General features: G+C 65.3%; 48 protein-coding genes and 1 tRNA gene (1 of these 49 running past the window's edge). 20 read left to right on the top strand and 29 right to left on the bottom strand.

Annotated features, from left to right (window positions below; translation table 11 throughout):
• The 3 genes in view from FRC96_RS20240 to FRC96_RS20230 are tightly spaced (at most 30 nt apart) and all read left to right on the top strand, a layout consistent with a single transcriptional unit that may run on beyond the window.
• On the top strand, window positions 1-345 hold the 3' portion of the coding sequence (locus FRC96_RS20240) for a hypothetical protein (protein ID WP_146977304.1). It extends 1170 nt beyond the left edge of the window; the window shows 345 of its 1515 coding nt (coding positions 1171-1515); its start codon lies off the left edge, out of view; it ends in the stop codon at window positions 343-345.
• Window positions 342-1328, top strand: coding sequence for a TadE/TadG family type IV pilus assembly protein (locus FRC96_RS20235; RefSeq protein WP_146977302.1), 987 nt, complete (start codon window positions 342-344; stop codon window positions 1326-1328). The genes FRC96_RS20240 and FRC96_RS20235 overlap by 4 nt, the downstream gene beginning before the upstream one ends.
• Window positions 1329-1358: 30 nt before the next feature.
• Window positions 1359-2396 (top strand): hypothetical protein, encoded by a 1038-nt coding sequence (locus FRC96_RS20230; protein WP_146977300.1) that lies wholly within the window; start codon window positions 1359-1361, stop codon window positions 2394-2396.
• A gap of 8 nt (window positions 2397-2404) precedes the next feature.
• On the opposite strand, the gene FRC96_RS20225 is transcribed toward FRC96_RS20230, so the two are convergent.
• Window positions 2405-3415, bottom strand: a complete 1011-nt coding sequence (locus FRC96_RS20225; protein WP_146977298.1) for a pseudouridine synthase — start codon at window positions 3413-3415, stop codon at window positions 2405-2407.
• Between the two features lie 186 nt (window positions 3416-3601).
• On the opposite strand from FRC96_RS20225, the gene FRC96_RS20220 reads away from it, so the two are divergent.
• On the top strand, window positions 3602-4198 hold the full coding sequence (locus FRC96_RS20220; protein ID WP_230470514.1) for a DUF421 domain-containing protein: 597 nt from the start codon (window positions 3602-3604) through the stop codon (window positions 4196-4198).
• Between the two features lie 41 nt (window positions 4199-4239).
• Here FRC96_RS20220 and FRC96_RS20215 read toward each other — a convergent pair.
• The 5 genes from FRC96_RS20215 to secG all read right to left on the bottom strand — a co-directional run bounded on the left by FRC96_RS20215 (window position 4240) and on the right by secG (window position 8114).
• Window positions 4240-4312: transfer RNA gene (locus FRC96_RS20215), tRNA-Ala, on the bottom strand.
• Window positions 4313-4373: 61 nt separating this feature from the next.
• Window positions 4374-5414, bottom strand: coding sequence for a hypothetical protein (locus tag FRC96_RS20210; protein ID WP_146977296.1), 1041 nt, complete (start codon window positions 5412-5414; stop codon window positions 4374-4376).
• 54 nt (window positions 5415-5468) lie between these two features.
• Window positions 5469-6644, bottom strand: coding sequence for a pyridoxal phosphate-dependent aminotransferase (locus FRC96_RS20205; RefSeq protein ID WP_146977294.1), 1176 nt, complete (start codon window positions 6642-6644; stop codon window positions 5469-5471).
• Window positions 6641-7480 carry a 2,3,4,5-tetrahydropyridine-2,6-dicarboxylate N-succinyltransferase gene (locus FRC96_RS20200; RefSeq protein ID WP_146977292.1) on the bottom strand — a complete coding sequence of 280 codons (840 nt, stop codon included), beginning with the start codon at window positions 7478-7480 and terminating at the stop codon, window positions 6641-6643. The genes FRC96_RS20205 and FRC96_RS20200 overlap by 4 nt, the downstream gene beginning before the upstream one ends.
• 142 nt (window positions 7481-7622) lie before the next feature.
• Entirely contained in the window at window positions 7623-8114 is a 492-nt protein-coding gene (gene secG, locus FRC96_RS20195) for a preprotein translocase subunit SecG (RefSeq protein WP_146977290.1), read from the bottom strand.
• A gap of 155 nt (window positions 8115-8269) precedes the next feature.
• Here secG and FRC96_RS20190 point away from each other — a divergent pair, with 155 nt between their 5' ends.
• Entirely contained in the window at window positions 8270-9931 is a 1662-nt protein-coding gene (locus FRC96_RS20190) for a hypothetical protein (protein ID WP_146977289.1), read from the top strand.
• Window positions 9932-9940: 9 nt separating this feature from the next.
• Here FRC96_RS20190 and FRC96_RS20185 read toward each other — a convergent pair whose 3' ends face one another.
• Window positions 9941-10759, bottom strand: a complete 819-nt coding sequence (locus FRC96_RS20185) for a hypothetical protein (protein WP_146977287.1) — start codon at window positions 10757-10759, stop codon at window positions 9941-9943.
• A gap of 272 nt (window positions 10760-11031) precedes the next feature.
• On the opposite strand from FRC96_RS20185, the gene FRC96_RS20180 reads away from it, so the two are divergent.
• Window positions 11032-11661, top strand: coding sequence for a pentapeptide repeat-containing protein (locus FRC96_RS20180; protein WP_230470513.1), 630 nt, complete (start codon window positions 11032-11034; stop codon window positions 11659-11661).
• A gap of 84 nt (window positions 11662-11745) precedes the next feature.
• On the opposite strand, the gene FRC96_RS20175 is transcribed toward FRC96_RS20180, so the two are convergent.
• Both FRC96_RS20175 and FRC96_RS20170 read right to left on the bottom strand, forming a co-directional pair.
• Window positions 11746-12519 carry an OAM dimerization domain-containing protein gene (locus FRC96_RS20175; RefSeq protein ID WP_146977283.1) on the bottom strand — a complete coding sequence of 258 codons (774 nt, stop codon included), beginning with the start codon at window positions 12517-12519 and terminating at the stop codon, window positions 11746-11748.
• A gap of 98 nt (window positions 12520-12617) precedes the next feature.
• Window positions 12618-13118 (bottom strand): CYTH domain-containing protein, encoded by a 501-nt coding sequence (locus tag FRC96_RS20170; protein ID WP_146977281.1) that lies wholly within the window; start codon window positions 13116-13118, stop codon window positions 12618-12620.
• Window positions 13119-13292: 174 nt separating this feature from the next.
• Between FRC96_RS20170 and FRC96_RS20165 the strand changes: the two genes are divergently transcribed.
• The 3 genes from FRC96_RS20165 to FRC96_RS20155 all read left to right on the top strand — a co-directional run bounded on the left by FRC96_RS20165 (window position 13293) and on the right by FRC96_RS20155 (window position 16494).
• Entirely contained in the window at window positions 13293-14177 is an 885-nt protein-coding gene (locus FRC96_RS20165) for a hypothetical protein (RefSeq protein WP_146977279.1), read from the top strand.
• A gap of 134 nt (window positions 14178-14311) precedes the next feature.
• Complete coding sequence (locus FRC96_RS20160) at window positions 14312-15820, top strand: hypothetical protein (protein ID WP_146977277.1); 1509 nt, start codon at window positions 14312-14314, stop codon at window positions 15818-15820.
• Between the two features lie 74 nt (window positions 15821-15894).
• On the top strand, window positions 15895-16494 hold the full coding sequence (locus tag FRC96_RS20155; RefSeq protein WP_146977275.1) for a HEAT repeat domain-containing protein: 600 nt from the start codon (window positions 15895-15897) through the stop codon (window positions 16492-16494).
• Between the two features lie 48 nt (window positions 16495-16542).
• Here the strand turns inward: FRC96_RS20155 and FRC96_RS20150 are convergent, their stop codons facing one another.
• From FRC96_RS20150 to msrB, 3 genes are all read right to left on the bottom strand, one after another.
• Window positions 16543-17556 (bottom strand): dipeptidase, encoded by a 1014-nt coding sequence (locus FRC96_RS20150; protein ID WP_146977273.1) that lies wholly within the window; start codon window positions 17554-17556, stop codon window positions 16543-16545.
• A gap of 90 nt (window positions 17557-17646) precedes the next feature.
• Window positions 17647-18174 carry a GAF domain-containing protein gene (locus FRC96_RS20145; protein WP_146977271.1) on the bottom strand — a complete coding sequence of 176 codons (528 nt, stop codon included), beginning with the start codon at window positions 18172-18174 and terminating at the stop codon, window positions 17647-17649.
• Complete coding sequence (msrB, locus tag FRC96_RS20140) at window positions 18174-18602, bottom strand: peptide-methionine (R)-S-oxide reductase MsrB (protein WP_146977269.1); 429 nt, start codon at window positions 18600-18602, stop codon at window positions 18174-18176. The genes FRC96_RS20145 and msrB overlap by 1 nt, the downstream gene beginning before the upstream one ends.
• A gap of 163 nt (window positions 18603-18765) precedes the next feature.
• On the opposite strand from msrB, the gene FRC96_RS20135 reads away from it, so the two are divergent.
• Window positions 18766-19269, top strand: coding sequence for a hypothetical protein (locus FRC96_RS20135; RefSeq protein WP_146977267.1), 504 nt, complete (start codon window positions 18766-18768; stop codon window positions 19267-19269).
• Between the two features lie 2 nt (window positions 19270-19271).
• Window positions 19272-19580, top strand: a complete 309-nt coding sequence (locus FRC96_RS20130) for a hypothetical protein (RefSeq protein ID WP_146977265.1) — start codon at window positions 19272-19274, stop codon at window positions 19578-19580.
• 25 nt (window positions 19581-19605) lie between these two features.
• Here FRC96_RS20130 and FRC96_RS20125 read toward each other — a convergent pair whose 3' ends face one another.
• Complete coding sequence (locus FRC96_RS20125; protein ID WP_230470512.1) at window positions 19606-20523, bottom strand: alpha/beta fold hydrolase; 918 nt, start codon at window positions 20521-20523, stop codon at window positions 19606-19608.
• Between the two features lie 73 nt (window positions 20524-20596).
• Window positions 20597-21415 (bottom strand): hypothetical protein, encoded by an 819-nt coding sequence (locus tag FRC96_RS20120; protein WP_146977262.1) that lies wholly within the window; start codon window positions 21413-21415, stop codon window positions 20597-20599.
• A 98-nt stretch (window positions 21416-21513) separates the two neighbouring features.
• Between FRC96_RS20120 and FRC96_RS20115 the strand changes: the two genes are divergently transcribed.
• The 6 genes from FRC96_RS20115 to FRC96_RS20090 all read left to right on the top strand — a co-directional run bounded on the left by FRC96_RS20115 (window position 21514) and on the right by FRC96_RS20090 (window position 29101).
• Window positions 21514-22806 (top strand): tetratricopeptide repeat protein, encoded by a 1293-nt coding sequence (locus FRC96_RS20115; protein ID WP_146977260.1) that lies wholly within the window; start codon window positions 21514-21516, stop codon window positions 22804-22806.
• 109 nt (window positions 22807-22915) lie between these two features.
• Window positions 22916-23722 (top strand): peptidylprolyl isomerase, encoded by an 807-nt coding sequence (locus tag FRC96_RS22505; RefSeq protein WP_230470511.1) that lies wholly within the window; start codon window positions 22916-22918, stop codon window positions 23720-23722.
• 213 nt (window positions 23723-23935) lie between these two features.
• Window positions 23936-26143 carry an ATP-binding protein gene (locus FRC96_RS20105; RefSeq protein WP_146977259.1) on the top strand — a complete coding sequence of 736 codons (2208 nt, stop codon included), beginning with the start codon at window positions 23936-23938 and terminating at the stop codon, window positions 26141-26143.
• A 236-nt stretch (window positions 26144-26379) separates the two neighbouring features.
• Window positions 26380-27093: a hypothetical protein gene (locus FRC96_RS20100; protein ID WP_146977257.1), complete on the top strand. Its 714-nt coding sequence runs from the start codon at window positions 26380-26382 to the stop codon at window positions 27091-27093.
• Between the two features lie 122 nt (window positions 27094-27215).
• Window positions 27216-27680 carry a hypothetical protein gene (locus tag FRC96_RS20095; protein ID WP_146977255.1) on the top strand — a complete coding sequence of 155 codons (465 nt, stop codon included), beginning with the start codon at window positions 27216-27218 and terminating at the stop codon, window positions 27678-27680.
• 44 nt (window positions 27681-27724) lie between these two features.
• Complete coding sequence (locus FRC96_RS20090) at window positions 27725-29101, top strand: trypsin-like peptidase domain-containing protein (protein ID WP_146977254.1); 1377 nt, start codon at window positions 27725-27727, stop codon at window positions 29099-29101.
• Window positions 29102-29167: 66 nt separating this feature from the next.
• Here FRC96_RS20090 and FRC96_RS20085 read toward each other — a convergent pair whose 3' ends face one another.
• The 14 genes from FRC96_RS20085 to FRC96_RS20020 all read right to left on the bottom strand — a co-directional run bounded on the left by FRC96_RS20085 (window position 29168) and on the right by FRC96_RS20020 (window position 51054).
• Complete coding sequence (locus FRC96_RS20085; RefSeq protein WP_146977252.1) at window positions 29168-31426, bottom strand: DEAD/DEAH box helicase; 2259 nt, start codon at window positions 31424-31426, stop codon at window positions 29168-29170.
• A 69-nt stretch (window positions 31427-31495) separates the two neighbouring features.
• Window positions 31496-32287: a DNA-methyltransferase gene (locus FRC96_RS20080; protein WP_146977250.1), complete on the bottom strand. Its 792-nt coding sequence runs from the start codon at window positions 32285-32287 to the stop codon at window positions 31496-31498.
• A 361-nt stretch (window positions 32288-32648) separates the two neighbouring features.
• Complete coding sequence (locus tag FRC96_RS20075; RefSeq protein WP_146977248.1) at window positions 32649-33308, bottom strand: alpha/beta hydrolase; 660 nt, start codon at window positions 33306-33308, stop codon at window positions 32649-32651.
• A 181-nt stretch (window positions 33309-33489) separates the two neighbouring features.
• Complete coding sequence (locus FRC96_RS20070) at window positions 33490-35133, bottom strand: PilZ domain-containing protein (protein ID WP_146977247.1); 1644 nt, start codon at window positions 35131-35133, stop codon at window positions 33490-33492.
• Window positions 35134-35211: 78 nt separating this feature from the next.
• A complete protein-coding gene (locus FRC96_RS20065) occupies window positions 35212-36651 on the bottom strand; it encodes a hypothetical protein (protein WP_146977245.1) in 1440 nt (479 codons plus the stop codon).
• A 112-nt stretch (window positions 36652-36763) separates the two neighbouring features.
• Complete coding sequence (locus tag FRC96_RS20060) at window positions 36764-37948, bottom strand: type IV pilus twitching motility protein PilT (RefSeq protein ID WP_146977243.1); 1185 nt, start codon at window positions 37946-37948, stop codon at window positions 36764-36766.
• 443 nt (window positions 37949-38391) lie between these two features.
• Window positions 38392-39429 (bottom strand): recombinase RecA, encoded by a 1038-nt coding sequence (recA, locus tag FRC96_RS20055; RefSeq protein WP_146977241.1) that lies wholly within the window; start codon window positions 39427-39429, stop codon window positions 38392-38394.
• Window positions 39430-39760: 331 nt separating this feature from the next.
• Complete coding sequence (dnaE, locus tag FRC96_RS20050) at window positions 39761-43327, bottom strand: DNA polymerase III subunit alpha (RefSeq protein WP_146977240.1); 3567 nt, start codon at window positions 43325-43327, stop codon at window positions 39761-39763.
• A gap of 289 nt (window positions 43328-43616) precedes the next feature.
• Window positions 43617-45557: a CBS domain-containing protein gene (locus tag FRC96_RS20045; protein ID WP_146977238.1), complete on the bottom strand. Its 1941-nt coding sequence runs from the start codon at window positions 45555-45557 to the stop codon at window positions 43617-43619.
• Between the two features lie 165 nt (window positions 45558-45722).
• Window positions 45723-46337 (bottom strand): TlpA family protein disulfide reductase, encoded by a 615-nt coding sequence (locus tag FRC96_RS20040; protein ID WP_146977237.1) that lies wholly within the window; start codon window positions 46335-46337, stop codon window positions 45723-45725.
• The gene (locus FRC96_RS20035; protein ID WP_146977235.1) at window positions 46334-47944 is read right to left on the bottom strand and encodes an ABC transporter substrate-binding protein; all 1611 of its coding nucleotides are present in this window, start codon (window positions 47942-47944) and stop codon (window positions 46334-46336) included. The genes FRC96_RS20040 and FRC96_RS20035 overlap by 4 nt, the downstream gene beginning before the upstream one ends.
• A 139-nt stretch (window positions 47945-48083) precedes the next feature.
• Complete coding sequence (locus tag FRC96_RS20030; protein ID WP_146977233.1) at window positions 48084-48512, bottom strand: hypothetical protein; 429 nt, start codon at window positions 48510-48512, stop codon at window positions 48084-48086.
• Window positions 48513-48721: 209 nt separating this feature from the next.
• Window positions 48722-49246: a DUF1499 domain-containing protein gene (locus FRC96_RS20025; RefSeq protein WP_146977231.1), complete on the bottom strand. Its 525-nt coding sequence runs from the start codon at window positions 49244-49246 to the stop codon at window positions 48722-48724.
• Window positions 49243-51054 (bottom strand): GspE/PulE family protein, encoded by a 1812-nt coding sequence (locus tag FRC96_RS20020; RefSeq protein ID WP_146977230.1) that lies wholly within the window; start codon window positions 51052-51054, stop codon window positions 49243-49245. The genes FRC96_RS20025 and FRC96_RS20020 overlap by 4 nt, the downstream gene beginning before the upstream one ends.
• Window positions 51055-51228: 174 nt before the next feature.
• On the opposite strand from FRC96_RS20020, the gene FRC96_RS20015 reads away from it, so the two are divergent.
• The 3 genes from FRC96_RS20015 (at window position 51229) to FRC96_RS20005 (ending at window position 55462) form a co-directional block, all read left to right on the top strand.
• Entirely contained in the window at window positions 51229-53256 is a 2028-nt protein-coding gene (locus tag FRC96_RS20015) for a DUF1592 domain-containing protein (RefSeq protein ID WP_230470509.1), read from the top strand.
• A complete protein-coding gene (locus tag FRC96_RS20010) occupies window positions 53253-54641 on the top strand; it encodes a DUF1552 domain-containing protein (protein ID WP_146977226.1) in 1389 nt (462 codons plus the stop codon). Before FRC96_RS20015 ends, FRC96_RS20010 begins: the two co-directional genes overlap by 4 nt.
• Window positions 54642-55099: 458 nt before the next feature.
• The gene (locus FRC96_RS20005) at window positions 55100-55462 is read left to right on the top strand and encodes a hypothetical protein (RefSeq protein WP_146977225.1); all 363 of its coding nucleotides are present in this window, start codon (window positions 55100-55102) and stop codon (window positions 55460-55462) included.
• Window positions 55463-55465: 3 nt separating this feature from the next.
• Here FRC96_RS20005 and hrpB read toward each other — a convergent pair.
• A partial coding sequence (gene hrpB, locus FRC96_RS20000; protein WP_146977223.1) for an ATP-dependent helicase HrpB occupies window positions 55466-57671 on the bottom strand: 2206 nt, incomplete at its 5' end.

Genomic DNA, 57671 nt, shown 5'->3' with positions numbered 1-57671 from the left:
GAGACCACCATCTCGGGTGCGGTCGGCGGCCTCTTTAACACCTTCAACCCCTTCAACGGGGTGATGTCGAACTTCATCGGCCGCCCCCATATGTGGTCGCCCAGCTGGACCGCGCGTCTTCGCCCGGTTCACCTCCCCGGGGAGAGCCTGGGCACCTCCTTCCAGGGCAACCCGGTGGGCATGAAGGCCGTCTACATGGACATGATCCCCTACCTGGCGCTGACCTCACTGGTCGGCTTCCTGGACTCGAACTTCTCGCTCTCCGGAGCGATCAAAGACCTGATGTACCTCTACGCTGTTAATGCCTCGATGAGCGCCGACCGACTTCAAGGGATTCAAAAATGAACATCTCTGAGACGATCCAATCTGTCGCTCGCCAGCTCCGCGATGAGGAACGCGCCACGGCGCTCACCGAGTTCGTGATCATCCTGCCGATCTTCCTGGTGGCGTTTGGCGGCATCCTCTCGCTCTACGACGCTCACGAGACCGCGCTGCGCACCCACGCGCTGGCCTCCGCCGAGCTCTGGAAGGACGTACGCCCCATCCAGACCAGCTATAAGGCGGTGCACATGCACCCGGTCGCGGGCGCCATCGACGCCGGCCTCCACTACAACGACACCGGGCAGTGGGGCGTGATGGCCGCCAAGGACATTGGCGAGTCGATCGGCGGTCTCTACGCCGACAGCGGCGGCAAGGCCTCGATGGCCGCCGTCGTTGAGAACATCGGCGTCGATCCCAAGCTCACCCTCTCCGGGGTGCTGGGTGACAACACAAGCCACACCTTCAACCTGATGAACGACCTCATCATGGCCGGCCAGATGCAAACCGGCGGCTGGGCGCAGGTTACAAGCTCCGTACTCACCCAGGCGGGTGCCCGCCCCGCCCTTGCCGCAGGTATCCGCTACGGCATCGGCTCGTCGGTGGTGCGCAAAGACTTCCCCTCCAGCCCCTGGCTCGACGGTCAGGCCGAAGCGGCCTACACCGCTGCTGCGCCGCCCATGCCGGAAGAGCGTCTGCTGGCCGTCGTCCTTACTCGCCTGGAGATGGGCACCGTCGACGCCTACCAGGAGGCGGGGATGCCCTTTACCATGGTCCCCGAGTTCGGCGCCGCCGACGGCATCAGCGTGCCTGACGCCGACGAGCTTCAGCAGCAGAGCCAGGAATGCGCGCAGGAAGCCCAGGAATGGGCCGAATGCCGCGACGAGTGGGGCGTCTTCTGCACCAAAGACAAGCCCGACTGCGGCGGCGGTGCTGCCCAGCAGAACGGTCAGGACATGCTCGATTGCCTGAAGAATCCGCCCGGCGGCGACTCGTCGAATTGCGGCTAACGCGCGATGACCTCTCTTGAGGAGCAACTTATGAAGATCCCATCCACACTACGCGTGCTGCTCAAACTCGGAGTCAGCGGAGCGGTGATCGTCGCCATCGGCGCCACCGTGCTCGTCTCCTCCTCGCCCGGCGAGGTGAAAGAGGCCGAAGCCGACCTCACCGACTTTTTGACCGGCCCGAGAGCCGAGCAGCGTAACTTTGAGCGGGTCATCGCCGAATCCGGGCTGAAGCCTCGCTCCTACGATTACAACGGCAATGACGTCTATTTCGCGGCCGGCGACTCTGAGCTCAGCCCCACTGAGCTGCTCGAGTACTATCAGGAGCGCTTCCACGCTGTCGGCGTGAACTCCAAAGCCTACACCGAGCCGCTCCTGCGCCCCGGCCCCACCGCCAACGTCTACCAGGACGCCTTCAAGGACCCGGCCTACCTGGAGCAAAACCATGCCATGATCAATGGCGAGGTGGTCCCGCTTCACGTGACCGAAGATCTCGTCGCGATGGGCTCGATGGTCCCGCGTAAGACGACCGACGACATCGCCGATCTGGTGGAGACCTGGAACCACTCCCAGAACGGGGGTCTGGACATCGAAGAAAACATGCGCTCCTACCGCATGATCGAGGCGCGCCGTAACCCGGACACCGGCGGCTCAACCGTCACCGCAACCTGGGCTGCCGACGGCTTCGATCCAAAACTGATCCGCGATCCCGACGCCGTCGGCTCACGCCCCGACATGAGCGTGCCGGCCTGCGCCGGATGCGAGCGCGTCAGCCGCCTGGCCGGTAATAATCCGGGCGAGCCCTACGTGGTCAACCTCTACAAGAGCCACGCCGCCCCGGCCTCCATTGAGCGCTTCTACCGCGCCGCCATGGAGAACCGCGGCTGGACGCTCTCCGAATCCACCGAGCTCCTCGATGAATACGCCCGCCACGTGCCCCAGCTGGCCGCGGTACATGGCGAACTCCTTAACTTCGAGCGCGACGGCCACCACGTCTCACTCATCATCGACGAGGATGAGCGCGGCGACACCATGGTCGTCTCCATCGAAGAGGGTCCCAAACCCCTCTAAGGCGTTGCTTACGCGCCTCCATCCTGCTCGAACCACAACTTCGGAACCGGCGCCTCCACCTTCAGGAGCGCGCCGGTTTTCGGGTTCTTGAGCGCGATCTTCCAGGCGTGCAACGCCTGGCGCTCAAAGGGGAGCTGCGCCAGAAGCTCAGCATCGTCAGGAGCGTCGCAGATCGCCATGAAGAACGCGTCATCGCGACTGTAGAGCTTGTCGCCGGCCACCGGCGTGCCGGCCATCGCCAGATGCGCGCGGATCTGATGCTGACGGCCCGTCTCGATGCGCACCTCCAGATCGCTGAGCGCATAGCCCCGCACCACCCGCTGCTCCAACGCCCGCACATGGGTGACCGCCCGCAGCGTGCCCTCCCCCATCTTGATCGACAGCCGGCTCTGGGCGCAGGGCCCCAGCGGCGTCTCCAGCGTCTGCTCGCGCCCGGGTGTCCACACCCGCCGTGGATCTTCGACCAGCACGCGGTAGATCTTCTCGGGATGGTCGGTGGCAAACACGCCGCGTAAGGGCGCCACCCACCGATGCTCTCTCGCACACACCAGCGCCCCGCTCGTCTCCCGATCCAGCCTGTGCACCGGCTCGGCCTCCCTAAACCCCTGGCGCCGCAGGTAATGCGTCATCGTGTTGAGGCGCACGCTGGCGCTCTCATGCACAAGCATCCCGGCCGGCTTGTTGAGCACGAGCATCGCCTCATCCTCATAGAGGATGCCCGCCTCATCATCCTGAACCTCCTCCGGCTCCAGATGTTCGCGAAGGATCACGACATCGCCCAGAAGCAGACGCATCGACGCCTTTGCACGCCTGGGAGGTACGATCCTCAGGTCGCCATCCCGAATGATGCGGCTCGCAAACGAGCGCGAGATGCGCGGGATGCGGTTGGCCAGAAACTGATCGAGGCGCCACCCTTCGAAGTTTGAGTCCACCTCGAAACGACGTTCACGAATGTTGGCTCCCCCCGGCTCAAGTTCGTAGATGTCCTCACTCACAACAACCTCGTTTGGGCTGGGCATGCGACATCACAGGCGCCCGTAAGCTCCCTTTAAGTTGACTACCACAGCGCGCCCCTAATCTCTCTACACGCACCTGAAGGCCAATCTTTCAAGGGCAGGCTCGCAGGCCCATGCTCCGGGGACTGGTAACACACACCCCTCCTCAACCCTCTTCATCATCCAACCAAACATCGCCGGGGACACCCCATGCAAGTCGACTGGATCGTAGCGCCACTCTCCGATATCGCCATGGTACCGCTCTCCGCGCTGGTACTCTTTATTGCCGTGATCGTGTTCACGCGCTGGGGGGGACTTCGCAGCTTCTCCAAGCTCTCCGCCTTTGATTTCGCGCTGACCGTGGCCATCGGCTCGCTCATCAGCAGCGCGCTGGTCACCCGCGACCCACCCTTGATGCAGGCGCTGGTTGGCCTGGCCAGCATCTTTGTGCTGCAGACCCTCACCGCCGGTCTACGCCGTCGCTTTCAGCTCTCGGCCCTGATCGACAATGAGCCCCTCCTGCTCATTTACAATGGCGAGGTGCTCCACGAGAACCTGCACACCTCCCTGCTGACCCTGGACGATCTTCGCTCTAAGCTTCGTTCTGCAGGCGTTTTGGAGCTCAAGCACGTGCGTGCAGTTGTGCTGGAGACCACGGGCAGCGTCTCGGTGATCGCCAGCACCGACGGCGATGCTCCTCTCGATCCCTGGATCCTCAAAGGCGTCCGGGGCGTCGATCACCCCGCGCCCCAGACCATCGCTACCGCGGCCAGCGCTGAGCCTCATACGCCCGGTTCTCGGGCATAAAAAAACCCGCGTCACCATAAGTGACGCGGGTCTTCAGCGAGTGGAGCCGATGGGGATCGAACCCACGACCTCTAGAGTGCGATTCTAGCGCTCTCCCAGCTGAGCTACGGCCCCGCTGGAGGGTTAACTAACCCAATCCCGGGGGGGCGTCAAGCAGCTTGAGGTACATTTTTATTCATCCCGGCTCCTGGCCCGGCTCACTCGATGGAGGGAGCGCAGCGGCCGCGCCATCCGAGCCGATCATCTCCTCGGGAGCGCCTCGGGAAGTCAGCGCCGCCACGGTCTTCTCGGCCCGGTCAAGCACCTCGTGGGTGAGGTCAGGAAGTCGCTCAAACTGGCGCTCCAGGCCCCGCACGACATGCAAGAGCCCCTGGCCCTCGGGCTGATCGGGATCTTCGCCATAAAGCAACACGTAACGCGCCGCGTTGATCTGACGGATGTAATAGCCCTTGATGTCGCGCACGTTGTTAATGGCGTATTCGACAAGCCCGCCGATGGCGAGCGTGCCCATCAGACCGCCGGCCACGCCGACCGCGCCCATCCACCCGGGAAGCTCCATGCCGCCGAGCTTGCCCAGCGCGCGTCGGTAGACATCGAGGTGGCCGGAGTAGCCCTCGCCGACGCCGTCCATGCCCATCAAAAAGGTCGTGCGGCCGAAGAGCACATACCCCAGCGTCGCCGGCAGACCCAGGCGCACCCCGGAGCGAATCGCCTGAGCGAGCAAGGGATCGTGGGCGATCTCATGCTCCATCATCTCGCCGAGACGTCCGCGCAGCTCCTTGATCTCTTCAGCGCTGGCCTTGCCCTCGCCCTGCCCCTTGCGAAAGCGCCGCCACTGCTCCTCTTCAAACTCCGAGAAGAGGCGCCCGAGCAAGCTCTCCATCTCCGCAGAGCTGACGACCTCGCGCTCAAACGCCTCGCCAAGCTGGTCATCGGTAAAGGTCGACGTCGAAAAATCCGGCCCTCCCACCGACTTCGAGACCCCGGCGGCCATATTGCGCGCCGAGATGAAGAGGTCGGCCATCCCGGTACGCGGGCCGAGGCTGCGCCCCATCACGCGCCGAAAGCTCTTGAGGTTGCGATCCACAAAGCCCGGCACACGCGCGATCGCCTCGTCGAAGAAGGTGTTGATCTGCGCCTCAAAACGCTCCTCCCACAATGAGGCGCGCTCCCCCTCGGTGGTGTCGATGCTCGGCTGCGGGGTCTCTTCACTCATGATCTCTGCTCCTGATTGCTCGCTATGTTGACAGTCGTCGGCGCATTGTGCGCCTCAGACCCGATGCGCTTCTAAGAACGACGTGATGCGCGAGAGCCCCTGGCTCAACGCGGGCTCACCGACCGTATACGCAATGCGCACGAAGCCCTGGCCTCGCTCGCCAAAGCCCTCGCCGGGGATCACCAGCACATCCTGGTCGGCGAGGAGCGCTTCGGCCAGTGCGCGTGAACTGCCGAAGTGTCCCTGCCAGGGGCGCACATCCACAAACGCGTAAAACGCTCCCTGCATCGCGCCTACCTTCAGCCCTTCGACCGAGCCGAGCAGGCGCTGCACCGTCTGGCGACGCGACGCCAGAATCACGCGGGCGTCGGCCATGGCCTCCTCGTGCGTCTTGAGCGCTTCGATCAGCGCGAGCTGAGCGGGCAGAGGCGCGCAGGTCACCAGGTGCTGATGCAGGGGGGTCAGCGCGGCGATCGTCTCAGCGGGAGCGACCATCCAGCCAATCCGCCACCCCATTACATGATGGCTCTTGGAGAGGCCGCTCACACGCACACCGCGCGCCTGCATCGATTCCAACGAGCTCAGCGTGGCGAACACTCCCGACCAGATATAATCCTTGTAGATCGCGTCTTCGAGCCAGGCCAGATCGTGGCGCTCAATCAGCGCGGCAAGCCGGCCGAGCTCCTCGCCACGGTGCAACGAGCCGGTAGGGTTGGAGGGGTTATTGAGGATAATCAGCCGGCTTGAGGGGCCAATCCGCTCGGCGATCGCATCGAGATCCAGGGCCCAGGGCTCGCCAGAGGCCGCAGGAGGCGCCAGCGGGTAGGCGACAGGGGTTGCACCGCAGGCCCGCACCAGGTTGGCGTAGGCGGGAAACCCGGGGTCCGGGACGAGCACCTCATCACCCGCCTCCACAAGCCCCAGGAGGCTGACCGCCAGGGCCTCCTGCACCCCGCAGGTGAGCATTACCTCATCAGGCGCACAGCCCACATGGGACGCGACCGCAGCGCGCGCCTCACCGAGCCCGGCGTTCGGCGTGTACGGCGCGCGCGCGCCAGAGTGCAGCACGGAAGCAGCCCCGCGCGCGGCAGCCGCGCTCACGGGCAGGTCGGTCTGCCCCAGCCCGAAGTCGATGGTCTCCGGTCCCATCCCGGCACGCAGCGCGCGGATCAGCGTAGGCTCAATCGCCAGCGCCCGCGCCGAGGGGCTCAGAGGCCGCCGAGCACTCATCGCAAGAGCTCCTCAAGGGCCGAGCGGGCGTCGGTGCGTTCGTCGCGGTACTTGATGATCAACAGCGCGGCCATCGTCAGACCGTGCGTCTTCGCAAAGTCGCCGCGGGCCGGACGGCTGCCCGGGATCACCACCGCGCCAGCCGGGATCTTCAGCGGCTCCTCAGCCGTGGCCCGATAGACCTCCTCGCGCACCAGGTCAAAAACCGGGGTGCTCGCCGTGATCACACATCCGGCCCCGATCACCGCCCCTTTGCCCACCTGCACCCCTTCGTAGAGGCCGGTGTTGCCACCGATCAACGCGTCATCTTCGACGATCACCGGCGTCTGCCCGATGGGCTCCAACACCCCGCCCACCTGCGCGCCCGCCGAGAGATGCACCCGCTCCCCAATCTGCGCGCAGCTCCCCACCAGCGCGTGGCTGTCGACCATCGACTGCGCCCCCACATACGCCCCGACGTTGACAAAAGCCGGCGGCATCATCGTGACCCGCTCACCAATGTAGGCCCCGCGGCGCACTGAGCTTCCCCCGGGCACCACGCGAACCCCCCGCTCCACCACCGGCAGGCGCTGGGCCGGGTAGGTGTCTTTATCGCTGAACTGAAGATCGTTCCCGCCCATCTCCACGTTCTGCCCGAGCCGAAACCCCAGCAGGATGCCTCGCTTGACCGAAGGCTCCACCACCCAGCCCTGCTCCGAGGGGTAGGCCGCGCGCACGCTGCCCTCTTCGAGAAGTTTGAGAAATGCCTCAAAGTCGGCGCGGGCCTCCTGGCCGAGCGCGTCGGCCGGACGTTCAAAATGAGCATCAATCGCGTTGAGAAGTTCGGGACGCTTCACAGGTCTTCCTCACAGGTCAGGTGGAGTCGGGCGCAAAAAGCTAAGCGCCAAAACACATCGAGGCCACAGCCGCAGCGGCGCGTTCGCGTCGTCGGCTGTGGCCTCGAGTCGATGCCTCATGGCGATCGCGATCGCCAGATGCTTACTGAGCTTCTTCCGCCGGAGCTTCCTCCGCCGGCGTCGGCGCGATCTCGGCCGGAGCAGTCGTGTCCTCAACGGGAACTTCGTCAGCCGGAGCAGGCGCCGCCTCTTCGGGCGACTCTACGTTGAGCTCGATCGGCGCCTCATTGGCCGGAGCCGGGGCGGGCGCGGAGCCGCTACCACCTTCTTCGATGATCTGCTCAACCTGCGACTGCGGCGTCTCGCCAGCGGTCTGACTCAAGTCCAGCGCCGACTGCGGACGGCTGGAGTACCAGGCCAGCGCCATGCTGGTCACAAAGAAGGTCGCGCCCAGCGCCACGGTCAGCTTGCCCAGAAAGGTCGCCGCGCCTCGCCCACCAAAGATCTGCTGGCCGACCGCCGCGGCACCTCCAAAACCGGAACCCATGCCGCCGCCCTTGCCCGACTGCAGCAAGATCACGACAACAATAACGAAGCTGACAATAACGTGGATGACGAGCAATAAGGTTTGCATGATAGTTTCAAACCGAGAGAGGTTGGATTTTTTCGCGTTCGATCTTTACTTGTCTGCGGGGCAAAGCCGCGCAGCCTGCGCGCGCGAAGATTTTGCGGCCCCAAAAGCCGAGAGTTCATACCGTAGCGACGAACCGAACGCAAGCGACGAGACCTATGAGTGACCCCCGTTCCAAAGACCAGCTGCCCTGGCCCCGACTCATTGAGCGTCTGGAGCGTTCGCAACAACGCCTGGAAGCGGCCCACACCGACTACCTGGAAGCGGCTGCAGCCAGCCAGCGCGCCTTAAGCCAGGTGCTTGAGTCGCATGCCGAGCTGGTGGATACCATCCGCCACCTCGCCAGCGCGCAGCAACCTTCGCAGGACTCCGCGGCCGAAGATCCACCGGCCGAGCCCGCGCCCCCCGAGGAGGAGACCTCCTCAGAAGCCATCGCGACGGCGGCGCATTCCCCGCACGTCGCGGTGAGCCCCACCTCCGGCGCGCTCTCCGACGCCGAGCTTCCGGCGCGCACATCGATCCCTCCCCTTCCCGCATCGCCTTCGCCCGCTTCGGCGACGGGGGCTTCGGCGGCGCGCCACATCACGTCTCCGACCCTCGCGCCGGTCGACGCCCCGGGCCAACCCCTGCCGGCGCTCAAGCGCGGCCAGCGCGCCCTGATCACCAACGACGGCTTCGGTGTGGCGCCCCTTCTGGCCGAGCTGCTTAACGCCCGGGGGGTGCGCGCCCGCGTCGAGGGGCGTCGCCCCGAGCTCAACGGCCCCACCGACGTCGTCATCTTTCTGGGCAGCCTGCGCGCCCCGGCGCATCTCGATGACGCCATGAGCGTGGTCGAAGACGCCCTGGTCACCGCCGAGCGCTTCACCACACGCCTGATGCAACCCGGCGCCGGTTTTGTCGCGGTGCTCGACTCCGCCGGCGCCTTCGGGCTGGAGCCCTTCGACCCGGTTGTCGCCCCGTATGGCGCCGCTGTGGGGCTCGCCCGCGCGCTGCGCCACCGCCACCGCGCGGCACACGTCAAGGTCATCGACCTCAACGCCGAAGGCCTTGATACTCGCACCATCGCTCAACATCTCGCCAATGAGCTCTTTGAAGGTGCCGAGAGCTCGCCGGTAGCGCTGGGCCCCGCGGGGCGGCGAGAGGTGCGCTGGGAGCCCTTTGCCAACCGCGCCACCCCGGCGCCCTGGCTCGACGACACCGGCGCGCCGCTGATCTATGTGCCCGGCCCCGGCGCCGTGCTCGCCACGGCCGTCGAACGCCTGGCGATCGCCCACGAGCTCCCGGTGGCCGTGCTCAACCGCCCGGGCGTCTCCACCCAGCTCGCCAGGCGCATGGCCGAGCGCGGCGTCGCCCTGCGCAGCGCCGACTACGATCTGGAGCGCCTCTTCCCCACCATGGACTTCTTAGACGCCCTGCGCGCCGACCACGGCCCGATCGCCGCCATCGTCGCCGAGCCCTTCCCCGCCCGCCGCCCCGATGACGTGCTGCGCTGGGACGCCACACGCCCGGCCCTCGACGAATTCAACGCCCTGCTCGCCATGACGATCAACGATCCGCTCAACCTGCTCGCCGTCGGCCTTGGGCCGGGCACTCCGGCGGTGGTCGCCTCGGCCATCCGCTACTTTGCCCGCGCCGAGAGCCTGCGTCGCAACGAGCGCCTGCAGGTCCGCCTGGTCCACCTCGATGGCGCCGGCGCGCCGACCCGCGGTGACCTCGGCCCCCGCGACTTCGCCCTCACCGAGCTCCTCTCCGCCGATGAGCCCGCCATGGCCGAAGTCCGCTTTGAGCGCACCTCATCGCGCCCCGCGACGCAGCGCTGACCCGGTGCGTCAGCGCACCCGGGGCACCACCACCTCCAGGCGAGTGGGGTTGTCGGTGTACCCGGAGCGCCGCCGCAGCTCGCGAAGCCAGGCGCAGCCCGCGTCGACCTGCTCACCCGCATCATCCGGACACACGATCTCAACCCGGGGCACGGCCTCATAGCGACGCGCTTCATCCGCCGGACGCACCCAGAGCTGATAGAGCCCGTCGGCCGACTGATACACCGTGTAGCTCGGCGCGCTCGGCTGCAGTCGCTGCACATCGGTGCCAAAGAGCCCGGGGCCTCGAAGCCTGGCGACCGCTCCTTTGATCGGGGGCGGCTCCTTGAGCTCGACCTGCTGCGAGCTCTCAGCCTCCACGGCAACCTCCACAACCTCGCCACCCTCTTGCGCCATGCGGTAGCTCCCCTCGGCCAGGAGCACGCGCTGGCCGCACGCCACCTCAAAGGTCGCGTCGACCACCACGCGCTCTCCCCCACCCTCACAGATCGGCTCGACCTGACCGACGCGCAGACAACGCTTCAATCGAGGGGCCGACGCCTGCCCGTGACGTATCCCGTAGAAGTCGCGTTGATGCATGGCCGCCTCGCACAACCCCATCGCATCGTAGGCCCCCACAATCGCCTCCAACATCTCCGGCTCACCGGCGATGCCGTAGGCGCGGTGAAGCTCGACAAGCGCCTCGCCATAGCGACCCTCCGCCAGATGGCGAAGCCCGTCGCCATAATACACACCGGCTTCCGCCTCCTGCTGGCCCCAGGCCGGCACGCTGACCAGAAGCGCAAACGCGCCCACTACCCCGCCAACCCATCCTCGACCACCACGCATCGAACCTCCTGCATGTCCACTCATCTTTACCACCGCGTTTCGGCGCGCACCTTAACACAGAGTGAAAGATCGCCCCAAAGGTCTGGCCCTGCCGCGCGCATCTCGGTCGCATGTCCGCGGTCGCGACCGCCCCTGCCTGCAACCTCGCACTCGGGGCTTGCACCCCACCGCGCTTGTGCCTAAGTTGCCGCGCGTCTTCGCGACGCCCAACCTCTCCCGTCCCTTTCTGTGTTGTATCGACTCAGCAGTCTCCCCCGCTTGAGGCCTCTTTTATGTCCGATAACCTGGCGTCTCTGATCCGAAGCGCAAACCCCCAGGCTTTCCACAGCGCCCTGCGCTCTCGCCAGGAGCGCGACGCGTCCTCCCCCATCTCCCTCGAAGCTCAGACCTTCCGTGAGCTTACCCTCACCGGCTTCGACTTCTCGGAGCTCGACCTGACCAACTGCGCCTTCGAGAACTGCACGCTCAGTGAAGTGCGGTTCAAAGATGCCATCCTCGACGGCGCCTTCTTCGAAGGCGTCACCCTGCTGCACTGCCACTTTGAAGGCGGCAGCTACGAGGGCTGGGCGCTCGACGCCAGCACCTTGAGCCGCTGCTCCTTTGACCAGGTCGTGATCGGCGACAACGAGTGGACCGACTGCCGCCTCAACGAATGCGAACTCGAGGGCCTGGCCGCTCAAGATTGGATGATGGAGCGCGTCACCTTCAAGGGCGGACGCTGGCAGAACGTCTCGATCGAGGGCGGAGACTGGTCGCACGTGACCCTGCGTGAGCTCATCGTCGATGCCACCACCATCACCGACGTCGACGCCAAAAACTGCTACCACGTCGAGGTGGCGCTGCGCGGCACCGAACTCCCCGAAGGCTTCCTCGAGAAGAGCGGACGCCGCAAAGCCCTCTAGGCCTCCTGGTTTTTTTCTAAGAAAAGAGCCGCCCCGGGCATGCCCGGGGCGGCTCTTTTTTATCGCGCACCTGCAGCCGACATTTCACGCCAGCCCGCGCGCCACGATCTCCTGCACAAAATAACTCGCCACATCCGGCGCGGTCGTCCCCGGCCCAAAACCGGCGTCATACCCCAGCTCCAGCGCGAGCTCATGGGAGATGCGCGGCCCACCACAGACCACCACCATCTTCTGGCGCAAGCCCTCAGCCTCGAGCATATCGATGAGCTCGGCCAGGTTCTTGATGTGCACATCTTTCTGGGTCACGACCTGGCTGACCAGCAGCGCGTCGGCCTGTTTTTCCACCGCGTGCGCGATCAGGTCTTCGTTACGCACCTGCATGCCCAGGTTGTAGGCGTTGATCATCGGGTAGCGCTCCAGGCCATAATCCCCGTTGTAGCCCTTCATATTCATGATCGCGTCGATGCCCACCGAATGCGCGTCGGTGCCGGTGCAGGCCCCCAGAACGGTGATCTTCCGCCCGATCTGCGCTTCGATAAAGGCGTTGATCGCATAAAAATCCATGCGCTCGCTCTCGACCTTCGCCACCTGAATCTGCGTGAAGTCGATCGCCTCGGTAAAGCGCCCGTACACCAGAAAATAGGTGTAGCCCTCACCGAGATCCTGCATGTGATAGACCTGCGGATCTTCAAGCCCCATCTTCCGGGCGACCATCCGGGCGGCCTCCCGCGCCTCCTCCCCGCAGGGCACCGGCAGGGTAAAGCTCGTCTGCACCTGGCCATCATCGAGCGTATCGCCGTAGGGCCGCACCCGCGTCAGATCGGGCGGCGTCGCCCCAACTCGTCCTACTACTGCCATCACAACCTCCGCGATCCAGGATCGCTGCCTGTCACCTGATCCGTTCTCACCAGCCGGAGTTCGCCATTGCGACCCGGACCAGCCTCAGCTTCGTATTCTTAACGCGTTTGCTCCCCGCGCTGCTCGGCCTCGCTCCAGCGCGCGAAGGGGCGCACAACCAGCTGCGAGTTATAATACCGGGGCATCCCCGAGACCTCGGCGCCCAGCCACGACGGACGCTCAAAGTGCTCATCGGCGCTCGCCAGCTCAACTTCGGCGACGATCAGCCCCCGGTTTTCACCGGAGAACTCATCGATCTCCCAGAGATGATCGCCGACCTCGACCTCGTGGCGAACCTTCTCGAGCCGATGCCCCTCACAAAAGAGCGCGAGCATCTCGCGGGCCTCTTCCACCGGGATCGCATACTCAAACTCGGCGCGCGCAAGATCGCGGACCGGGCCTTTCAGCGTCAAGAACGCCGCATCCCCGGCCACCCGCACCCGCACCGTAGTATCCGGCGAAGACGCCAGATACCCCTGGGCCAGGGGCTGACTGCGCCGAATATGTGCCCGCCAGCTCGCATCGCTGACCAGAAATTTTCGCTCGATCTCGGTGCCCATCACCCGCTCGCCATTGCTTGCCCTGGTGCACCCGGTGAGCAACTTCTCCGAACGCAAGCCAGCGCTGTTTGCGGCCGACTGCTGCGGCCCTGCTGCGCGCCACGCTGGCACGGCGCGATGGCCCTCGTCAACGACCGCCTCTTTATGATCGCATCCCCTACCGAGAGCACAGGCATGACCAGGCGCCACGCCACCTCCGACGCCCTCTTTCAACTTCATCGCGCGCTGCTCGAAGACGACCACCAGTGGCCCGCGCCCCGACCCGACCACCCCCTGGTGCGTCCCGAGCAACGCGTGCTCGCCAGGCAGCAGTGGGCCCGGCGAGCCTCGGCCACCCGCCAGAGCGTCGAGCAGATCATCGGGTGGCTGGCTGCCATCAGTCTTAGCGACGCCCCGGCCGCAGCGTTAAGCCCGGCGATCTTCAGCCTCGATGAGCTCAACCGCCACCTCTACCTCACCCTGCACATCTGCGAGGCCCTGGGCGCCTCACCCCAGGAGGTGCCGGAGCACGCCACCTCCCTCTCGCCCACCCCCGAGGCCATCTTCGACGCGGGCGTTGAGATCTTCGTCTTTAACCTGACGCTTTCACGCGCCACCTACCTGGGCCTGAGCGCGGTCAGCTCCGACAACGCCATCATCAAGCTCTGCGAGACCATCGAGCGCAGTCTCACCGAGGTCATCGCCGCCTCGCGCACGCTGCTCGACTGGCTCCTCACCACCCACCAGCGCAACGCCGCGCGCCAGGCTCGCGCCCGCACGCCCTCGCTACTCTTTGCCTACGAGCGCCTCTTTGACGCCGGCCCGCAGACCCTCGATCGCCTCGCGGGTCAGGAGATCAGCGTCGACACCGAGGCCGGAAACCTCGGCACCCTTCAGCCCGCACAGCTCGCCGCGATCTACTACCACACCGTCGACCAGGAGATCTTCCCCTGGCTCGATCACCTCGGGCTGCGCAGCGACGAGGCCTGGCGCGTGCACTATGAGGTCTCCCCCTCACCCGACGCCTCGCCTGCCTGCGCCGCTGCCGTCGGTATCGACCTGACCGCCCCGTCCCACTAAACGCAGGGCGCTGACGCCACCGCACACCAACCTTTACCTGCCCGCTTCTTGGAATTTCACCCCCCTTTCCCTACATTGTCCGACTGATAAGCCCTCGTCGGCAGGGCTATGTACCTTTCTGCAGTGAGCTCTCGATGCGTCCATCCTCTTTCGCGCTCCTCCTGGTGCCGGGCCTTGTTTGCCTGGCCGCCGCCTGTTCTCAATCGACCGAACCGAGCCCGGAGCAGCCGATCATCGTCGTTGAAGATCCCGTCCCGGACGCCTCCGACCCTTCAACGCTTCCCGACGCCGGCGTCGATCCTGATCCCGACGCGACCGCTGAGACCGGCCGCGTTGACGGCGAGGCTTGCGAGAGCGACGCGAACTGCCGCAGTGGCTTCTGCGCCCCCGACCCGGACTGGCCCGGCGGTTACTGCACCACCGTCGATTGTGAGACCCGCGTCGATTGCGCGAGCGACGGCGAAAACAACGCCTGCCTGCACCCCGGCCGCGGCTCCAACTTCTGCGTGCGCCTGTGCACCTCCAACGACGAATGCCGCGAGGGCTACGTCTGCCAGGGCCTCTCTCAAACAGAAGGCTACTGCGCTCCGAACCCCGCGCCCCCCTTCGATGGTCCCGGCGACGACTTCCCCTTCGAGGTCTCCTGCACGCCCAGCCCTGAGGGCCGCGCAAGCCTGGCCTTCGACGTCTCCGACGATCTTCACTCGTACACCGTGGTCCCCTTCGTCTCCTCGGGGCGACGGCTCTTCCCCAGCTCGGTGACCTCCGATCTCGACGGCACCTCGTTTAACCTGCGCCAGGAGAACGGCTTCCAGTCCACCGGCGCCCAGCTCTTCGGCTTTATCAACCCCACGATCTTTCCGGCCGTCCCCGACGACATCGGCAAGATCCGCGAGGGCGCGCACACCTACCGCCTGAGCACCGACGACAGCGAGGTCTGCCATTACCTGCTCGAGCGCCCCACCCGCGGCACCGAGATCGATCTGAACATCTACCTGGTCGGGTTGAGCTACCTGGGCCTTAACGCCAACACCGCCGCCAACCACGACGACCTGCAAGACATCCTGGCCACCGTCGAGTCCATCTACAACCAGGCCGACGTCTCGCTGGGACAGGTGCGCTACTTCTCGGTCCCGGAAGACGCCGAAGAGGCCTACAGCGTTGTGCGCAGCGAAGCCGATGTGGCGCGTCTGGCCATGCTCACCGAGGCGCCGGGCACCGACGCCGACAGCATGCTCAGCGCCAACCTGATCCTGGTGCAAAACTTCGACTTCACCGACTCCGCCGGAACGCTCGGCATCTCTATGGGCATCCCCGGCGCGCCCGCCCTGCACGGCTCCGGCATCAGCGGCGTGGCGCTAACCGGCGAGTACATCGGCCGGGGCGGGAGCCGCTTTGACGGCAACGCCTTTACCGCCAACATCATCGCCCACGAGCTCGGCCACTTCCTGGGGCTCTTTCACACCACCGAATCCACCGCACGCAACTTCGATCCCCTCGACGACACCCCCCGCTGCACCGAGGGCTTTCCGGAGAGCTGCCCCGATCTCGGCAACCTGATGTTCCCCCTGGCCGACCCCGGCAATTTCACCGTCACCGCCGATCAGGCCCACGTCATCGGCGTGAACCCGCTGGTCAAATAAGCTCAAAGAAGCGCCACCGCTCCCTCCAGCATCGCCGCTCACGCCGACGTTTTCGATCTTAATAAGGCACCGCCATGAAGCTCTTTCTGATCGCACTGACCTTGCTCAGCCTGCTGGCCACCGGCGCCAGCGCTGAGCCTGCCGCCAAACCTTCTGACCCCTCCGCGCCCGGCGTCAGCGACGACGCCAGCACCTCCGGCGACGCCCACATCGAAGAAGCCGTGCTGATGCTCCTCTCCCAGCATCACCGCGCGCCCACGCTCAAGCAGCTCGAAGGCCTCACCCCGCGCGCTCGCCACTTCGTCGAGCGCATCGCCCGCGACGAGAGCGCGTTTGCGTTCCACCGCGAGCGGGCGCTTATCGCCCTGGGCTACTGGGCCGACGACGACACCTTCAACTACCTCACCGGACTGCTCGACGACCCGCAGACCGATGTGAGCCTGCTTCACACCTTGCTCCCCCTGCTCGCCAACAGCTTTGGCGAGCGCGCGGTGGGCGAGCTTACCCCCTTTGTGCTGGAGCACGATGACGTGCAGGTGCGTATCAGCGCCGCGGCCGCGCTGGGGCGCCTCAACAGCGACGCGGCGTTTAAGATCCTCGACATCGCCATCGAGCAGGAACCCAACCCCATCGCTCGCCAGCGCATCGAAGACGCCGCCGCCCGCCTGCGCTAAACCAGTGCTGTGTTGGACTGCACCTGGGAGGGCCGAGGTCTCACAGCGTCAGGCCGTGGCCCCAGCGTGTTCGGGCGCTTCACTGGCCCGACGAGCCGCCTCTGCAAAGACGCGGCGGGCGTTGCCTTCGCTGATCTTCTCAATCGCGTCGTCGTCATAGCCGCGACGGCGCATCCCCTCGATCATCGTCTGAATGTCGCGGCAATCGTGATGATCGGCCAGAATTGTGGGCAGCCAGCCGTCGTAATCCGAGCCCAGCGCCACGTGCTCAACCCCGACCCGCTGCACAAAATAATCGAGATGATCGAGGGCCACCTCGGTGGTGGCGCGCCAGCGCCCGCTTAAGTAGCGCGGCGCAAAGATCACCCCCATCACCCCACCGGTCTCGGCGATGGCATCGATCGCCCGATCACTGATGTTGCGTGGGTGTTCAAACACCCCCTTCGCCCCGGTATGCGTGCACATCACCGGCGCCTGACTCGCCGCACAGGCGTCGAGCACGCAGGGGTTGTTGACGTGCGCCAGATCCACGACGACGCCGTAGCGGTTGAGCTCCTCCACGAGCCTGCGACCAAACGCGGTGAGCCCATCTCGCTCGTTTGCGCCGCGCCCCATCGACGGCGTCGCCGCCGAGTTGGCTGAAAAGTGGGTGAGCGTCAGATACCCCACGCCCATCTGAGCGAGCTCTCGCACACGCTCGATCTTCGCGTTGAGCATGTGAGCCCCCTCCACGCCCGGCCCAAGGCCCAGACGTGCCGGGCGCGCTCCCGAGGCCGCCCACCCCGCCGCGCCCCACACTCGCTCCACCCGATCATCGTCGGCGCAGAGCCCATCGAGGTAGGCAATCTGCTTCTTCAACTCCTGCCAGCCGGCCTCACGCTCCACCGGCCAGTAGTGGATCCCCAGGCACGCCCCGCTGTAGCCGCCCTCGATCATGCGCGGGACGTCCGCATGCCAGAAAAGCGGCTGCCCGCCGATACCCCGGCGATGCTTTTTGCGAAGATCGTAGCCAAAAAGACGCTGCTGAATGATCGAGTCGACGTGCAGATCCAGAATCCCCAAAACTCACCTCGCGTCGTTGAGCCAGACAATGCCCCCACTCTAGCGCACCTGATGCTCCCACGCGACGCCCCTCACTCCCCCTCTATGCACTTAGCGCCCGGGGGCTCGCATCGCGCATGATCCGCCCAGGCGAGCGCCCAACATCGCGCAGATCCCGACGAGCTCGGCCTCATCCACCTCATCAAACGCCGCCGGCCGATCCGAGTCCACATCGAGCACCGCCACGACCTCGCCATCGGCCAGGCACACCGGCACCACGATCTCCGAGCGCGTGGTGGCCGAGCAGGCGATATGCGCCGCATCGGCCAGCACATCATCGACCCGCTGCACCTCGGCGGTGCGCGCCGCGCGCCCGCATACGCCGCGCTCAAAGGGGATCGTCAGACACCCGTGCCCTCCCTGATAAGGCCCCACCTTGAGCATCCCCGGCGAGGTCACGCGGTAGAAGCCGGTCCAGTCGAAGTCGTCAAAGGCGTGATGTAGCTCGCAGACCACCGTGGCCAGCATCGCCACCTCATCGCGCTCCCCCTCCAGCAGCGCGTGCAGACGCTCGGCGACCTCGCGATAGCGGGCCCGCCTCTCGGCTCGCGACCGCCCGCGCGGCAGCGGCGCATCCATCAGTTCTCCTCCCGCGGCTCAAAGTTGAGCGCCGCTGAGTTCACACAAAAACGCATGCCCGTCGGTGCCGGACCATCGGGGAAGACGTGCCCCAGGTGCGCCCCACAGCTCGCGCATAAGATCTCGGTGCGCACCATCCCGTGCGAGCGATCCTGACGGGTCATCACCCGCTGCGCATCGATCGCATCGTAAAAACTCGGCCAGCCGCTGCCCGAGTCGTATTTGGCGCTCGAATCAAAAAGCGGCGCTCCACAGGCCACGCACGCATACACGCCGTCGCCTTTATGGTTGTAATACTTCCCGCTGAAAGGCGGCTCGGTGCCGCACTGACGGGTCACCCGGTAGGCTTCTTCCCCCAGAATCTCGCGCCATTCTTCCTCACTGCGCTCGATCTGAAACCCTGCCTTCTCGTCTCGCTCATCACTCATGTTAACTCCTGGCTGAAGCTCCCTGATTTGACCTCGGCAACCCCCCTTTGCGTTGCCATCACTTGCACAGACCCCGCCCCGGGGTCTAACACTTAGTGTGACGAAGATACTTCCGGGGAGCCTGCCTCCCTCCGCTCCGATCCTCTCAGCCCGAGTGACCGCCGTGCCTACCCTCCGCCCCCACACTCGCCACCTGCGTGCCACACTTCTCGCAGGCCTCCTCGTCATTGGCCTGCTCGCCGTGCCCGGGGTCAGCGCTCAGCAAACCGAGTCTTCGGAGAGCGCCTCCTCCAACAAGGTTCAAAACCTGCGCCAGAATGGCATCTTCGACTCCGAGCGCATCGAGGAGATGCGCCAGAATCGTCGGGTGATGCTGCAAGAGCAGATCGCCGAGCGCAACGCCCGCCGCGAGATGATCCGCAACAACATCAACCACCCCGTGCTTCAGGCCGGCATTGAAGCGCGCCGCACCCACATGGAGCGCATCGCCAAACTCGACCGCATCAAACAGATCGGCGAACAAAACGACGATCAGGCGTTGATCGATCGCGCCCTCGCCGCCCGCGACCTGGAGCTGCGTCGCTACTTCATGTGGCGCACCTACCACCGCGCCACCGCCAGCGACTTCGGCGGCACCATCCCGCAGACCGACTCCACCGGAGAGTGACGATGATCCGATTTTTCTTGTACGCCGCGCTCGCCGCCACCCTGCTCGCCACCTCGGCCTGCAAAAAGTCCGAGCCCGAGGAGCCACTTCGCGTCGACGAGTCCGAATACGAAGAGGACAACACCATCGAGTCGTCGGTCTCTACACCCCTCTCCCGTCGCCAGATGGAGTATCAGGAGCAGGCGCTCGAGACGATCACCGAAGAGAACGCCGTCGAGGTCCTCACCGAGCTCGAGCAGGAGATTCAGCGCGACGTGGACCAGCTGCAGGTGCAGTTTGATGAGCTTGGGCTGGAGCTCCCCGAAGACTGAAACGCTCGGACAGCCTTAGCCAGCCTCAGGCCGGGGCGACCTCGGTTTCCGGCTGGGACGTCCCGGCGCGATGCGCCGGGGCAATCTCGCGTAAATACGTGCGCACCGCCGCGGCGATGGGTTCGGGATGCCCCAGCAACCCGGTGTGGGTGGCCTCATCGAGCCACATCAGCCGCGCGCCCGGGATGAGCGCCGCCATCTCACGGCCGAGCTCCCCGGGTGAGAAGACGTCACGACCGCCGGCGATGACCAGGGTGGGCACATCGATCGTCTCAAGAAGATCGCGCGCGGAGTGCTCCTGAGCGGCCACACCGAGCGCATGCCAGCTCGCCGCATCAATGCCCCCCAGCGTCTCATAAAAGGGTCGCATTGCCTCGGCGCGAACGCCTCGCCCCACCACGCCCGTAAGCTGCGCGGCACCATGCACCCCCGGCATACGCCCGCTCCACGCGCCGGCCTTGAGCATCACCCCGGCCCACTCAGGTCGCACCCGCCGAAACACCTCAAAGAGCGACGGCCCCACCTTCGGGCTGATCAACGTGTCAAAGGGCCGCTCAAAAGGCCCGAGGATCGGCACCAGCCCCATCACCCGCTCGGGCATCAGCCGCCAGGCCTCCAGCACGATCTGGCACCCGAACGAAAAGGCCACGAGCACCGCGCGCTCCACACCGGCCGCGTCCATCACCCGGCGAAGATCGTCGGCGCAGCCCCCCACCGTCAGGCTCTGCGGATCGCGCGCGGCCTGCGACCGCCCATGCCCGCGCAGGTCCCAGGTGATCGCGCGCACCCGGTCGCCCAGCGCCTCCACAAGCCCGTCCCAATAATAGGTCGAGGTGGCGTAGCCGTTGGTAAAGACCACCGGCACCCCATCACCGCCGCTGTCCCGATAGGCCAGCGACGTCCCGTCACCGGCAATGGCCCACTTCTGGGGAAGTCCCGACATCGTATGCTCTCGTGCGTGTGTCGTGTGGCATCGTGCATCGTCGTGCTCAGGCGGCGCGTGGCGCGCCGCAGCCTCACTCGTAGCCTTCAATGAGGCGCACATGAACCTCGACCGGCGCATTATCGACGCGCATCCAACCGCGCTGCGCGTTGTGGCGAACTCTCACCCACCACTGCTCTTCGCGCGGCCGCCAGCGCTCTTTGACCTCGGGATGGGCCGCGTCCTCAGATGCCGCCTGCGCCGGCTGCGCATCCGCATCGGGACGCTCGTTCACCGCGCGAAGTCCCATCTCCTCGGTCGGACAGGGCCCGAGCACCACCTGGCCGCGCGCTCCCACAAAGCAGGTACCCTCGCCACCGTATTGATAAAGCGCAACCTGCTCGCCTTCTTCCAGGGCCAGACGCACCTCCTCGGCATCCAACTCCTCAAAGTCCTCATCGTAGGCCAGCCCCGCTACCTCCAGCGCTCGGGTGGCCTCATACGCGGTCGGCTCCAGCACCCGCACACGCGTGTCCTCCCAGACGATCTCTTCGGTGTCCATCCAGCTGGCCGTGCCCACCTGTGAGGAGGAGGCGTCAGGCCCCTCATAGAGCGTCACCTCGCGTTCTCCGCCGAGCCACATCAAGTCGAAGGTGTGCAACTCCTCTCGCCCCGGCCAGCTCGAAAAGCTCAAGGGGCCTTCTGGCGGTCCGGGCGGCTCGGCCTCTTCGGCGTCGGGCTCGGCGGGCTCCTCGACCGCCGGCGCCTCCTCGCGCTCGACGGGCACGGCGGGCGCCGGCGCCTCGGGCTCTCCACCACGATCGCACCCGACCCAGCCTCCCGGCAGCGTCAGCAGCATCAGCAGCGCCGCTCCTCTCGTGTTGATCTTCACCCCTCGACCACCAGACTTCATCGCTTCCTCGCTTGCCACAATGCGCCTCGACCTCTCCTGTGGCTTCTGCGATTATCACGCCCCCTGCGGGATTTAAAGCCACGCCAGCTGAGGTCCACATGCAAAAAAAGAGCAATGGCAATCGCGGCAAAACAGTCAGCATCCTCATCGTAGCGATTCTGGCGCTGGGCGCCTCGGTCTTTTTCATAGGCCGAAACACCCCCGCCCCGGACGTCTCCGAGTCAAAAGCGCCTCCCGAGGAGGAGCGCGCGCCAGAGCTCGCCACCCCTCCCACAACCCCGGCCTACGCCGATCTCGACGACCCGCGCGCCGCACAATGCGAAGCGGGAGACGCCGAGGCCTGCCACGAGCTGGCCACAAGCCTGGCCTTTGATGCCGAGCGCCCCGAAGATCTGCCCATCTCCATTGAACTTCTCACCCGCGCCTGTGAGCTCGAACGCGGCCAGGCCTGCCACGACCTGGGCCTGGTCTACAGCCAGGGCGTCGGCGTGCCCAAAGACCCCGAGCAGGCCCGCCAGCTCCTGGAGCGCGCCTGCGAGCTTGGCCAGGAGCAGAGCTGCACCGACGCCCGCAACATCGGCGCCGGCACCACACTCGCTGACTACGCCCCGCAATGGCAGCAGAGCTGCGATGAGGGCGACCCACAGGCCTGCCTGGACCTGGGCATCGCGCTCCTGCTCAATGAAGACGCCGCCGACCCCACCCGTGCCGAAGAGCTCTTGATGCGCGCCTGCGAGCTCGACGGCGCCGAGGGATGCCTGCGCCTGGCCGAACTTCACGAAGAGCTCGGCCGCCCCGCCGCCGAAGTCGAAGCACGCATCGAGAAGGCCTGCACCGCCGACTTCGGCCCGGCCTGCACCGCCCTGGCCGACCGCCTCAAAGACGCCGGCGCCGAGCAGCCCCGTGTCGACGCCCTCTACGCCCGGGCCTGCGAACTCGACGACGTCAACGGCTGCTCCGAACACGCCGTAGGCCTGGCAAACAACGGCGACCTGGCCGCCGCCCGCACCCTCTGGCAAGAAGGCTGCGAGCGCTGGCATGGCTACAGCTGCTTCCACCACGCCCGCTCTTTTCTGGAGACGGCGTCGGGCCAGGAGACCTCCCCCGAGATGATCTTCGGCTTTGAGCGCGCCTGCGCCCTCAACGTGCCGGTGGCCTGCTACAACCTGGCGATCTTCTACAACACCCGCCAGCCAAACCCCGACTTCGCCCGCGGCCGCGAGCTCTTAGGCCGCGGCTGCGAGCTCGGACACCTCCAGGCCTGCACCTTCGCCGCCCAGATGCGCTCGGCCGGCCAGGGCGGCCCGGTGGATGCGGCCGGCGCCCGCGACGCCTTGCAACGCGCCTGCGAACTCGGCGACGAAGCAGCCTGCGCGCGCGTGCAACCTTGACGTCCGCACAGGCTTGACTAGCGTATCGCCGGAGCCCGCAACTTAAATGGTGCCTTCGGAGCCTGCTCCGAGCGCGCAAACCCACCTCACCACCCACCCTGAGATGATGATGACTCGTACACTGCTCGGCCTCCTCGCCATCCTGATCGCCTTTAACCTGACTCTGGGCTGCGACAGCCCCCCTGAGCCCCGCGTCGACTCCACGCCGGCCGAATCCGAGGCCTCCACCGCCGAAGAAGCCGCCGACGAGACCACCGACCAGGCCAATGAGGCCACCGAGGCCAGCGCCGAAGAAGCCCCGGCCGACAACGCCGCAGACTCCGATGGCGCGCTCGCTGCGACCAACGAGGCACTTCTCAACCCCGACGCTGCCACCGAAGAGGCCCCCGAGACCTTCAAGATCAACTTCGGCACCACCGAAGGTAACTTCGTGGTGGAGGTCAACCGTGAGTGGGCCCCCCGCGGCGCCGACCGCCTCTACAACCTGGTCAAGATCGGCTACTACGACAACATCGCCTTCTTCCGCGTCATTGACGGCTTCATGGCCCAGTTCGGCATCCACGGCGATCCGCAGGTCAACCAGGTCTGGCGCGAAGCCCGCATCAGCGACGACGAGGTCAAGCAGTCCAACGAGCGCGGCTACGTCAGCTTCGCCACCGCCGGCCCCAACACCCGCACCACCCAGCTCTTCATCAACTTCGGCAACAACGCTCAGCTCGACAACATGGGCTTCGCCCCGGTCGGCCGCGTCATCGAGGGCATGGACGTCGTCGACAGCCTCTACAAAGGCTACGGCGAAGGCGCCCCCCGCGGCCGCGGCCCCGATCAGGGCCGCCTCCAGGCTCAGGGCAACGCGTACCTCAAGGCGGAGTTCCCCGAGCTCGACTACACCACCGAGGTTCGCATCGTTGAATAACCTCCTCGGCACCATCCGAAACGCGCAATGAGCCACCCGCCTCAGCGCGCCGCCGTCGAAAGCCCTCGCCACCTGGCGAGGGTTTTTTCATGCCCTCTCCCGCATCACCCGACCCTTCTCCGGGCGCGCGATGACCTTAGCATTTGTAACGCTTCGTAAACATCATTGCTCTGACGAGGCCCTTCCTCCGTACCCTTGCCCGGTACCCCCGCCATGCTGAAACGCTCGCTCTTCGTCGCCACGCTTGTCTTGACGCTCGTCACTCTGACGACGAACTACCTGACCATGCAGGCTCTCACCCAGATCAGTGAGGCCCGTGAGATGGAGACGGATTCCTTCCGAGAGCTTCACGTCATCAGCGATCACCTCACCCGCTACATCCTGACCGGGAATCCCAATGACGCGGACGCCATTGAAGGCCACTTCGAGACCCTGGCTCCCCTCCGCGAGCTCAACGTCATGCTCAGCGCCGAGGAGGTGAACTGGGGCCGTGTCCGAGACCATCTCCACACGCATCGTGACGCTCCCCTCCTCGACTCCTCCTCGCCCCTCCAGCTTCGTCTCAGCCGCACGATCCCTCGTCTGCGCGAAATGATGGAGCTCTGGGATGAGATGGCTCCCCATGTCGACGCCCTGGAGGCGATCTTCGAGCAAAGTAAGCAGCGATGGCACTCAGAATCCCATCTCTCACGCCCAGAACGACACGCGCTCACCATGAAAGCGCGCGCCCATCTCGATGCACTCTTCGTCCTCCAGGATCAGCTGCGAGTTCATTTCAACGATCTCAGCGCCGACGCCCGCGCGCTCTTTCTCTTCACGAACTTCGTGGTCTACCTCGGGCTGACCCTGGGCGTGGTGCATCGCCTCCTGGCTTACATCCGCCGACGCGACGCCGAGACCTCCCAGGTCAAAGCCGCACTCCACGACAACCGCGCCATCTACAACGCCCTGATCGAAAACTCCGATGAGGTCGTCTGCGTCCTGCAACCGGACAACCTGCGCGTGCACCAGGCCAACCCGGCCTTCTGCGCCCTGCTCGGCTACCGGCCCGAGGAGCTCGACGCGCTGACCCTGGAGCATTTCGACACCTCCGAATACCCCAACGCCGCGGTCCTCCTGAGCGACTTCGACGCCGGCCCCAACACCCTCCGCGAGCACCTCTGGCGCACCCGCAGCGGGGAGCTCAAAGCGGTGGAGCTGAGCGCCTCCCAAATCCAGCGCGACGGCCAACTTCAGTGGATTGTGCTCATCGGCCGCGATCTCACCGAACAGCGCCAACTTCAAGCCCACCTCACCCAGGTCGATCGCATGGCCGCGGTGGGCCTGCTGGCCAGCGGTGTCGGTCACGAGATCAACAACCCGCTGGCCTACGTCGCCGCCAACCTCGACTTTGTTCGCGAGCACCTCGCCAGCTCCTCCAACCCCGTCCACGCTCCGGCGATCGAAGCGCTCACCGAGGCCCGTCAGGGGGCCGATCGCGTGCGCGAGATTGTCGGCGACCTCAAACATTACGCCACCTGGGAGAAGATCAGCCGCGACGACACCGCCGACGCCGAGCAGGTCCTGGAGACCTCGCTGCGCATCGCCGGCAACCAGCTCCGACACCGCGCCCGCGTGCAGCGCAACTACTGCGGCCAGGCGCTCGTCAGCGGCTCGGAGTCGCGGCTGGGTCAGGTCTTCCTTAACCTCCTGGTTAACGCCGCTCAGGCCATCCCCGAGGGCCGCGCCCTCGACAACCTGATCACGCTGACCACCGAGCTGCACGAGCGCTGGGTGCTCGTCCGCATCGCCGACACCGGGAAAGGCCTCAACCAGGAGGACCTCCAGCAGATCTTTACCCCCTTCTTCACCACCAAAGCCCCCGACGAAGGCAGCGGCCTGGGGCTCTCCATCTGCCAGCATATCGTCAGCGGCATGGGCGGCCGCATCGAGGTGGAGAGCTCGCCGGGCCAGGGCGCCACCTTCACCGTCTGGCTCCCTCGCCAGCGCGCCGAAGACTCCCTGGAGTTCACCACCGACCCGGCCGACCTCCTCGACATCGATCCTCATCACCGCCCCCTGCTCATCATTGTCGAAGATCAGGCACCGGTGGCCCGCGCGCTGCGACGCATGCTCGATGACACCTTCGACGTGCTTCATTTTGAGCGCGCCGCCGACGCCCTGACCTACCTCACCGCACACCCGGGCGGCGAGGTGATCCTCTGTGACCTGATGATGCCGCAGATGACCGGCGTGGAGTTCGCCCGGGAGCTTGCGGCCCACCACCCCGACCAGCTCAGCCGCCTGATCTTCATGACCGGCGGCTCCCCCGGCCAGTCGGAGCGCCACTTTATGGAGCGCCGCGAGATCCCCTGTCTGGACAAACCCTTTGAGCCCGAAGCCCTGCGCCGAATCCTGGCTCGACGACGTAACGCCACCTAACGCTTCGACGGATTCCAGCCCCTTGCGCCGCGCTCCACCGCATCACCACGCCGCGTTTGCATCTGCCCGGCGCACAGGCTACCAACACCCGGCCCCTGCACCTCGCGCTTCGAATATTCGGGCGCCCCTTACGTCAGACATTCAGCACGAGGCCACTTCGGGGATCGACATCTGTGTGGTCGCGTTTACACTCGCTGCCGTATTGTGGGCACCAACGCTTTCGTCCGAGGATTCCGATGTTGAACATCTCGATCAACCGCACCGCTCGTCAGGGGCTCTTTGCCCTGCTCACCTTCGCCCTGCTCCTGACCGGCGCCTCCGTGGCCTTTGCCGGCTCCAGCGAGCCTGTGCGACCCATTAACCTCAACGACAGCCAGCGCGCCCGCATTGAGCGCGGCGAAGTCCTGGTCAGTCTGCAGCAAAACGACGACGTCAACCGGGGCGTAGCCACCGGCATCATCCAGGCACCCATGAGTGATGTCGTCCCGCTCGTCGAAGAATGCTGGAAGTACGGCGACTGGCGCGACAACATCAAAGACACCTCCCTGATCAGCCGCTCCAGCGAGGAGCGCGTCGTCTGCGCCGGCACCGCCAAGGTCCCCTTCCCGGCCCGTGACCGCGACGGCCACTTCAACGTGCATAACCACACCCGCGAGCTCGGCGGCGTAGAGAGCTTCGTCTCCACCTTCTCCTACATCGAAGGCTCCGGTAACCTGGGCGATATGTTTGGCTACTGGATCCTCCAGCCCTACGGGCCCAACAACGAGCACACCCTGATGCGCCACGTCCTCAACGTCGACATCGGCGGCTGGCTCCCCGACTTCCTGGTGCGCTGGGCCACCCGCAGCACCCTGCCCGACATGGTCATCGGCGCGCGCGCCTACCTCAACAAGAAGAAGAGCCAGAACCTCCCCGGCCCCAACTTCTGGCGCGAGCACTCCTACGAGTAAGTTTGTACGTTGCCCCAATGATCCAACCCATCAGGATGCCGCCCGGCCGCCTCGCCACCCCCATCGTGCGGGGGGCGCGGTCGCCGGACTGATTCCTTGAGGTTCGCTGCGCAGGACTCCTTATGCCCCGAGGCTGTAGCACGATCGGCGCGCTGCTCGGCACCCCGCTCTTCGGGCTGGTTACCCTGGCCATGATCGCGCTGGGGCTCCTGGTCCCCGACCAACGCCTCGCTGCAACAGTGAGCGCGCTGATCTTTGGCGCGCTCACGATCGTCTGTGCCATCCTCGCTCTTCGTAATATGCGCGCCAGCCGCCAGAACGCCGCCATCGACGAGCTCTCGCAGGAAGAGAACCGCATCCTGCGCTTTGCCCAACACAAGCAGGGCCGCCTCACGGTCGAAGAGGCCGCGCTGGGCTGTCACCTCTCGGTGGAGCAGGCTCGCCAGCTTCTCGACCGTCTTGTGGTGCGCGGCAGCGCCGACACCTGGGTCTCCGACGCCGGCGCCCTCGTCTATGTCTTCCACGGCCTGAGCAACGACCAGGATAAACTCACCGCCGAAGATCCTTTCCTGCAACTCGAACCCTGATGGTGCGCAGCCCCTGATGGTAAGCACACTCCAAAAGGACAGTCATGGCTCTCCTCACCCGTGTCACGGTGGCGCTCCTGGCGTCGCTCACCCTCTTGAGCACCGCCCCGGCCATCGCCCGGGCCCAGCGCCCCGCCCCCGACACCCTCCCGCAGGTCGCGCGACTCTTTGAGCAGAGCCGCGATCAGGTCGTCTCCGTGCAGACCGAGATGGCCGCCCCTCCCGGCACCCTCAACCCCTTCTTCAACCCCTCACCGGGCGAGCCTTCGCGCGGGCAGGGCTCCGGCTTTATCGTCGACGAGAGCGGGCTCATCATCACCAACTGGCACGTCGTCAACGGCGCGCAGACCATTCAGGTGGCGCTGGCCAAAGGCGACATCCTCTCCGCCCGCCTGGTCGGCGCCGACCCGGCCACCGACATCGCGCTCTTGCAGGTCAGCGCACCGGTCAACCTCTCGGCGGTCAACCTGGGCACCTCCGAAGACATCCGCCCCGGACAATGGGTCGTGGCCATCGGCAGCCCCTTTGGCCTGGAGCACTCGGTCACCGTCGGCGTGCTCAGCGCCACCGGCCGCTCCATCGGCATGGGCCCCTTCGATAACTTTCTGCAGACCGACGCCTCCATCAATCCGGGCAACTCCGGCGGCCCCCTCTTCAACCTCGACGGGGAGGTGATCGGGGTGAACACCGCGATCATTCGCAACGGTCAGGGCATTGGTTTTGCGGTGCCCATCGACGTGGTCACCGAGATCCTCGACCAGCTCCGGGATCCGGGCTACGTCTCCCGGGGCTTCATCGGTGCCGGCATCCAGGAGCTCTCCGAGGCCCTGGCCACGACCTTCGGCGTGGACCCGGACGCCGGCGCGCTGGTCCGGTCGGTGGAGTCCAACAGCCCCGCATCGCGCGCCGCGCTGCAGCCCGGCGACATCATCACCGCCGTCGGCGACCAGGAAGTCAGCGACCCCTCCGAGCTCCTCAAAATCATCGGCCGCGTCAGCCCCGGCTCCACCATCGAGTTGACCTACCTGCGCGAAGGCTCTCGCGAACAAACCCGTCTCACCGTGGCCGAGCGCCCCGACCCCACGCGACCCCAGGTCGAGCGCGCCCGCGGTATTGAGCCCCGTCCTTTTGAGGGCCGCCTGGGCGTCTTCTTGAGCGCCATCACCTCCCGAAACGCCTCCCGCGCCGGCGGCCCCCCGGGCGAAGGCGTGCTGGTCGAGCGCGTCGAAGCCGGCTCCCCGGCCTCGGGCATCCTGCGCCCCGGCGACGTGATCCTCAACATCGCCGGCACCGACATCTCCGCCCCCGAAGAGGTCCCCCGCGTGCTCAAAGAGCAACCCGCCGGAAGCCCCATCCGCATCCTGCTGCGACGCGGCGGACAGCCCCTCTTCGCCGCGGTGCGACTCAAAACCGCCTCCTGACCGCCCCCTGCTTGAACCTCTTCGGCGCCGCCCCCCGATGCTCCCATCGCTCGAGGGGCGTTTGCGTCAGTCCAGCACCTCAACCTCATCGCGCGTGACCGCCCGCAAGAGCTCACTGAGCTCCCGCCAGCGATCCTCATCTTCGCGATGCACCTGACGCACCTGACTGACCAGATCTTTGGCGCGCCGAAACGCCCCCACAAGATCGCCCGACATATCCGTCGGGTTACGAATGTCCATCAAGAGCGCGCTCAACGACTCCCCCTTCGCCCAGCGCTCCCCGAGCGGCATCAGCTCCGGCGTAAAGACCGACTCCTGCCCCACGAGCTCATCGCCGTCGGCCACCACATCGGACTCATAGACCTCGTTGATGGCCTCAAAGATGCCCCACCAGCGATCGTCGTCCGGCGCATGCACCTTCGCCGTTCGCGGCAACGTCTGCACAAGCCCGCACATCACCCCGAAGAGCTGCGCCGGGCTCAACGCCTCCAGCACCCCGTTGAGGATGAGCTCGGTCACAAAGAGCTCCTCGATCTTGATATGCCGCAGGATCTTCGCCGGCGTGTACAGCTCGTTATCAGCGCCCAGGTAGCCGTGCGTCTTCAGAAACGCCACCTTGCGCGCAAAAGCCTCCCACAGGCGCGGTCGCTCCACCGTAACGAGTTCGCGGCGCAGCCCGGCCAAGTCACGGCGCTTGCGCCGCGTAAAACTCTCCTGGCCCTCCTCCCCCTCCAGATCTTCGATCTTCGTGCGCAACGCCGTGGCCGAGCGCCCGTCCTGATAGGCCTTAAAGCTCTGCTCGAGCATATAGCGGATGCTCTCCTCATCGAATCGGTCGACGAGGTTGACCACCGAATGAAACGAGAGATTAAAGGCCGAGCGCACCGGCTCACTCTCCCCGCTGAGCAGGCGTTTTAAGAGCCCGCGCACCTCCCCGTAGCCTCCAAAATCCTGACGGATCAAGACATTGCCCACCGGGTCAATCCCGCGCCGCCCCGCCCGGCCGGCCATCTGCATAAACTCGCGGATCGTCAGCGGCACAAACTCCGTGCCGTTATAACGCGTCAGGCTGTCAAACATCACCGTGCGCGCCGGCATGTTGATGCCCAGCGCAAAGGTCGAGGTGCAGTAAAGCACTTTGAGAAGACGCGCCTCATAGAGCTCCTCCACCAGCGCCTTAAGTGCCACGTGCAGCCCGGCGTGGTGAAACGCAATGCCCTGGCGGTACATCCCCCGTAACTTACGCGTGAGCACCTCGGGGTGGTCCGCCTCAAAGCGCTCCAGGCGCTCATCGATCTGGCGGGTGTTCTGCCCGTGGCTCAGCTGCCGTCCCACCCTCGAGTGGGCCAGCTTCGCCGCAAAAATCTCGACCATCTTGCGGCTGTAAATGAAGTAGAGCACCGGGAAGTCGCCTCGCCCCAGCATCTCCATCATATCCAGATGCGTCGTCGGCTTCGCGCCCGCGAAGTCGTCGCGCCGCCCCCGACCTCCTCGCCTTCCCCCACGACTCTTTCGACGCCTTCCTCCCCGGCTTCGACGGCGCCCTTTGCCCTCATCGCCGGCCTCGCGCGCCTTCTTCTGCTCCTTCTTCCAGCGGGCGAACGCCTTCTCAAACGCCCCCACCTCACACGGCCCGCTCTCGGTGTTCGCCAGGCGAATCTGCAGAGGCACGGTGCGCTCGGTCTCCAGCACCACCTTGACCTCGGCCTGGCGGATCTGGGTGAGCCAGTGCGCAAACTCCTCCAGGTTGGAGAGCGTCGCCGACAGGCCCAGAATGCGAACCTCGGAGGGAAGATAGATCAAAAGCTCTTCCCAGACCGTGCCCCGCTCCGGATCATCGAGAAAATGAATCTCATCGATGATCACCGCCTTGAGTTTTTTCAGATCCGGAAGCGCCACATCCGAGGGCGAAAACAACTCCACATCCAGCGCCTTCTCCCCCTGCGCCTCGCGGCCCGCGGCCTCGCCAGCGGGCCGCGTCCCCTCCTCGACCCGATGTCCCTCCAGCAGCATGTTGCGCAAAATCTCGGTGGTCATAATGCGCACCGGCGCATCCCGGTTGATCACCAGGTCGCCGGTCACAAGCCCCACCTTCTCTCGCCCAAAAAGCGCGCAGTACTGCCGGTACTTCTGGTTGGAGAGCGCCTTGACCGGCGCCGTGTAGATGACCTCGCCACCCTCCTCGAGCACATGCTCAATGAGGTAGTCGGCGATCAGGGTCTTCCCGGTGCCGGTCGGCGCGGCCACAAGCACACTGTGCCCGCTCTCAATGGCCTCGATGGCCTGGCGTTGAAACCCATCGAGCTTCAGCCCGCGGTACTCCATATCACGCTCCTGAGGTGGCCTGTCTCATCGCCCCCGATGACGCCCCCCTTTAAGAAGCGCGCCAACGCCTCAGAGGTGCTCTTCGATGCGACGAATTGACAGGTCGAGGTACTCCTCGCTCTGATCCAATCCCACGTAGTGGCGACCGTTCTGCACCGCGGCCACACCGGTGGTCGACGAGCCGCAGAAGGGGTCGAGGATGCGCTCACCCTCGTTGGTCGAGGCCAACACGATGCGGTCCAGAAGCGCGATCGGCTTCTGCGTGGGGTGCTTGCCGTGAGCCTTCTCCGCTTTGCGCGGCGCCATGATGTTCCACAGATTCTTCATCTGCTTGCCGCCGTTCATCTCCTTCATCACCTTGTAGTTGAAGGTGTGGCGGGTGTCATGATCGCGCCCGGCCCAGATCACCGTCTCGGTGCCGTGGGTAAAGTAGCGGCACGAGAGGTTCGGCGGCGGATTGACCTTAAACCAGGCGATGTCATTAAGGATCTTGAACCCCAGCGACTGCATCGCAAACCCGATCGAGAAGATCACGTGGTGCGTACCACTGACCCACATCGACCCGTTGGGCTTGAGCAGGCGCTGACACGCCTCAAGCCAGCGCAGATTGAACGCGTGATTCTCCTCCACGCCCTGCGAGCGGTCCCATCTCCCCTTATTCACCGAGACCATCCGCCCCGACTTACAGGTCACCCCGTCGTTCGACAGGAAGTAGGGAGGATCGGCAAAGATCATGTCGAACTGCTCCGGCTCCATCGCCTCCAGCAGCTCCAGCGAGTCGCCCTTATAGAGGGTCACCCCGCGCTCATGTTCGTAATAAGGAGAGAGTACCGCCGCCCGTTCTTGCGCACGTGCTTGCATTGACTTCCCTGTCGTCTAACACCCCGCGCGACCATATCCCTGGTCTGGGGGTGGGCCATCCGTGGCCATTAGCGAAACGCATCCATGGTTCCGGCCGAGGTATGCTGTCCCGGAGCGAACGCATACCCAGCTCTGTGGCGATCTCGCGCCGGCGTCCGGCAGAGATCGCAAAGCCTGTCTAAGTGCTTGATCTAGATCGCTTTTTCGGCGTTCTAATGCCCCTGATAACGCCGGATGGATCAATGATCTCAAGGCCTTAACTCGATCTGGAACCGAGCCTAAGAGGGGGATCGATCGGTGTCAAGCTGCTTCACTGAAAATTCTTCATTGATCGATCGTCTAACGATCACCTTTGATCCATTTACCCTTTAATTTCAAAGAGTTGCAACAACTCCGTCCATATCGTATCGCGAGATTCCTGAAGCTGATGACGGTCATTGACCTCCACCAGACGCACCTCCGGATACACCTCCACGTAACGCCTTGACGAGGCCACCGGCACCGTCGGATCCCGCGTCCCGTGCACGATCACCGTGGGGCACGCCACCTTCGGCCAGGGCTCGTGGGTGCGCGCGTCTTCAATGAAGTTCCAGCTCACAGGTTGCATCCGCTCATCGGGCCCGGGCAGCTTCAACTCCCCCTGCTCCTCCCAGCGCTCCATGCGTTTTTTGCCCACCAGGTACGGCCAGCGCGCCGGCAAATCAAAGCCCGGCGCCAGCAGCAAGAGCCGGTCCACCCTCCCCGGGTTCAGCTGCGCCCAGCGCGCCGCCAGATACCCTCCCATGCTCGAGCCTATCAGCCGCCAGGGCCTGCCGGTGCGCGCCACATCCGCATCGAGCCTGTCCATCACCCGCAACGCCTCGCTGAAGGTCAGCTCGTAAAACGAGGGCACGTTCAAGTCCGGCCGGTGCAGCCCGTAGCCCACCGCCTCCAGCTCCCGCGCCAGATAGCTCCCCATCACCGAGCGTGCGCTCGAGGCAAAACCGTGCAGATAGGCCAGATGAAACGCAGGATCGTTCACATCAACTCCGTATCGAGGCGTCAGACGCGCCAGAATCGACGCTGCGGCGTTCGCTGGCCTCGGACCGCACCGGGGCCGTGTGCGAGTCCAACACGCACCTGCGTGATCCTGGATCGCCAAGGGCCGCCCTTAACAGGAGCGGCCCTTGGTTAAATGCAGGGTGCATGTGGCGAGCGCGCGTTCAGTCCTTGCCAAAGAGCTTGGACATAAACCCGCCTTTTTTCTTCTTCTCGCCAGGCTGCGGAACCGCAAAGGTCGGCGCGGCACCGGGGGCGGGCGGAAGATCATCATCGCCCAGAAGCTCATCGAGGATATCGCCCTTCTTCTCCTCCTCGGGCTCCTTTTTGCTCTCGATCTCGCGCTTGGCGCTGGCCAGGAGCGCCTCAAAGCTATCCGGCTCACCGTCGTCGCTGCTCGTCGCCGAGCTCTCAGCGAGTCCGGCGCCCAGGCTCAGGTTGAGCTCACTCTCCGCTTCGGACTCTTCGTCCATCGAGAGCAACGAGAGGATCTCCTCGTTGGGACCGACGTCCGAGGGCTCCTCACCGAGTTCCAGCTCTTCGGAGTCCGAGACCTCATCAAGCAGAAGTTCTTCGGAGTCCGAGGCCTCATCGAGCTCAAAGGTCCCGGAGTCGGAGACCTCATCGAGCAGAAGCTCCTCGGAGTCCGATTCGTCCACGGGGCTGTCGAGCTCAAAGACCTCGTCGTCGTCATCGGCCATCAGGGCGTCATCAGCCTCATCGGCCTCATCATCGAGCGCGAAGGCCGGGGGTGCAGGTGCGGGCGCAGCCGGCGGCTGAGGAGCCTCCGCTTCGACCGACTCAGCGCCGCCTCCGAAGACGTCTCCGCCGCCCTCTCCACCACCGCCGAAGAAGTCGTCGTCGCCTCCTCCGCCGAAGATGTTATCGAACATCTCGTCGATCTCATCATCGTCGCCGGCGGCGGCAAACATCTCGAACTCGCGCGCGGCCTCTTCGGCCAGCTCATCGCCTTCGAAGGCCATGACCTTGAGGCCACCTTCGGTGCGCTTGAGCGCCCGATCCTCATCGACCGGAGGAGCCGGCGTCGTCTCGGGGATCGCTTCCGGCTCAGCCTCAGCCTCGGCCGGCGCCACGAGCTCCTCCTCGCTCTCATCGTCGGGCACGCCGAAAAGATCGTCGAGCGAGTCCAGCTCCGCCTCCTCCGAGGCCGTCTCGGGCGGCGTGAGCGGCACCTCCGGCTGCTCGGGAGGCTCGACCAGCTGCGGCTCTGAGCCCAGCGCAAGCGCCGCGGCCACCGCCTCCGAGGGATCATTGAGCCCACCGGGCATCGGAATCTCCGGCTCCGAGGCGCCCCCGAAGATCTCATCGCCGGAGGCCGCCGCGCTCTCCGGCGCCTCATCCGGGGCACCAAAAAGGTCGTCGGGGATCTCCGCCTCGGCGGTGTGCTGCTCATCCTGGGAGGCAGGCTCTTCAGCTGGCTCGGACGGCTCGGCCTCCTCGACCGCATGCGCCCCGGAGCCCTCCGTCTTAAAGCGCACGACCTCGTCGACCAGCGCCTTCGACTCCGGGCTGAGCTTGGTGAACTTCACCAGCATGCCCACCGGTCCGGACTCCCCGCCATCCATCCCGCGGATCTGCCGCACCACGCCCTCGCCCAACAGCGCCGAGGTGCCGTCGGCCAGCAAAAACTGGAAGCGCACCGTCGTGCCCACCGGCTTAAGCTTCTGGGGCGACATCGGCACGAACATCCCTCCCGCAGAGATGTAGCGGCCATAGCCCTCTTTGAAGGCTTCAATCGACGGAAATTTTAGCCGCGCACGAATCGCGGAGAAGTTGCTATCGCTCACCGAACTGCCTCGTACCTGCAAGAAGGGTCGGGCGCCTCGCCCATCATGGCAACGGCGCGCACAACCGGGGGTGCGACCTCAATACTGGTAGACGACGCCTACCTTCAGGCCCTGATTCATGTCGAACGCATCCGACTCCGCAAACTCGCTCTCGCCCTGACCGGTGAAGTCGCTGCGCGTGATGCGAAATCCATAGGACCCCGACATAAACAGGTTGTCCATAAACTCGTACACAAACCCAAGCTCTGTGCCAAACCCGTAGCTAAAGGAGTCTGTTCCGAAAACCTCCGCCCCGTTTCGGAAGACGGAGACCGGCGCCACATCCACCCCGGCGGTGACGGCGAACTCTTCCACGATCACCGGCAGCACCAGGCGGGTGCCCACCACCAGCGAGATGACGCTGGTCGAGGGCAGGATGGGGTTTTCGGTGGCGCTGAAGCTGTCGTAACGGGCGCCCAGCTTAAAGCGAAGCTGGCGGTTGGAGTTATCCAGCGGGGAGTCCAGACGATAGATCGCGCCGCCTTCAAGGACCATCGACTGCAGGCTGACGGTCTGCTCGCTCACCCCGGTCTCATCCTCGGTGACGATATTCAGTCCATCGAAGCCGTGGCTGTAGTTGACGTAGAAGCCAGCGGCGACCATCTCGGGGTTGGTGCGCCCGAAGGGGAAGGCTTCCACATCGAGCTCAAAGCCCGGGAAGCTGGCCGACTTGTAGCTGAAGATGGCGCTCTCACCGGCGACCATGAAATCTTTGCGGAACATCCGGCCGTAGCCACGGACCCACAGCCAGTTGCGCGAGAGCGCTTCGAGCAGGGCCTGCTCTTCGGCCGCGGCGCGCCGGCGCATCGCCTCGGGGTCGGCCGAATCGAGATCTTCTTCAACCGGGGCGACCTCGGCGCGGGCCTGGGGCGTCTCCGCCTGCGGCTGCGACTGCTGGCCGGAGTCAGGCTCGGCCTGAGGCGTCTCCGCCTGGGCTTCCTGAGGCTGCGACTCCTGAGGCTGCGGGGCCTGCTGTGCCACCGGCGCGCCTCCGATGCCCAGGAAACGCTCCAGCTCTGCGCGGATCATGCGCGCGCCGGTGCGGTTAAGCCCCTCCTCGCTGCGATCGATGGGGAACTGATGCTCCGGGGTGCCGCTCTCGGCGGTGATGAACTGCACCCGGTACTCCTGGGCGTCGTACTCCACCAGGTGAATCACCACAGCGATGCTGCCGCCGCGCATCACCCACATCATGTCCGACGAGCGCTCGGCGATCCCGTCGATGCGAAACGCGCGGCCCCGCACCTGGTTGGCGAACCAGTCGGCGTCGCGCACATCAAGCCCGCTGATGTCGCGAAGCTCCATGATCAGGCGAGCGGTGCCACCTCCCGGGATCTCGGTGAGGGTCACGCGGGTGGTCTCGTCATCGTCGCCTCGCCCCTGGGCGGTGGCCACGCTGGCCAGCAACATGACTGCCGCCCATGCCAGAATCGCCGCGAGCGTCTGCCAGGATGTCTTCTTGCGCTTCACAATCTTCACGTCTCGACCCCGTCGCCGTGGTTCATCACGCGCGCTCGCCATCGACGAGCCGCCATGTTGGATTCAACACCATCGCGCCCCACCGCCAGACTCTCGGCGAGGGGCGCAGCTCTTAAAATCGATCGATCTCAAACTCATCGAGATCGAAGTCATCCTCCACCGGGCTGGCCTTCTCGCGGCCCTCAAAGCCCTGCCACTGCCCATCACCGCTGGTCGAACCGATGCCGCTGACGCGCAGCGCGAAGTCATCGGGGTTGCTCGACTGAATCAACGCCTCTTCGTAGGTGATGTAGCCGTTCTGCAAAAGCCACATCAGCGACTGGTCAAAGCTCTGCATCCCGTAGTTATCAAAGCCCTTGGCGATCTGCTCGGTGAGCGAGCGCGCGGTGGCTTCTTCCAGAATCATCTCGCGCAGGCGCGCGGTAGAGAGCATCACTTCCACCGCCGGCACCCGCCCCTTGCCATCGGCCCGCGGCACCAGGCGCTGAGAGACCACCCCGCGGTAGAGGTTCGCAAACTGGTAGCGCGCCTGATCGCGCATATGCGGCGGAAAGGCCGTCACGATACGGGTGACCGCCTCGGCCGCATCCACCGTGTGCAAGGTCGACATCACCAGGTGGCCGGTCTCGGCGGCGGTCATCGCGATCTCGATCGTCTCCAGATCGCGCATCTCCCCCATCATGATCACGTCCGGATCCTGACGAAGCGCCGCCTTGAGCGCGCGGGCAAAGGTGTTGGTGTCGTTGCCGATCTCGCGCTGGTTGATGATGCTGCGCTTATCGCGGATCAAAAACTCAATGGGGTCTTCAATCGTGATGATGTGCGAGGTGCGCGTCTGGTTGATGTAGTCGACCATCGAGGCCAGCGTCGTGGACTTACCGCTGCCCGTGGCCCCGGTCACCAGAATCAGCCCGCGGCGCTCCTCAGCCAGGGTGCGCACCGCGTCGGGAAGCAAGAGCTCCTCGATCGAGGCGACCTTAAAGGGGATGACCCGGAAGACCATCCCGATCGAGCCGCGCTGCTGAAAGACGTTGACGCGAAAACGTCCCACCCCGGGCACCCCGTAGGAGAGGTCGATGTCGAGGGTCTCCTGGAACTGCTCGCGCTGAAAACGCGCCATGATATCGGAGGCCATCTTCCCGATCTCTTCGGGGCTCAAGCGCCGCGCTTCGCGCAGCGGTAACAACGCCCCGTCGATCCGAAAGATCGGCGGAAGCCCCGCCTTGATATGGATGTCGCTGGCCCCGCCTTTGACGGCGATCTGCAAGATCTTATTGAGGTCTTGATTGCTGCTCATCGCCCTGGTCCTGGTGCTGCGCCCGACGGCGTGAAAACTCCCCCCGAAGAAGCTCACTGACGCCCGGCGCGCTGGCTCTGACCGCATGACGCGGCCGACGCTTAATTACGCCCTGTGTTCGTGTTGACGCCGCGTCTGCTGCATCGAGAGCACCGCGACCTGCGCTGCAAAGCCTCGACGATGCAAAAGCATCGCCCGCGTTTTGCGCCTTGTCCGCGTCGCTCTCGATCTCGCATCCAGCGACATCAACTTCTCCTCACGGCGTAGTGAAGTACGGGGAAACTGGCGCGATTGTGGCATGCCGGCCGGGTAAACTCAACCCGCCATCTGGCAAGTCAGCCGCCCCTGGGAGCCACAAAAAAAGCGACCTCCCCTTATCGGAAAGGCCGCTTTTGACCGACGCTCTACGCGCCGGTCTTCTTGCGCACACTCGCAGATGCCGTTCAGGCCTCGGCGGCCTCTTCGGCGACCTTCGGCGGCGCCATGCCGTAATGCTCGCGGATCTTGGCCTCGATCTCGGCCTCGATCTCCGGGTTATCGAGCAGGAACTGCTTGGCGTTCTCACGCCCCTGCCCCAGACGATCATCGCCGTAGCTGTACCAGGAGCCGGCCTTGTCGATCACGCCGATCTCCGAGCCCAGGTCCACCAGATCGCCCTGACGGCTGATGCCCTGGCCGTACATGATGTCGAACTCGGCCTCTTTGAAGGGCGGCGCGACCTTGTTCTTGACCACTTTAACCCGGGTGCGGTTACCGGTCAGATCGGTGCCGTCCTTGATGGCGCCGATGCGGCGGATGTCCATGCGCACCGAGGAGTAGAATTTGAGCGCGTTACCACCGGTGGTGGTCTCCGGGTTGCCGAACATCACGCCGATCTTCATGCGGATCTGGTTGATGAAGATCACGCACGTGCGCGACTTGGCGATCGTGCCGGTGAGCTTACGCAGCGCCTGGCTCATCAGGCGCGCCTGGAGGCCCATGTGCGAATCCCCCATCTCGCCCTCAATCTCAGCGCGCGGGGTGAGCGCGGCCACCGAGTCGACGACCAGAAGGTCGATGGCGTTGGAGCGCACCAGCATGTCCACGATCTCCAGGGCCTGCTCACCGGTGTCGGGCTGGCTGACCAGCAGCTCTTCGATGTTCACGCCCAGGGCCTGGGCGTATTTGACGTCGAGGGCGTGCTCCGCGTCGATAAACGCCGCCACACCACCGGCGCGCTGCGCGGCCGCAAGGGCGTGCAGCGTCAGCGTGGTCTTACCGGAAGACTCCGGCCCGTAGATCTCCACGACGCGGCCGCGCGGGTAGCCCCCCACGCCCAGCGCGATATCCAGCGAGATCGAGCCGGTGGAGATCGGGTTCTCCACGCGCACCAGCGTATCGTCGGTGCCCAGACGCATGATCGAGCCCTTGCCGAACTGCTTCTCGATCGCCTTAACCGTCAGGTCCAACGCCTTATCTTTGTTGCTCTTATCGTTCGACATATCGCTATCTCCAAGAGTGGCCCCCCAACCTCCATGGCTGGCGAGCGAAGTCTGAATCGGTCTGCTGACGAGGTCGGGCTCCCCTGCACACCCGAGCACTAAACACGTGTATAGTCACCCCGACGGTCCCCGTCAATAGTCTTAACGGCTCGCGATACGATCATAAATACAACCAAACTCCTTCCCGGCCGCACGTTTATTATCGTTCGCTGCACAGAGATCTTTCCGAAAATTTCAAAAAAAATGAGCGCGCCTTATTCAGGCGCGCTCTCCAATCCCGACTTCGAGCTTAAACCACGCGGGATTCCTGCGCGCGCGGCGGCCATGCCTCTCAGCTCAATCGCACCGACTTCCGACCAAACAACCGCTCGATCGACATCAACAACCCGTCGGTGGGTCGGGTCGCAAAGTCCACCGGCAGCACCACCTGAGCCTCGCCAACGCCCTGGGCGGTCTGTTTTTTGAAAACGAGCGTGGTGCGGCAGTGACCGGAGTTGGCAGCGAGCACCTTCTGAAGCTCTTTGAGCTGGCCGTTGGTCACCTGCTCCACGCCGATCTCCACGATCACCTGGCGCACCTTCGACTCGCGCTCCGACTCCAGCGTCGAGGCCGACTCCAGGCGGATGCGGCGAGTGCGGTTTTCCGGATCGCCCTCCTCCTGGATCTGACCTTTGATCAGGAGCGGCTCGCCACTTTTGATGACCTCTTCAGCCTCGGCGTAGACCGAGCTAAAGGCGATCGCCTCAATCTCACCGGTCTTATCTTCGATGGTGATAAAGCCCATGCGCCCGTCGCCGCTCTTGAGCGGCACCTCGCGCATCGCGCTGACCACACCGGCCACCGCCACGTTGGCGCGGTTTCTCAGCGAGCTGTTCGTCATCAGCTCATGGGTGCTCGACGCCCCGTAGAGCCCCAGCTCGCTCTCAAAGCGGTCGAGCGGGTGGCCGGTGACGTAGAAGCCCAGCAGCGTCTTCTCATTCTCCAGAAGCTCGCGGTCGTTCCAGGCGGGGCACTCCGGATAGCTGTCGTCGAGCACCTCGTCGCGCACCTCCTGGGCCATCATGCCGAAGAGGCTGGACTGGCCCACGGCCTTGTCGTGCTGGGCCTTCTGGCCACGCTCCACCGCGGTATCGATCGCCGCAAAGATCGAGGCGCGGGTCGCGCAGATCTCGCCAATGTACTGCTCGGTGATCGCCGGCCCGATGGAGTCGAACGCCCCGCTTTTGACCAGCGCCTCAATGGTGCGTTTGTTGATCTTCTTGAGATCAACGCGGCTGCAGAAGTCATAGAGGTTCTCAAAGGCGCCGCCCTTAGCCCGCTCCTCCAGGATCACCTCGATCACGCCGGCCCCCACGCCTTTGATGGCCGCAAGCCCGAAGCGGATCTTCTGGTCGACAACGCTAAAGTCGAGCAACGACTCGTTGACGTCGGGGGGCATCACCTCGATACCTAAGCCCTTGGCCTCGTTGATAAAACGCACGATCTTGTCGGTGTTGTCGCGGTCGCTGGTCATCAGCGCCGCCATAAACTCCACCTGGAAGTGCGTCTTCAGGTACGCGGTCTGGTAGGTGATCAGACCGTAAGCCGCCGAGTGCGACTTATTGAAGCCGTAGCCCGCAAAATAGGCCATCAGGTCGAAGATGTCGGAGGCCTTCTGCTCGTCGACCTCTTTTCCGAGCGCGCCCTCCACAAAGATCTCTTTTTGCTGGGCCATGACCTCGGGCTTCTTCTTGCCCATGGCTCGGCGCAGCAGGTCGGCGCCCCCCAGCGAGTAGCCCGCCATGACCTGGGCGGTCTTCATGACCTGCTCCTGGTAGACCATGACCCCGTAGGTGGGCTTGAGCACGTCTTCAAGCCAGGGGTGCGGGTACTCGACCTGTTTTCTGCCGTGCTTGCGGTCGATGAAGTCATCGACCATGCCGCTGCCCAGCGGGCCCGGGCGGTAGAGCGCCACTGCAGCGATGATGTCTTCAAAGCAGTTGGGCTTGAGCTTTTTCAGAAGCTCCTGAAAGCCCGAGGACTCCAGCTGGAAGACGCCGGTGGTGTTGCCGGCGGAGATCAGCTTAAAGACCTCCGGATCATCGAGCGGAATGGCGTTGAGATCAAAACGCTCTTCGCCTCGCGCCTCACGCTGCTGGTTGATGAGCTTGATGGCGTCCTGCAACACCGTCAGGGTCTTCAGGCCCAGGAAGTCAAACTTGACCAGGCCGGCTTCTTCGACCTCGTTTTTGGCGTACTGGGTGACAAGTTCGCCGTTGGCGCCGCGGCAGATCGGCACGAAGTCCCAGAGCGGAGTCTCCGAGATCACGATGCCGGCGGCGTGCATGCCCGCCTGGCGGTTGAGATTCTCCAGTGAGAGGGCGATGTCGAAGAGGGTGTCGACCCGCTCGTCTTCTTCGCAGAGGTCGCGCAGGCGTTTTTCCTGGTCGAGGGACTCCTGCAGCGAGATGCCCAGCACATCCGGCACAAGTTTGGCCAGGCGGTCGGTCTCCCCGTAGCTGAAGTTGAGCGCGCGCCCCACATCCTTGATCGCCGCGCGGGCTTTGAGCTGACCGTAGGTCACGATCTGACCCACGTTATGGTAGCCGTACTTCTCGGTCACATAGTCGATGACCTCCCCGCGGCGGTTCATGCAGAAGTCGATGTCGAAGTCCGGCATCGAGACGCGCTCCGGGTTGAGGAAGCGCTCAAAGAGAAGATCGTAGGGCATCGGATCGATGTCGGTGATGCGCATCGCGTAGGCCACGAGACTGCCGGCACCGGAGCCTCGCCCCGGGCCGACCGGGATATCGTGCTCATGCGACCAGGCGATGAAGTCCCACACGATCAGAAAGTATCCGGGGAAGTCCATCTGGCAGATGATGCCGATCTCCACCTCCAGGCGCTCCTCATACTCCGGGCGGTCGTAGCTCACGCCCAGCGCGTCGAACTCCGCAAAACGCTCCTCCAGGCCGGCGCGGGCCACGTGGCGAAAATACTCGTGGATGATCGTCTTGGAGTCCGCCCCCTCGTGCTCATCCCGAAAGGACTGCGGCACGTCGTACTGCGGCAAGAACACCTCGCCGAGCGGGATCTCCAGATCGCACATCTCGGCGATGCGCACCGTGTTTTCGCAGGCCCGGGGGATGTCGGCAAAGGCCTCGTACATCTCCTCGGCGCTGCGCACGTAGAGCTGGTCGACGCCGTGCTCCATGATGCGGTCGATATCCACGGTCTTGCCCAGCTGAATGCACATGAGCACGGCGTGGGCGCGGGCATCTTCGCGATCGAGGTAGTGGCAGTCGTTGGTGGCGACGAGCTCAATGTCGAGCTCGCGCCCGATCTCCACCATTGCCTGGGTGCACTTGCGCTGCTCCGGCAGCGCGTTGTCCATGACCTCCAGGTAATAGCGGTCTTTGCCGAAGACCTCGCGGTAGCGCGCGGCGACCTCGCGGGCGGCTTCCAGATCGCCGCGGAGGATGTGCTGGTTGACCTCCCCGCCCAGGTCACCGGAGAGGCAGATGATGCCCTCATTGCGCTCGGCCAGAAGCTCAAAGTCGATGCGCGGCAGGCCGGTGCGCGCGTGCTGGCCGTTTAGCCAGCCCATCGAGTTGAGGTACATCAGATTTTTGTAGCCGGTGAGGTTCTGCGCCAGGAGCGTCAGATGGTAGCTCTTGGGCTCTTTGGACTCTTCGTAAGGGTGAGATGTCATGTACATCTCAACGCCGATGATCGATTTGACGCCGGCCTTCTTCGCGGCCTTCTGAAAGTCCACCGCCCCGTACATGTTGCCGTGGTCAGTCATCGCCACCGCGCTCATCCCCTGCTCGGCGACGCGGCTCATCAACTTCGGGATGCGGATCGCTCCGTCGAGGAGGCTGTACTGGGTGTGGACGTGCAGGTGAACGAAGTCAGACATCGGCAAAACCTGGCAAAAATCACGGAAAGCTCATCGGAGTGCGGCGCCTCTCGGCATCGGCGCGGATGATACTCCCCGGCCTCCAGAGGCGTAAAGGACCGGGTGGGACTCCGACCGGGGCGCCGCGAGTAACGATCGTGTCGTCATCGAAACTCGCCGGGATCGGCACGACAAGGCCGGTCTGCGATCGCAGAGCGCACCAAAACGAGACGAGGCGATCGAGCTCCGCTCGACCGCCTCAATGAGCGCCCACATCGCGCTCCGACAGACCTTTCGGGCTCCGGGCCCGCTACTCGGCGGCCTGCGCCTCCGCCGGCTCCTCACCGCGGAGCTTATCGGCCAGAAGATCGCGGGCGATGTCCATGAAGTCGCGCTCGGTGATGATCCCCACGAGCTTCTCCCCGTCGACCACCGGCAAACACGAGATGCGCTTCTCACCCATGATGCGAATCGCATCCAGGGTGAGGGTGTCGGGGGTGACCGTGATAACGTTGCGCTCCATGATCTGGCTCACCGGCACCGGCTCCTCATCGCGCAGCGCGCCGCTGCCCAGAAGTCGCATCATCGTGCGACGCGTCACAAGGCCCACCAGGCGATGCTCGTTATCCTCGACGGGCACATGGCGCAGGTGCTGCCAGTCCATCACGCTGGCCACCAGATCGATGAGCTCGCCATCGTTCACCGTGATCAGATCGGTGGTCATGTACTGGGAGACTTTCAGGTAGTTATCGCGCCAGGTGGTACGTTCTTGCACCGAGGCCAGCGGCCAGGTGTGCACCGGTTCGTTGGCCTCCTGGCGACGCACGGTGGCGGCGGTCAGCGCGCTGAGCTTCTCACCCGCGGTCAGGCTGCTTCCCAGCTCGGAGTAGGACTGCAAGAGCCAGCTCGCGCCGGTGCGGCGGGTTGAGACGCGATCCTCGATGATGCCCATGTAGCGATCGATGTCCTGCTGGCGGATGCCATGGCGAGTGAGCGCCTCGCGGGAGAGCGGCAGGAGCGTCGACTCGATGATCTCGCGCACCGTGCCCGACTTGCCGTCGAGCCAGGTCATCGGAGCGTCGAGCCCGTGGCGCGCAGCCGCAAAGAAGTTGTGACGCGCGTCATCGAAGTTCATCTTCTCGCGCATATCGCCGTAGGCGTCGACGACGCCGGCCATCATCCCGAACCAGAAGGCCGCGTTGGCCACCTCGTCGGCCGGGGTGGGGCCGGCCGGCAATACGCGGTTCTCAATGCGCAGGTGCGGGCGCCCCTCGCTGATGCCGTAGCAGGGGCGGTTCCAGCGGTAGACCGTGCCATTATGCAAACACAGCGCCTTCAATCCGGGCACGCGGCCGGCGGCCAGCGCCTCAAAGGGATCTTCATCGAGCTCGGTGGCGAAGAGCAGGCGGAAGCGGGCGATGTCTTCGCGGAAGATCTCCAGGACCGAGTCGTCGATCCATTTGGTGCCAAAGGTCACCCGCGGGTTTAAGTCACGCATATGGTGGCGGGTAGGCCGGGTGTCGATGGACTGCTCCAATAGCGCGATGCGCGTCTCATGCCAGAGGCGCTTTCCGAAGAGCAGCGGGCTGTTGGCCGCCAGCGCCGTGACCGGCGCGGCCACCACCTGGGCCACATTGTAGAGCTTGGCGAACTCCTCGGGCCCCACCTGAAAGTGCACCTGAAAGGAGGTGTTGCAGGCCTCGAGCATCACCGAGTCGTGTTTGACGATGAACTCGTCCTGACCCTTGATGTAGAACTCATAATCGCCGCCGCGCAGGCGGCTGAGCGCATCATTGAGGATGCGGTAGCGGGGGTTGGGCGTCATCGAGTCCAGCCCCAGGTCGCTCTTCTGCAGGGTGGGCAGGATGCCCGCCAACGCCACGTGGCCTTTGTCTTCGGCGAGCACGTGACGGACCTTGTCGACGAGCTCCACGATGTCGTCTTCCATCTTGCCCAGGCAGTCGTCACCGAAGACACGGGGCTCGAGGTTAAACTCCAGGTTGAACTGCGCGAGCTCGGTGGTGAAGCGCTTATCGTTGATTCGCTCCAGCGCGCGCATCGCCAGCGGTGCAGGGCGATACGAGCTGTCGAGCAAAAAGAGCTCCTGCTCGGCGCCGATGCGGCGGATGCCGCTCTCGATCATGCCCTCATCGAGCATCTTCTCCAGCGCTCGAACATCGCCCAGCAAGCGGCGCATAAAGTGGCGGAGTTGATCTCCACCGACCATGCCTTTGACGTCGTGTTCACCCATTGCGACGAACTCCACGGGGGGTCTGCGTTTGTGATCTGGTAACAACCACACTAGCCCACACCTTCCCCCGGATAAAGGCGATATCGCCTGCAAAGGCGCGAAATATGGGGAAGATCGCGCATTTTACCCCCGAAATGTGAAAAAAATGACGCAGCGCGCCAACGCTCAGCGCGCGGCGGCCTCGGCAGCCAACTTCCGAAGATCGGCCTCCGAGTGCAGACCCGAGCTCGACGTCACCACTCGCCCCTCCCCGTCCACGACCACAAGGGTGGGCACCGCGCGCACCTTAAAGCGCGCCCGGGCCGGGCCCTCATCGAGGAGCGTGGGGAGCGTCAGGCCGTTGTAGTCGAGGTAGGTCGCCACCAGCGCCTCGCGATCGTCGGTGGGATCGTCGGTGTTCACCGAGAGCACCGCCGCCTCAAACTCCGGGTCGTCGGCCAGGCGCTGAAGCGTGGGCATCTGCTCGCGGCAGGGCGGGCACCAGGTGGCCCAGAAGTCGATGAGCACCACCTGGCCGCGGTAGTCCCGAAGATCCACCACCTCGTCCGCGCCCAACATCGGCAGGGAGAGCTCCGGGGCGGGCTGCCCCGGGCGCAGCCCGGCGGAGGGCCCCCAGAGGTTCCAGGCGTTGACCACAAGGAGCGTCACGACCACCAGGCCGATCAGCGTGGAGAGGGCCATGTTTTTCTTGTCGAGGGGAGGCGCGCCGGCGGGGATCGCGTCGACGCTCGCGGCGTCTTCCGGGCGGCCCGGGGGCGTGCCGGGGCTGGGCTCGCTCATGGCTGAACCTCGGGAGTCGGCTGGATGTTGGCCTTGTGCGCGGGGATCACCTGCTTGAGCGCGTCAAAACGCGCGTTGGGCGTGGTGTAATAGCCTTCGGTGCCCTGCCGCAGCACCGCGATATTATCTTCATGCCACAACGAGACGTAGGGAAGCTCGCGGGCCAGGATCTGCTGCACCTCGCTGTAGATGGCGCGGCGCTTATCGGGGTCGGTCTCTTTGTCGCCGGCCTCCAGCAGCGCGTCGATGCGCGCGTTGCGGTAGGCGCCGCGGTTGGCGCCGGCGGCGCGGTTATCTGGCGAGGGGATGTTGTCGGAGTGAAAGATCCAGCGGTAGAGGCTGGGCTCCAGCACCGAGGGCCACTGCAGGGTGGTCATGGCGAAGTTGCGGCTGCGCACGTCATGAAAAAAGGTGCCCCACTCGTAGGAGCGCACCCGCACGGCAATCCCCACCTCGCCAAGCTGCTGGGCGATGAGCTCGGCCATGGAGCGGCGAAACTTGCTGGCGGAGATCTTAAAATCCAGCTCAAAGCGCACCCCGTCTGCGCCGGGCGCGTAGCCCGCCTCATCGAGGATCTGGCGGGCGCGATCCGGGTCGAACTCAAAGCGCTTCACATCCTCCTCGTAGGCCCAGTGCTCCGGAGCGAGCATGCCGGTAGAGAGGCGCGCAGCACCGCGAAACTTGTGTTTAATGATCGCCTCACGATCAATGGCATGCGCGATCGCCTCCCGCACACGCTGATCCTTTAAGATCTCGTGCTCCAGGTTGAAGGCCAGGTAGGTGTATTTGAACGAGGGCGTGCTCATCGTCTGGAGGCGATCGGAGTCTTCGACCACCGGGAGCATCAGCGGCGCGACGGCGTTCTGCACAAGGTCGGCGGTGTTGCCGAGCAGCGCGAGCAGGCGAGCGTTATCGTCGCGTACGACCTTAAAGACGAGGCGGTCGATGGCCGGGCGCCCCTCAAAATAGTCATCGAAAGCGCGCAGCTCCACGCGCATATCGCCCTGCTGCGACACAAAGGCAAAGGGGCCGGCGCCGAGCGGCGCGCCCGGGCACTCCTCAAAGCCTGCGCACTGGTGGCGCGGCACAATCCCCAGCGCCATATCGCTCATGAAGGGGGCGTGCGGCTCTTTAAGCGTGATGACAAAGCGCCGCGCATCGAGCACTTCAAAGGTCTCAATGCGGCGAGTGAGGCCGGCAAAGGGGGAGCGCACAAGCTCGCTGTCGAGCTCCATGTAGGTGTACTCGACGTCGGCCGAGGTCACCGGGGTGCCGTCGTGAAAGAAGATGTCGTCGCGCAGCTCCACCTCATAGCGCACTGGCGAGGTCTGCTCGATGGTGCGGGCAAGTCGCAGCTCACGGTCACCGTTGGCGGTGTCCAGGGAGACGAGCCCGGCGTGCAGCAGGCCCACGATTTTGGCGCTGGAGTCGCTGGTGGCAAAGCGCGGGTCGAGGCCTTTGGGTGAGGCATCGAGGATCACCACAAAGGCGTCGCCCTCATCGACCTGCTGCGAGCAGGAGGGGCAGGCGCTTACGCTGAGGCAGAAGGCCAGCAGCACGAGCGCCAGTAGCGCCCGACGCACAAAGCGAAACGGGGAGATGCGCATGAAGGGAGACTCGCAACGTGGACGGTGGCGGGCGCCGGGTGCGCCGGAGCTCACGCTTGGAGCGAGCCGGCGGTGTGATCAAAGGGGCGCGCCGCGCGGGGTGCGCGAGCCTCGAAGATACGCAGGGCGATGCTGAGGGTCAAACTCCGCCGGCGTGCTCCACCTCCGGCTGGCGGCTGGCCCCGAAGGCCCAGGCGGCGACCACCAACGCCGCCAGAAAGAGGAAGGTCAACACCGAGCCCAGCGCGAAATTCAAGGCGAGGTAAGGCGTGATGGCCGCCAGCAAAAAATTCGCGCCAAAGCTCACGCGCAGCCCGCGGCGAAGGCGCATCGCGCGGTCGGGATGAATCCAGCCGACAAGGCGGGCGCTCTCCAGGGCCACTTTGGCGCCGAGCCCGAAGAGCACCGCCAGGCCCAGGGCGATCAGGGTGTAGCGCACCACCAGGGCGCTTGTCGCTCCCAGCCCTCCCGACGCCCAGGCCGGTGAGGCCAGGCCCATCACCGCCAAAAACGAAGCTGTTCTTAGAAGAGTGCGACGCCCCGCTCCCGATGCTCGTCGTCTGCCCATGCCACTGCCCTCGTCTCACCGCGTCCAGCCTTCATCGCCCGCAGGCGCTCCCACCCACAACCTTATTCAAATGTTGTGCCACAGCCGCCGGAGGGCAACGTTACGGCTTGCACAGTGTGGCGAGCGCGGCGCGCCGGCGACGATGCGGAGTAGGTTTTGACCAGGATCGGCAGATCCTTACAGCGCCTGGCTCAGGGCTGCGGGCTCTGCTACTCGCCATCCTGCGGCGCCCCCCCATCTTCGCCCTCTTCACCGCCTTCTGCTGCATCGTCCGCCTCGGCGTCGGCGCTCGGATCGAACTTCACCGAACCCAGGCGCGAATCGAGCTCGGTGAAGAACTCCTCGATGTTGCGGGCGTTCTGGCCGAAGTCGCCCTTCCCCACCCGGGAGGCGCTGCGCACGTTGACCTGGCTGACAAACTCGGTGACCGGCTCGACGCGGATCGTGATGTCATCGACAAAGCCCAGACGCGTGCGGCGCTCGGCGGCGAGTTGGCGGCGAGCCTCGTCTTGCTCGACGAGTGTCCAGCGCTCCAGGGCTTCGACGCTGGCGGCCGACTCGCGCAAAATGCGCTCGGGCTCGGTCGAGTAATAGCCCGGCTGCACCTCGGGGTACTCCGGGGTCTTGCCGGTCTCCACCACGTTGATCATCGGCCACATGCACGCGCTGACGAGCATCAGGAGCACCAGAACCCCGGCGAGAGAGCCGGCGGCGATAAAAAGTTTTCGTTTCATGTCACATCCGAGACGACCGTCATCACTTCTTCAAAGGTCGTGAGGCCTTGAGCGAGTTTTTTGATGGCGCATTCGCGCAGCGACATCATGCCGTTGGCGCGTGCGGCTTTGCGAATCTCCGGGGCGCTGGCGCGTTTGGCGATGAGCTGACGTACCGTCTCATCGACCGGTAAGAGCTCGAAGATCGCTGTCCTTCCGAAGTAGCCGGTGCCCCGGCATTTGACACACCCCTCACCATACCACATCGGCAGGCTCTGGGAGCTTCGGGGCGGGAGCTTGATCTGCAAGAGCTCCACCTGCTCGGCGCTCAGCGTGCCCTGGACCTTACAGCGTGGGCAGATCGTGCGCAGAAGACGCTGGGCCATCACCCCGACCATGGTCGACGCCATCAAAAAGGGCTCGACCTCCATATCGATGAGCCGGTTGATGGCCGAGGGGGTGTCGTTGGTGTGCAGGGTCGAGAAGACCAGGTGGCCGGTGAGCGCGGCCTGGGTGGCCATCGACGCCGTCTCCCCATCGCGGATCTCGCCGACCATAATAATGTCGGGATCCTGGCGCAGGATGGTGCGCAGCGCGGTGCTAAAGTCCACGTCGATGCGTCGCTGCACCAGCACCTGGTTGAACTCCTCGTAGACCATCTCGATGGGGTCTTCGACGGTGGTGATGTTGACGTCGGGCCCGGCCAGCTCGCGCAGCGTGGAGTAGAGCGTGGTGGTCTTACCGCTGCCGGTGGGGCCGGTCACGAGGATCAGGCCGTGGGGGCGGTTGATGAAGTTTCGCCAACGCGTCAGATCATCTTTGTAGAAACCGATATGATCGAGGTTCTGAATCAACGCCTGCGGATCGAAGACGCGGATGACGGCTTTTTCGCCAAAGGCGACCGGCAGGGTGGAGACGCGCAGCTCTACCTCGCGTCCGGCGCGCTCGGTCTTGATGCGGCCGTCCTGGGGGCGGCGTTTCTCGGCGATGTCCATGCGCGCGAGCATCTTCACGCGGCTGATCAGCGCGGCGTGAATGGCGCGCGGAAACTCATAGACCCCGTGCAAGACCCCGTCGATGCGCAGGCGCACCACCGTGCGATCGCGTTTGGGCTCCAGGTGAATATCGCTGGCGCGCTGATCGAAGGCATAATGCAGCAGGTACTCCACCGCGTTGACGATCGGGCGGTCGGTGGCCTCAATATCGCCCACATCTTTGAGGCGAATGAGCTGCTCGAGGTTGCCGATGTCGATGCCGATGGAGAGCTCTTCCTGGGCGGCCGAGATCGAAGATCGCAGCCCGTAGACCTCGGTCACGATGCGCAGGATGTCGCTCTTGGGGCTGACCACGATGCTGAGCTCACCGGGGATCAGTGTGTGCAGCTCGTGGAGAAGCTGCCGGTCGTAAGGGTTGTCAACCGCGATGATGGTGCGGCCCTCCTCGCGACGCAGCGCCACGCAGCTGTGACGGCGCGCAAAGGGCTGGCTCATCGTGCGGGCGATGAGCTCCATGTCGAGCTCCAGCGGGTCGGGCTTCTCAAAGGGAAGCCCGGCGTCCCTGGCCAGCGCGGCCATGATGGCGTCTTCGTCAAGGAGATCGCCGGAGGGTTGGCGAAACTCCAGCTGGGCGATCACCTCGGCCGGGGTGACCTTGTAGCTTGCGCGTCGGCGCCCGGCCTGGTCGGCTTTGGCCTTGAGCAGCCCGTGGCGCACCACCGCCTCCTGCTCCACCGCGCGGCGGGCCTGCTCCTGGTTGAGCAGCCCCTGGGCCATGAGCGCCTGGGAGAGGTGACGCACTGAATAATCGACAACGGAGGTGGGTCCGACCATAGGGTGTCTGCCTGGTGTTCTGGCCCTTTTGAAGCGCCGGTGACGCGGGCGCTGGAAGCGGCCCGGCTGCCATCCTAAGATGAAGCGTGCCCGGGAGCAAAAATCCTCCCGGCCACGACGATGTTCGCTTGTTTTGCGGGCCTCCGGGCCCTTTCTACCGAAGATCCCACCTTGATGACCTCTGTACGCCCCATCGCCGCCCTGCCCCTGGCGAGCCTGCTGATGCTGCTGAGCGCCTGCCCCGCGCCGCTTGAAGAGCGCCCGGCCGAGCAGGAGCCGAGCGCCATCTGCGAGGCCCATGACCTGGATCCGGGGCCGGGCTACGCCCGGCGCCTGACCCATCAGGAGTACATCTGGAGCATCCACGATATTCTGGGTGTGGATTTGAGCGCCTGGCGCGAGAGCCTGCCGCGGGAGTCGTATGTCGACGGTTTTAAGAACACCGCCTGGGGGCTGACCGTCTCGGGCCGGCACATAGAGGTGTACGCCCACCTGGCTGGCGAGGCCACCGCCGCGCTCTCGAGCGACCACCGGTGGTTGCGCCAGCTCAGCGTCTGCGAAGAGACCGCCGAGCGCTGCGCCCGCACCTTCGTCGAGGAGGCCGGCCTGGAGCTCTTTCGCCGTCCCCTGAGCGACGATGAGACGCGGCGCTTTGCCGCACTCTTCGCGCAGAAACCGTCGCCGCAGGTCGGCGCCCGGCTGGTGATCGAGGCGATGTTGCAGGCCCCGCACTTTCTCTACCGATTGGAGAGCGACCGCAGCGGGGGCGCGCTTGGCACCGCCGCGCTCAAAGATGCCGGGGCGCTTCAAGGAGCACTGGCCGACGAGGGCCTCACCGCCCCGCTGAACTTGAGGCCCGGCACCTACCGGGTGAGCGTTCAGCTGGCCAATGAGGCGCCCTACCCCATCGTCGCGAGCCTGAGTGTTGGCGATGAGCGCCGTCGTGAGCGCGTGGCGCCCTTTCGCACCGCGCGCCTGAGCCTGCAGCTTGAGCAGCAGCGCGCCGAAGATGTCTCATTGCGACTGAGCGCCGAACCCGAAGCCCGTTTTACCGGCGCTCCGGTTGCACCTCGGGTGATCCACGTGGAGGTGCTCGGCCCGCTCACCTCCCGGGTCAACACCGGCGCCAAGCCCACCTATGAGGTTCGCGCGCTGACGGGCTTTGAGATGGCCAGCCGCCTCGCGTACTTCATCTGGCACTCCGCCCCGGATCGTGAGCTGCTCGACGCCGCGGCCGTCGGCGAGCTCGATGACGCTGAAGGCGTCGCCCGGTGGGCCAGGACAATGCTCGCTGACCCACGTGCTCGCCGCGCCTTTAAGAGCTACCTGGCCGAGTGGCTGCACCTCGACACGCTGGCCACCGTGGAGCGCAGCGCGGAGCGTTTCCTGGACTTCTCCGATGCGCTCATCGACGATATGCGCCTGGAGATCGAGAACTTCTCGCAGGCCATCGCTTTTGATGATCAGGCCGACTGGCTCTCGATCTTCGACGCGCGCTTCAGCTTCCTGACCCCGCGCCTGGCCGCCTATTACGGGCTGGAGGCCCCCGCAGACCCCACCGCGCCCACCTACTTTGGCGACGAAAGCCCGCGCGGCGGCCTGCTCACTCAGGGGGCGCTGCTCACAGCGAGCACCAGCAACGACACAACCTCGCCAGTCAAACGCGGCATCTTCGTGCGCGAGCGTTTCCTCTGCCAGTCGGTGCCCTCACCGGCGTCGAACGCGGTGATGCAGGCCGCGCCGAATACCGAGGGGATGAGCACCCGCGAGAGGTTGCAGCGCCACAGCGATGATCCCTCCTGCAACTTCTGCCACCGCGCCGCCGACCCCATTGGCTTTGGCCTGGAGGCTTTCGACGCCACCGGGCGCTACCGCACCGTCGATGACACCGGGCACCCGCTCGATGTGCGCGGCGCCATCACACGCAGCCCCTATGAGCGCGACACGCTGCATTTTGAGGGCGCCCGCCAGCTGGGTGAACTTCTGGCAAACAGCGAGGACGCGGAGCGCTGCATGGTCGAGCAGATGTATCAGTACGCCCTGGGCCGACCTGCTGGCGAGTTCGACCAGTGCACCCTCAACGCCATCATTGATGAGGCGCGCAGCCAGGGGCGCTCCTACACCGACATCATCGTGGCGATCGTATCGAGCGATGCGTTTCGCCATGTTCGCCAACACCGCTACGACGGAGGTGCGCGATGAGCCACGACCGGAAGATGACACGGCGGGCGTTTTTGCGGGGCGCGGGTACCCTGGCCATCGGGCTTCCCTTTGTTGCGGCGCTCGGCGGGGATGCTGTCCTGGGCCATCGGCTGCTGCGGGCGAGTGAGGCGTCGGCGGAAGTGCCGCGACGGCTGATCACCTTCTTTTTTGCCAACGGATGCCCTCCCGAGCTCTGGCTCCCCGAGAGCCCCGGGCCGCTGAGCGAGCTCACGGGGGTGCTCGCGCCACTGGAGCGGGTGCGCCACCGCCTGGCGCTTATCTCGGGCCTGAGCGACCCGGCGGGTAAGGAGGGCTCTGGCGACGATCATAGCCGCGGCAGTGGCGCGTTTGCGGTGGGGGCGTCCAATCCTTTTCAGGATCACGATGTGGTCGATCAGTACGGCAAACGCTATGCGAACTCCGCCGGCGGCCCCTCGCTCGAGCAGGTCGCGCTGCAGCACCTTCGCCCCCAGACCACCCTGCCTTCGCTGGAGCTCGGCGTGATGCGCGGCGCGCCCAAAACGCGCACCTACCACGTCAAATCCTGGCGAGGCGTCAATCAACCCAACCCGCCGCTCTTAAACCCGCTGGACACCTTTCATCGGCTCTTCGGTCACGATCCCAACGCCGCCCCCGACGACCGGGAACGGGCGCGCCGGCAGAGCATCCTCGATACGGTGCTGCCGGAGTACCACCGCGTCATCAGCGATCGCTACGGGCTCGATCCCTTGAGCCGCGCGCAGATCTCCGACCACCTCGATCAGCTCCGCCAGCTGGAGCGACGCGCGCAGCGTCACGACCACCAGATGCGCGCCCAATGCCTGCAGCCCGACCAGCCCGCCTCCTACGCCGAGACGCGCTACTCAGAGTACGCCGAGGTCTTTCGGCTGCAGGCCGACCTCCTGGCCACGGCGCTGCGCTGCGACCTGACGCGCTTTGTGAGCTTTACGCTGGGCGCCGGCGGCGAAGACTTCTTTCTGGCCGGCACCCAGGCCGCCCACCACGAGCTGGGACACCGTTACAACGCCCGGCCCGACAACGACTTCTCCACCTACACCCTCTTCCAGATGACGATGCTCGCCGAGCTTTTGGAGCGCCTGGACGCCCCGGAGTTTCGCGAGGCCAACGGGGAGACGATTCTTGGGAACTCCCTGCTGCTGGCGGGCACGGAGATCTCCAACCCTTCCACGCATAACCACGATGAGATGTTTTATCTGGTGGCGGGCGGCTCGTTTGCCGCGCGCACCGGGTATCATCACCGCGTGAGCGACGGGCGCTCCCGTGCGGTCAACGATCTTTACACCGCGTGCCTGGGAGCGATGGGGATTGAGACGCGCGTCTTCGGGGATGCGCGCCACTGTAGCGAGCCGCTTAACCTGGGTTGAGGGTGACCCACGGTCGTCTTTTGGGTGACCCACGGTCAACTTTTGCCCGACCCACGGTCGCTGTAAATCGGACACTTTTGGGTGACCCACGGTCACCTTTCAATCGACCTACGGTCGTCTTTGGCGCGACCCACGGTCACCGCAAACCGGACATTTTTGGGTGACCCACGGTCAGCTTTCAATCGACCCACGGTCAACTTTTGCCCGACCCACGGCCCCTGTAAATCGGACACTTTTGGGTGGCCCACGGTCACTTTTCAATCGACCCACGGTCGTCTTTGGCTCGACCCTCGGTCACCGCAAACCGGACATTTTTGGGCGACCCACGGTCACCTTCAAAACGACCGACGGTCACCTTAGCACGGTCACCTTAGCAAAGGGTTGGGGCCGAGGCGCAGGTGGCTAGATTTAAGGGTGTTCGCCCATTCTGACGTCCCATAGCTGCCGGGGAGGCACCCATGACGCATCTGCATGAGCACCATCACGATGACGGCCACAAGCACGGGCCGGGCTGCGGGCATATCGCCATCGAGCATGAGGGGCACGTCGACTACCTCCACGACGGTCACCTTCATCACCCGGAGGGGGGCGATATGGTGGAGGAGCACCGCATTGAGGTGACCGACATCAACCCCAACCGCTGCACGCCCTACCACCGCTGCGGTGCGCACCCTCCCGACCATGTGCACGGGCCGGGCTGCGGGCATGAGCCGGTGCCCCACGGCGACCATATCGACTATCTGGTCGACGGGCACCTGCATCACCCCCACGGCGACCACTGCGACAACCACGGCCCGATCGAGGTTGTGGACGAGGAGTGACGCTCATTTTCGGATGGCGCGCGCGCTCAGGGGATCTTCGGGCCAGGGGTGTTTGGCGTAGCGCGCGCGCAACTCTTTTCGCACCTCCGGGTAGGTGCGCTCCCAGAAGCCGGCCAGATCGTCGGTGACCTGCTGGGGCCGGTAGTTAGGCGCGAGCAGGTGCAGGAGCACGGCGATCTGGCCGCGGGCCACGCGCGGGGAGTCGCTCCAGCCAAAGACCTCCTGGATACGCACTGCCAGCACCGGCGGGGTGTCCAGACTGTAGTCGAGGCGAATGTGGCTGCCGGAGGGGACTTCCAGCCGGGGCGGAAGCTCCTCGTCGAGCAGCCGGCGCTGCTCGCGGTTTAGATACGCACCGAGCTGGCCGCTGAGGCTCAGGCCCCGAAGTTGAGCAAAGGTGCGCTTGCCCCAGCAGACCTGCTGCCAGATGGCCTGCTCGGGGTCGCCGCGGCGCGCGTCCAACATCAGCTGCGGAAACTCGGCCTCCTGGAACCAGCGGCGCGCGCACTCCCAGCGCAGCAGAAACTGGGCCTCGTCGGTGTTGAGCCCGAAGGCCGCCACCACATCGTCGAGCGCGTGCTCCAGCAGGCAGGCCGTAACCTCCGAAGGATCGGCGTGTTCGGCCACGGAGGCCACCTGGCGCTCCAGGGCGATGCCGTCGAAGAGGCGCTGGCGCTCGGCCATCACCCGCTGGCGTTCGCGATCGAAGTCGACCACCACCCGCTCCACAAAGCGCTCGGGGAAGGCGTCTTCGAGCCACGCAATCTCCACGGTGGAGGCCATCCGAATCAGCCCGCGGCTCTGCACCCCACCGACGGCATCGCGCGCCCGGGTGCGGCCGCCGATCGAGGCTGCGACCACCACCGGGGCCTCTCGCACCACGCTCTCGCGCGCCAGCGCCAGGGCTTCGCCGCCGACCATCACAAAGCGCCCCTGCCCCTCTTCGCGCCGAAAGGCGATGCGGTCGGGGTACGCGCTGAGCAGCGTGCGCAGCGCGTCCTCCTCATCGCCGGCGTCGTTGCGGGGAGCAGCGCCGGCGGCCTTCAGAAGTTGGTCGCGCACCTCCGCCACCCGGCGCGCCCCGCCCTGATGCACACGCACGCCAACCCGCCGCGCGGCCGCTCCGCTGCCACGGGCGGCGTCGTCCAAAAGCTCCGCGCGCAGCAGCACATCGCTCGCGGCAGCCGGCGCATCGGGTGCGACCGAGGTGACGAAGTCGCGCTCTGCTAAGATCGCCGCCATCGCGCATGCGATTGCCGACGTCCCGCGCCGCTCCCCCTCAATGAGCATCCGTCCCAGACGCGGGTGCAGCGGAAGATCGAGGAGACGGCGGCCCAGATCGCTTAAGCGAAAGTCGTCGGCCTCCAGCGCTCCGAGCTGGCGGAGAAGATCGATCGCCTGGCCCAGCGCGACCTCCGGAGGTGGCTCAAACCAGCCAAAGTCGCGCGGGTCGGCGCCGCTCCAGGCCACGATCTCCTGCACCACCGTGGCAAGCTCGACCCGCTGCAGCTCCGCGTCATCGTAAGGCGCCATGCGATGCTCAAACGCCCGTGTCCACAGCCGCAACGCGCGTCCCGGTCGCACTCGCCCCGCCCGGCCGGCGCGCTGGTTGGCCGAGGCAAGGCTCACGTGCTCAAGCACCAGCTCGTCGAGCCCGCTGGCCGCCGAGCTGCGCATCGTGCGCACCTTTCCCGAGTCGATCACCAGCGTCACCCCCTCGATGGTCAGGGAGGTCTCCGCGATATTCGTCGAGCAGATGATGCGCCGGGCGCCGCCTGGCGAGAGCGCCCGATCCTGCTCCTGGTTTGGCAGCGCCGAATAGAGCGGAAAGCAGCGGATGCCCTCATGGGGCGCCCAGCGCTCCAGGGCCGAGAGGCAGCGGTGAATCTCGGCCTGACCCGGCAAAAAGATGAGGATATCGCCGCCGTCATCAGCCGCGCTGCCCACATGGCGACGCACAGCGCGGGCGGCCTCAAACTCCACGCGATCGTCAGGAGGTTGCTCCAGGTAGTCGACCGCCACCGGAAACGTGCGCCCCTGACTTTTGACCACCGGCACGCTCAAGAACTCGGCGATGGGCGTGGTGTCGATGGTCGCCGACATCACCACGACCTTCAGATCGTCGCGCACATGCTGAACTTCCCGCAGAAAGGCGATGGCCAGATCGCTGTGCACGCTGCGCTCGTGAAACTCGTCGAGGATCACCACG

Origin of the sequence: Lujinxingia vulgaris (genome assembly GCF_007997005.1) — a bacterium.
Taxonomy (GTDB): Bacteria; Myxococcota_A; Bradymonadia; order Bradymonadales; family Bradymonadaceae; genus Lujinxingia.
This window is presented reverse-complemented; position numbering and strand designations above follow the sequence as displayed.

Bases quoted from the DNA above. Each gene is read 5' to 3' on its own strand.
- FRC96_RS20235 (WP_146977302.1), top strand. From the start codon at position 342: ATGAACATCTCTGAGACGATCCAATCTGTCGCTCGCCAGCTCCGCGAT.
- FRC96_RS20230 (WP_146977300.1), top strand. From the start codon at position 1,359: ATGAAGATCCCATCCACACTACGCGTGCTGCTCAAACTCGGAGTCAGC.
- FRC96_RS20225 (WP_146977298.1), bottom strand. From the start codon at position 3,415: ATGCCCAGCCCAAACGAGGTTGTTGTGAGTGAGGACATCTACGAACTT.
- FRC96_RS20220 (WP_230470514.1), top strand. From the start codon at position 3,602: ATGCAAGTCGACTGGATCGTAGCGCCACTCTCCGATATCGCCATGGTA.
- FRC96_RS20210 (WP_146977296.1), bottom strand. From the start codon at position 5,414: ATGAGTGAAGAGACCCCGCAGCCGAGCATCGACACCACCGAGGGGGAG.
- FRC96_RS20205 (WP_146977294.1), bottom strand. From the start codon at position 6,644: ATGAGTGCTCGGCGGCCTCTGAGCCCCTCGGCGCGGGCGCTGGCGATT.
- secG (WP_146977290.1), bottom strand. From the start codon at position 8,114: ATGCAAACCTTATTGCTCGTCATCCACGTTATTGTCAGCTTCGTTATT.
- FRC96_RS20190 (WP_146977289.1), top strand. From the start codon at position 8,270: ATGAGTGACCCCCGTTCCAAAGACCAGCTGCCCTGGCCCCGACTCATT.
- FRC96_RS20185 (WP_146977287.1), bottom strand. From the start codon at position 10,759: ATGCGTGGTGGTCGAGGATGGGTTGGCGGGGTAGTGGGCGCGTTTGCG.
- FRC96_RS20180 (WP_230470513.1), top strand. From the start codon at position 11,032: ATGTCCGATAACCTGGCGTCTCTGATCCGAAGCGCAAACCCCCAGGCT.
- FRC96_RS20175 (WP_146977283.1), bottom strand. From the start codon at position 12,519: ATGGCAGTAGTAGGACGAGTTGGGGCGACGCCGCCCGATCTGACGCGG.
- FRC96_RS20170 (WP_146977281.1), bottom strand. From the start codon at position 13,118: ATGGGCACCGAGATCGAGCGAAAATTTCTGGTCAGCGATGCGAGCTGG.
- FRC96_RS20165 (WP_146977279.1), top strand. From the start codon at position 13,293: ATGACCAGGCGCCACGCCACCTCCGACGCCCTCTTTCAACTTCATCGC.
- FRC96_RS20160 (WP_146977277.1), top strand. From the start codon at position 14,312: ATGCGTCCATCCTCTTTCGCGCTCCTCCTGGTGCCGGGCCTTGTTTGC.
- FRC96_RS20155 (WP_146977275.1), top strand. From the start codon at position 15,895: ATGAAGCTCTTTCTGATCGCACTGACCTTGCTCAGCCTGCTGGCCACC.
- FRC96_RS20145 (WP_146977271.1), bottom strand. From the start codon at position 18,174: ATGGATGCGCCGCTGCCGCGCGGGCGGTCGCGAGCCGAGAGGCGGGCC.
- msrB (WP_146977269.1), bottom strand. From the start codon at position 18,602: ATGAGTGATGAGCGAGACGAGAAGGCAGGGTTTCAGATCGAGCGCAGT.
- FRC96_RS20130 (WP_146977265.1), top strand. From the start codon at position 19,272: ATGATCCGATTTTTCTTGTACGCCGCGCTCGCCGCCACCCTGCTCGCC.
- FRC96_RS20125 (WP_230470512.1), bottom strand. From the start codon at position 20,523: ATGTCGGGACTTCCCCAGAAGTGGGCCATTGCCGGTGACGGGACGTCG.
- FRC96_RS20120 (WP_146977262.1), bottom strand. From the start codon at position 21,415: ATGAAGTCTGGTGGTCGAGGGGTGAAGATCAACACGAGAGGAGCGGCG.
- FRC96_RS20115 (WP_146977260.1), top strand. From the start codon at position 21,514: ATGCAAAAAAAGAGCAATGGCAATCGCGGCAAAACAGTCAGCATCCTC.
- FRC96_RS22505 (WP_230470511.1), top strand. From the start codon at position 22,916: ATGACTCGTACACTGCTCGGCCTCCTCGCCATCCTGATCGCCTTTAAC.
- FRC96_RS20105 (WP_146977259.1), top strand. From the start codon at position 23,936: ATGCTGAAACGCTCGCTCTTCGTCGCCACGCTTGTCTTGACGCTCGTC.
- FRC96_RS20100 (WP_146977257.1), top strand. From the start codon at position 26,380: ATGTTGAACATCTCGATCAACCGCACCGCTCGTCAGGGGCTCTTTGCC.
- FRC96_RS20095 (WP_146977255.1), top strand. From the start codon at position 27,216: ATGCCCCGAGGCTGTAGCACGATCGGCGCGCTGCTCGGCACCCCGCTC.
- FRC96_RS20090 (WP_146977254.1), top strand. From the start codon at position 27,725: ATGGCTCTCCTCACCCGTGTCACGGTGGCGCTCCTGGCGTCGCTCACC.
- FRC96_RS20085 (WP_146977252.1), bottom strand. From the start codon at position 31,426: ATGGAGTACCGCGGGCTGAAGCTCGATGGGTTTCAACGCCAGGCCATC.
- FRC96_RS20080 (WP_146977250.1), bottom strand. From the start codon at position 32,287: ATGCAAGCACGTGCGCAAGAACGGGCGGCGGTACTCTCTCCTTATTAC.
- FRC96_RS20060 (WP_146977243.1), bottom strand. From the start codon at position 37,948: ATGAGCAGCAATCAAGACCTCAATAAGATCTTGCAGATCGCCGTCAAA.
- recA (WP_146977241.1), bottom strand. From the start codon at position 39,429: ATGTCGAACGATAAGAGCAACAAAGATAAGGCGTTGGACCTGACGGTT.
- dnaE (WP_146977240.1), bottom strand. From the start codon at position 43,327: ATGTCTGACTTCGTTCACCTGCACGTCCACACCCAGTACAGCCTCCTC.
- FRC96_RS20045 (WP_146977238.1), bottom strand. From the start codon at position 45,557: ATGGGTGAACACGACGTCAAAGGCATGGTCGGTGGAGATCAACTCCGC.
- FRC96_RS20040 (WP_146977237.1), bottom strand. From the start codon at position 46,337: ATGAGCGAGCCCAGCCCCGGCACGCCCCCGGGCCGCCCGGAAGACGCC.
- FRC96_RS20035 (WP_146977235.1), bottom strand. From the start codon at position 47,944: ATGCGCATCTCCCCGTTTCGCTTTGTGCGTCGGGCGCTACTGGCGCTC.
- FRC96_RS20030 (WP_146977233.1), bottom strand. From the start codon at position 48,512: ATGGGCAGACGACGAGCATCGGGAGCGGGGCGTCGCACTCTTCTAAGA.
- FRC96_RS20025 (WP_146977231.1), bottom strand. From the start codon at position 49,246: ATGAAACGAAAACTTTTTATCGCCGCCGGCTCTCTCGCCGGGGTTCTG.
- FRC96_RS20020 (WP_146977230.1), bottom strand. From the start codon at position 51,054: ATGGTCGGACCCACCTCCGTTGTCGATTATTCAGTGCGTCACCTCTCC.
- FRC96_RS20015 (WP_230470509.1), top strand. From the start codon at position 51,229: ATGACCTCTGTACGCCCCATCGCCGCCCTGCCCCTGGCGAGCCTGCTG.
- FRC96_RS20010 (WP_146977226.1), top strand. From the start codon at position 53,253: ATGAGCCACGACCGGAAGATGACACGGCGGGCGTTTTTGCGGGGCGCG.
- FRC96_RS20005 (WP_146977225.1), top strand. From the start codon at position 55,100: ATGACGCATCTGCATGAGCACCATCACGATGACGGCCACAAGCACGGG.